At 63.5% G+C, this 55729-nt stretch carries 61 protein-coding genes (2 of these 61 running past the window's edge); 27 read left to right on the top strand and 34 right to left on the bottom strand.

The features are described from left to right. The 3 genes from sdhA to CXR00_RS13910 all read left to right on the top strand — a co-directional run. Positions 1-955 carry the 3' portion of a succinate dehydrogenase flavoprotein subunit gene (sdhA, locus tag CXR00_RS13920; RefSeq protein ID WP_104055151.1) on the top strand. Its footprint begins 812 nt before the window's first position, so only the last 955 of its 1767 coding nucleotides appear in the window; its start codon lies off the left edge, out of view; its stop codon occupies positions 953-955. Further along, positions 955-1731 (top strand): succinate dehydrogenase iron-sulfur subunit, encoded by a 777-nt coding sequence (locus tag CXR00_RS13915; protein ID WP_104055150.1) that lies wholly within the window; start codon positions 955-957, stop codon positions 1729-1731. The genes sdhA and CXR00_RS13915 overlap by 1 nt, the downstream gene beginning before the upstream one ends. A 90-nt stretch (positions 1732-1821) precedes the next feature. Next, positions 1822-2613: a S9 family peptidase gene (locus CXR00_RS13910; protein ID WP_104055149.1), complete on the top strand. Its 792-nt coding sequence runs from the start codon at positions 1822-1824 to the stop codon at positions 2611-2613. On the opposite strand, the gene CXR00_RS13905 is transcribed toward CXR00_RS13910, so the two are convergent. The 6 genes from CXR00_RS13905 to CXR00_RS13880 form a co-directional block, all read right to left on the bottom strand. Beyond that, positions 2610-3170: a 2'-5' RNA ligase family protein gene (locus tag CXR00_RS13905; protein ID WP_104055148.1), complete on the bottom strand. Its 561-nt coding sequence runs from the start codon at positions 3168-3170 to the stop codon at positions 2610-2612. The two genes, CXR00_RS13910 and CXR00_RS13905, sit on opposite strands and share 4 nt — an antisense overlap. 21 nt (positions 3171-3191) lie before the next feature. After that, entirely contained in the window at positions 3192-4226 is a 1035-nt protein-coding gene (gene trpS / locus CXR00_RS13900) for a tryptophan--tRNA ligase (protein ID WP_104055147.1), read from the bottom strand. A 12-nt stretch (positions 4227-4238) separates the two neighbouring features. Beyond that, a complete protein-coding gene (locus CXR00_RS13895; protein WP_258060476.1) occupies positions 4239-5087 on the bottom strand; it encodes an exodeoxyribonuclease III in 849 nt (282 codons plus the stop codon). A 95-nt stretch (positions 5088-5182) separates the two neighbouring features. After that, positions 5183-5698 (bottom strand): hypothetical protein, encoded by a 516-nt coding sequence (locus tag CXR00_RS13890; protein WP_104055145.1) that lies wholly within the window; start codon positions 5696-5698, stop codon positions 5183-5185. A 73-nt stretch (positions 5699-5771) separates the two neighbouring features. Then, positions 5772-6134 carry a VOC family protein gene (locus CXR00_RS13885; RefSeq protein WP_104055144.1) on the bottom strand — a complete coding sequence of 121 codons (363 nt, stop codon included), beginning with the start codon at positions 6132-6134 and terminating at the stop codon, positions 5772-5774. An 11-nt stretch (positions 6135-6145) separates the two neighbouring features. Next, complete coding sequence (locus tag CXR00_RS13880; RefSeq protein WP_104055143.1) at positions 6146-6898, bottom strand: SDR family NAD(P)-dependent oxidoreductase; 753 nt, start codon at positions 6896-6898, stop codon at positions 6146-6148. A gap of 187 nt (positions 6899-7085) precedes the next feature. On the opposite strand from CXR00_RS13880, the gene CXR00_RS13875 reads away from it, so the two are divergent. After that, positions 7086-7652 carry an O-acetyl-ADP-ribose deacetylase gene (locus CXR00_RS13875; RefSeq protein WP_104055142.1) on the top strand — a complete coding sequence of 189 codons (567 nt, stop codon included), beginning with the start codon at positions 7086-7088 and terminating at the stop codon, positions 7650-7652. Here the strand turns inward: CXR00_RS13875 and CXR00_RS13870 are convergent. The 5 genes from CXR00_RS13870 to glyA all read right to left on the bottom strand — a co-directional run bounded on the left by CXR00_RS13870 (position 7618) and on the right by glyA (position 12659). After that, on the bottom strand, positions 7618-8466 hold the full coding sequence (locus CXR00_RS13870; protein ID WP_258060474.1) for an ABC transporter permease: 849 nt from the start codon (positions 8464-8466) through the stop codon (positions 7618-7620). The genes CXR00_RS13875 and CXR00_RS13870 overlap by 35 nt on opposite strands. Continuing rightward, a complete protein-coding gene (locus CXR00_RS13865) occupies positions 8463-9368 on the bottom strand; it encodes an ABC transporter permease (protein WP_104055140.1) in 906 nt (301 codons plus the stop codon). The genes CXR00_RS13870 and CXR00_RS13865 overlap by 4 nt, the downstream gene beginning before the upstream one ends. Then, positions 9361-10326 (bottom strand): ABC transporter ATP-binding protein, encoded by a 966-nt coding sequence (locus CXR00_RS13860; RefSeq protein ID WP_104055139.1) that lies wholly within the window; start codon positions 10324-10326, stop codon positions 9361-9363. The genes CXR00_RS13865 and CXR00_RS13860 overlap by 8 nt, the downstream gene beginning before the upstream one ends. Positions 10327-10365: 39 nt before the next feature. Continuing rightward, entirely contained in the window at positions 10366-11259 is an 894-nt protein-coding gene (locus CXR00_RS13855) for a bifunctional methylenetetrahydrofolate dehydrogenase/methenyltetrahydrofolate cyclohydrolase (protein WP_258060535.1), read from the bottom strand. Between the two features lie 110 nt (positions 11260-11369). Next, entirely contained in the window at positions 11370-12659 is a 1290-nt protein-coding gene (gene glyA, locus CXR00_RS13850; RefSeq protein ID WP_104055138.1) for a serine hydroxymethyltransferase, read from the bottom strand. 320 nt (positions 12660-12979) lie between these two features. Here glyA and CXR00_RS13845 point away from each other — a divergent pair, with 320 nt between their 5' ends. Further along, positions 12980-14107 (top strand): FAD-dependent oxidoreductase, encoded by a 1128-nt coding sequence (locus CXR00_RS13845; protein WP_104055137.1) that lies wholly within the window; start codon positions 12980-12982, stop codon positions 14105-14107. Here CXR00_RS13845 and CXR00_RS13840 read toward each other — a convergent pair. Further along, a complete protein-coding gene (locus CXR00_RS13840) occupies positions 14032-14574 on the bottom strand; it encodes a GNAT family N-acetyltransferase (protein WP_104055136.1) in 543 nt (180 codons plus the stop codon). The two genes, CXR00_RS13845 and CXR00_RS13840, sit on opposite strands and share 76 nt — an antisense overlap. A gap of 79 nt (positions 14575-14653) precedes the next feature. Between CXR00_RS13840 and purU the strand changes: the two genes are divergently transcribed. The 3 genes from purU to CXR00_RS13825 all read left to right on the top strand — a co-directional run bounded on the left by purU (position 14654) and on the right by CXR00_RS13825 (position 17307). After that, positions 14654-15508, top strand: coding sequence for a formyltetrahydrofolate deformylase (purU, locus tag CXR00_RS13835; RefSeq protein ID WP_104055494.1), 855 nt, complete (start codon positions 14654-14656; stop codon positions 15506-15508). 58 nt (positions 15509-15566) lie between these two features. Then, positions 15567-16091 (top strand): gamma carbonic anhydrase family protein, encoded by a 525-nt coding sequence (locus CXR00_RS13830; protein WP_104055135.1) that lies wholly within the window; start codon positions 15567-15569, stop codon positions 16089-16091. A gap of 130 nt (positions 16092-16221) precedes the next feature. Continuing rightward, positions 16222-17307 (top strand): Gfo/Idh/MocA family protein, encoded by a 1086-nt coding sequence (locus CXR00_RS13825; RefSeq protein WP_104055134.1) that lies wholly within the window; start codon positions 16222-16224, stop codon positions 17305-17307. A gap of 102 nt (positions 17308-17409) precedes the next feature. Here the strand turns inward: CXR00_RS13825 and CXR00_RS13820 are convergent, their stop codons facing one another. Genes CXR00_RS13820 through CXR00_RS18295 form a run of 3 tightly spaced genes read right to left on the bottom strand, consistent with a single transcriptional unit; the run spans position 17410 to position 19225 of the window. Then, positions 17410-18006 (bottom strand): DUF3618 domain-containing protein, encoded by a 597-nt coding sequence (locus CXR00_RS13820; protein ID WP_104055133.1) that lies wholly within the window; start codon positions 18004-18006, stop codon positions 17410-17412. After that, complete coding sequence (locus tag CXR00_RS13815) at positions 18003-18422, bottom strand: phage holin family protein (RefSeq protein WP_104055132.1); 420 nt, start codon at positions 18420-18422, stop codon at positions 18003-18005. Before CXR00_RS13815 ends, CXR00_RS13820 begins: the two co-directional genes overlap by 4 nt. After that, positions 18422-19225 carry a hypothetical protein gene (locus CXR00_RS18295; RefSeq protein WP_181032352.1) on the bottom strand — a complete coding sequence of 268 codons (804 nt, stop codon included), beginning with the start codon at positions 19223-19225 and terminating at the stop codon, positions 18422-18424. The genes CXR00_RS13815 and CXR00_RS18295 overlap by 1 nt, the downstream gene beginning before the upstream one ends. Before the next feature lie 275 nt (positions 19226-19500). Here CXR00_RS18295 and CXR00_RS13805 point away from each other — a divergent pair, with 275 nt between their 5' ends. The 3 genes from CXR00_RS13805 (at position 19501) to CXR00_RS13795 (ending at position 22385) form a co-directional block, all read left to right on the top strand. Further along, the gene (locus CXR00_RS13805; RefSeq protein ID WP_104055131.1) at positions 19501-20040 is read left to right on the top strand and encodes a hypothetical protein; all 540 of its coding nucleotides are present in this window, start codon (positions 19501-19503) and stop codon (positions 20038-20040) included. A 94-nt stretch (positions 20041-20134) separates the two neighbouring features. Then, entirely contained in the window at positions 20135-21604 is a 1470-nt protein-coding gene (locus CXR00_RS13800; RefSeq protein WP_104055130.1) for a glutamate--cysteine ligase, read from the top strand. 193 nt (positions 21605-21797) lie between these two features. Then, on the top strand, positions 21798-22385 hold the full coding sequence (locus tag CXR00_RS13795) for an Hsp20/alpha crystallin family protein (protein ID WP_104055129.1): 588 nt from the start codon (positions 21798-21800) through the stop codon (positions 22383-22385). Between the two features lie 83 nt (positions 22386-22468). On the opposite strand, the gene CXR00_RS13790 is transcribed toward CXR00_RS13795, so the two are convergent. The 3 genes from CXR00_RS13790 to CXR00_RS18620 all read right to left on the bottom strand — a co-directional run bounded on the left by CXR00_RS13790 (position 22469) and on the right by CXR00_RS18620 (position 26877). Beyond that, positions 22469-23689, bottom strand: a complete 1221-nt coding sequence (locus CXR00_RS13790; protein ID WP_104055128.1) for an NADP-dependent isocitrate dehydrogenase — start codon at positions 23687-23689, stop codon at positions 22469-22471. A 184-nt stretch (positions 23690-23873) separates the two neighbouring features. After that, positions 23874-25487, bottom strand: coding sequence for a bifunctional phosphoribosylaminoimidazolecarboxamide formyltransferase/IMP cyclohydrolase (gene purH / locus CXR00_RS13785; protein ID WP_104055127.1), 1614 nt, complete (start codon positions 25485-25487; stop codon positions 23874-23876). 109 nt (positions 25488-25596) lie between these two features. Beyond that, on the bottom strand, positions 25597-26877 hold the full coding sequence (locus CXR00_RS18620) for an HNH endonuclease (protein ID WP_258060473.1): 1281 nt from the start codon (positions 26875-26877) through the stop codon (positions 25597-25599). A gap of 613 nt (positions 26878-27490) precedes the next feature. Here CXR00_RS18620 and CXR00_RS13775 point away from each other — a divergent pair. Beyond that, positions 27491-28843 carry an MFS transporter gene (locus CXR00_RS13775; RefSeq protein WP_104055126.1) on the top strand — a complete coding sequence of 451 codons (1353 nt, stop codon included), beginning with the start codon at positions 27491-27493 and terminating at the stop codon, positions 28841-28843. 2 nt (positions 28844-28845) lie between these two features. Here the strand turns inward: CXR00_RS13775 and purN are convergent, their stop codons facing one another. Then, positions 28846-29424 (bottom strand): phosphoribosylglycinamide formyltransferase, encoded by a 579-nt coding sequence (gene purN / locus CXR00_RS13770; RefSeq protein WP_104055125.1) that lies wholly within the window; start codon positions 29422-29424, stop codon positions 28846-28848. Positions 29425-29463: 39 nt separating this feature from the next. Here purN and CXR00_RS13765 point away from each other — a divergent pair, with 39 nt between their 5' ends. Then, complete coding sequence (locus tag CXR00_RS13765; protein ID WP_104055124.1) at positions 29464-29901, top strand: hypothetical protein; 438 nt, start codon at positions 29464-29466, stop codon at positions 29899-29901. Between the two features lie 246 nt (positions 29902-30147). Then, positions 30148-30321, top strand: a complete 174-nt coding sequence (locus tag CXR00_RS18290; protein ID WP_181032565.1) for a hypothetical protein — start codon at positions 30148-30150, stop codon at positions 30319-30321. Here CXR00_RS18290 and CXR00_RS13755 read toward each other — a convergent pair. Both CXR00_RS13755 and CXR00_RS13750 read right to left on the bottom strand, forming a co-directional pair. After that, positions 30279-31565 (bottom strand): DUF6350 family protein, encoded by a 1287-nt coding sequence (locus tag CXR00_RS13755; protein WP_104055122.1) that lies wholly within the window; start codon positions 31563-31565, stop codon positions 30279-30281. The genes CXR00_RS18290 and CXR00_RS13755 overlap by 43 nt on opposite strands. Before the next feature lie 123 nt (positions 31566-31688). Beyond that, positions 31689-32441 (bottom strand): sulfite exporter TauE/SafE family protein, encoded by a 753-nt coding sequence (locus CXR00_RS13750; protein WP_104055121.1) that lies wholly within the window; start codon positions 32439-32441, stop codon positions 31689-31691. A 22-nt stretch (positions 32442-32463) separates the two neighbouring features. Here CXR00_RS13750 and CXR00_RS13745 point away from each other — a divergent pair, with 22 nt between their 5' ends. From CXR00_RS13745 to CXR00_RS13735, 3 genes are all read left to right on the top strand, one after another. Then, positions 32464-33099, top strand: a complete 636-nt coding sequence (locus tag CXR00_RS13745; RefSeq protein ID WP_258060097.1) for a DUF1684 domain-containing protein — start codon at positions 32464-32466, stop codon at positions 33097-33099. Positions 33100-33313: 214 nt separating this feature from the next. Continuing rightward, entirely contained in the window at positions 33314-33865 is a 552-nt protein-coding gene (locus tag CXR00_RS13740) for a GNAT family N-acetyltransferase (protein WP_104055119.1), read from the top strand. A 12-nt stretch (positions 33866-33877) separates the two neighbouring features. After that, positions 33878-34699, top strand: a complete 822-nt coding sequence (locus CXR00_RS13735) for an MSMEG_6728 family protein (RefSeq protein ID WP_104055118.1) — start codon at positions 33878-33880, stop codon at positions 34697-34699. A 114-nt stretch (positions 34700-34813) separates the two neighbouring features. Here CXR00_RS13735 and CXR00_RS18100 read toward each other — a convergent pair whose 3' ends face one another. From CXR00_RS18100 to CXR00_RS13725, 7 genes are all read right to left on the bottom strand, one after another. Beyond that, the gene (locus CXR00_RS18100; protein WP_146068513.1) at positions 34814-35395 is read right to left on the bottom strand and encodes a DUF6318 family protein; all 582 of its coding nucleotides are present in this window, start codon (positions 35393-35395) and stop codon (positions 34814-34816) included. A gap of 322 nt (positions 35396-35717) precedes the next feature. Beyond that, complete coding sequence (locus CXR00_RS18095; protein WP_146068512.1) at positions 35718-36416, bottom strand: DUF6318 family protein; 699 nt, start codon at positions 36414-36416, stop codon at positions 35718-35720. 15 nt (positions 36417-36431) lie between these two features. Further along, positions 36432-36938, bottom strand: a complete 507-nt coding sequence (locus CXR00_RS18090; protein WP_146068826.1) for a DUF6318 family protein — start codon at positions 36936-36938, stop codon at positions 36432-36434. Between the two features lie 233 nt (positions 36939-37171). Then, positions 37172-37843 carry a DUF6318 family protein gene (locus tag CXR00_RS18285; RefSeq protein WP_258060471.1) on the bottom strand — a complete coding sequence of 224 codons (672 nt, stop codon included), beginning with the start codon at positions 37841-37843 and terminating at the stop codon, positions 37172-37174. Positions 37844-38007: 164 nt separating this feature from the next. Further along, positions 38008-38904 (bottom strand): hypothetical protein, encoded by an 897-nt coding sequence (locus CXR00_RS18080; RefSeq protein ID WP_146068509.1) that lies wholly within the window; start codon positions 38902-38904, stop codon positions 38008-38010. A gap of 4 nt (positions 38905-38908) precedes the next feature. Further along, a complete protein-coding gene (locus CXR00_RS18075; protein ID WP_258060470.1) occupies positions 38909-39598 on the bottom strand; it encodes a DUF6318 family protein in 690 nt (229 codons plus the stop codon). A gap of 139 nt (positions 39599-39737) precedes the next feature. Continuing rightward, complete coding sequence (locus tag CXR00_RS13725) at positions 39738-40385, bottom strand: hypothetical protein (RefSeq protein ID WP_104055116.1); 648 nt, start codon at positions 40383-40385, stop codon at positions 39738-39740. Between the two features lie 309 nt (positions 40386-40694). Between CXR00_RS13725 and CXR00_RS13720 the strand changes: the two genes are divergently transcribed. After that, a complete protein-coding gene (locus tag CXR00_RS13720; RefSeq protein WP_258060534.1) occupies positions 40695-42188 on the top strand; it encodes a stealth family protein in 1494 nt (497 codons plus the stop codon). An 84-nt stretch (positions 42189-42272) separates the two neighbouring features. Here the strand turns inward: CXR00_RS13720 and CXR00_RS13715 are convergent, their stop codons facing one another. Beyond that, positions 42273-43946, bottom strand: coding sequence for a catalase (locus tag CXR00_RS13715; RefSeq protein WP_104055115.1), 1674 nt, complete (start codon positions 43944-43946; stop codon positions 42273-42275). Between the two features lie 162 nt (positions 43947-44108). Here CXR00_RS13715 and CXR00_RS13710 point away from each other — a divergent pair, with 162 nt between their 5' ends. Continuing rightward, positions 44109-44546: a pyridoxamine 5'-phosphate oxidase family protein gene (locus CXR00_RS13710; RefSeq protein ID WP_104055114.1), complete on the top strand. Its 438-nt coding sequence runs from the start codon at positions 44109-44111 to the stop codon at positions 44544-44546. 16 nt (positions 44547-44562) lie between these two features. Here the strand turns inward: CXR00_RS13710 and CXR00_RS13705 are convergent, their stop codons facing one another. Next, positions 44563-45459, bottom strand: coding sequence for a phosphodiesterase (locus tag CXR00_RS13705; RefSeq protein ID WP_104055113.1), 897 nt, complete (start codon positions 45457-45459; stop codon positions 44563-44565). A gap of 240 nt (positions 45460-45699) precedes the next feature. On the opposite strand from CXR00_RS13705, the gene CXR00_RS13700 reads away from it, so the two are divergent. The 8 genes from CXR00_RS13700 (at position 45700) to CXR00_RS13665 (ending at position 52063) form a co-directional block, all read left to right on the top strand. After that, on the top strand, positions 45700-46248 hold the full coding sequence (locus CXR00_RS13700) for a hypothetical protein (RefSeq protein ID WP_307859331.1): 549 nt from the start codon (positions 45700-45702) through the stop codon (positions 46246-46248). Between the two features lie 107 nt (positions 46249-46355). Continuing rightward, positions 46356-46658, top strand: coding sequence for an urease subunit gamma (locus CXR00_RS13695; RefSeq protein WP_104055112.1), 303 nt, complete (start codon positions 46356-46358; stop codon positions 46656-46658). A gap of 5 nt (positions 46659-46663) precedes the next feature. Beyond that, positions 46664-46996, top strand: a complete 333-nt coding sequence (locus CXR00_RS13690) for an urease subunit beta (protein ID WP_104055487.1) — start codon at positions 46664-46666, stop codon at positions 46994-46996. 2 nt (positions 46997-46998) lie between these two features. Beyond that, positions 46999-48705, top strand: coding sequence for an urease subunit alpha (locus CXR00_RS13685; RefSeq protein WP_104055111.1), 1707 nt, complete (start codon positions 46999-47001; stop codon positions 48703-48705). A 10-nt stretch (positions 48706-48715) separates the two neighbouring features. Then, positions 48716-49450, top strand: coding sequence for an urease accessory protein UreF (locus CXR00_RS13680; RefSeq protein ID WP_104055110.1), 735 nt, complete (start codon positions 48716-48718; stop codon positions 49448-49450). Next, the gene (ureG, locus tag CXR00_RS13675) at positions 49443-50225 is read left to right on the top strand and encodes an urease accessory protein UreG (protein WP_219816023.1); all 783 of its coding nucleotides are present in this window, start codon (positions 49443-49445) and stop codon (positions 50223-50225) included. The genes CXR00_RS13680 and ureG overlap by 8 nt, the downstream gene beginning before the upstream one ends. Next, complete coding sequence (locus tag CXR00_RS13670) at positions 50188-51033, top strand: urease accessory protein UreD (RefSeq protein ID WP_104055109.1); 846 nt, start codon at positions 50188-50190, stop codon at positions 51031-51033. Before ureG ends, CXR00_RS13670 begins: the two co-directional genes overlap by 38 nt. A 94-nt stretch (positions 51034-51127) precedes the next feature. After that, the gene (locus tag CXR00_RS13665; protein WP_104055108.1) at positions 51128-52063 is read left to right on the top strand and encodes an alpha/beta fold hydrolase; all 936 of its coding nucleotides are present in this window, start codon (positions 51128-51130) and stop codon (positions 52061-52063) included. Here CXR00_RS13665 and CXR00_RS13660 read toward each other — a convergent pair. The 4 genes from CXR00_RS13660 to CXR00_RS13645 all read right to left on the bottom strand — a co-directional run. Then, on the bottom strand, positions 52060-53520 hold the full coding sequence (locus CXR00_RS13660; protein WP_258060533.1) for a DASS family sodium-coupled anion symporter: 1461 nt from the start codon (positions 53518-53520) through the stop codon (positions 52060-52062). The genes CXR00_RS13665 and CXR00_RS13660 overlap by 4 nt on opposite strands. Before the next feature lie 159 nt (positions 53521-53679). After that, a complete protein-coding gene (locus CXR00_RS13655) occupies positions 53680-54696 on the bottom strand; it encodes a glycine betaine ABC transporter substrate-binding protein (protein ID WP_104055106.1) in 1017 nt (338 codons plus the stop codon). Continuing rightward, entirely contained in the window at positions 54697-55515 is an 819-nt protein-coding gene (locus tag CXR00_RS13650) for an ABC transporter permease (protein WP_104055105.1), read from the bottom strand. It abuts the gene before it with no gap. After that, positions 55512-55729, bottom strand: the 3' end of a protein-coding gene (locus tag CXR00_RS13645) for an ABC transporter ATP-binding protein (protein ID WP_258060469.1). Its footprint extends 1015 nt past the window's final position; 218 of the gene's 1233 nt are visible here — the last part of the coding sequence; the start codon falls outside the window, past its right edge; it ends in the stop codon at positions 55512-55514. Before CXR00_RS13645 ends, CXR00_RS13650 begins: the two co-directional genes overlap by 4 nt.

Here is a 55729-nt window from a genome sequence, read left to right as displayed (position 1 = left end):
GCGCTTCATGGAGCGCTACGCCCCCACCATCAAGGACCTTGCTCCCCGTGACATCGTGGCCCGCTCCATGGCCAACGAGGTCCGTGAGGGCCGCGGCTGCGGCCCGAACAAGGACTACGTCCTGTTGGACCTGACGCACCTGGAGCCGGCGCACATTGACGCTAAGCTCCCGGACATCACGGAGTTTGCCCGCACTTACCTCGGTGTGGAGCCCTACACTGAGCCGGTGCCGGTGTTCCCCACCGCGCACTACGCGATGGGCGGCATCCCGACCAACATCAAGGCCGAAGTCCTCCAGGACAACGACACCGTGATCCCGGGCCTGTACGCAGCCGGTGAAGTGGCTTGTGTCTCCGTGCACGGCTCCAACCGCTTGGGCACCAACTCCCTGCTGGACATCAACGTTTTCGGCAAGCGCGCCGGCATTTACGCCGCCGAGTATGCCCTGAGCGCTGATTTCGTGGACCTGCCGGAAAACCCGGAAGCCACCACGATCGAGCTGCTGGACATGGTCCGCAACTCCGAGGGAACCGAGCGGGTTGCGGAAATCCGCCGGGACCTGCAGAACACCATGGATGCCAACATGCAGGTGTTCCGCACCGCAGACACGCTGAACCAGGTGCTGACCGACATTGCCTCGCTCGAAGAGCGGTACAAGAAGATCAGCGTCCAGGACAAGGGCAAGCGCTTCAATCTGGACCTGCTGGAAGCCGTGGAACTGGGCTTCCTGCTGGAACTCGCCAAGGTCATGACCGTGGCGGCGCTGCACCGCGAGGAATCACGCGGCGGACACTTCCGTGAGGACTTCCCCGAGCGTGACGACGAGAATTTCATGAAGCATTCGATGGCGTACAAGGTTGATGAAGCCGCCAATGACGAGCACACCGCCGGCATTCGGCTGGACACCAAGCCGGTCGTCTTCACGCGCTACGAGCCGATGGTGAGGAAGTACTAATGACAACGGAAATCGCGGAGCCTGCCTCCAAGATCGAACTCCCGGAATCTGTGGGCGGGGACATCCCCTCGTTCGAGATCACGCTCAAGGTCCGCCGCTACAACCCCGAGGTATCTGACGAAGGATACTGGGATGAGTGGAAGCTGACCATGTACGGCACGGACCGCGTGCTGGACGCCCTGCACAAGGTCAAGTGGGAGCATGACGGCTCGGTCTCGTTCCGCCGCTCCTGCGCCCACGGCGTGTGCGGCTCCGATGCCATGCGCATCAACGGCCGCAACCGGCTGGCCTGCAAGACCCTGCTGAAGGACCTGGACACATCCAAGCCCATCCTCGTGGAGCCCATCAAGGGCCTCCCCGTGGAGAAGGACCTGATTGTGGACATGGAACCGTTCTTCCAGTCCTACCGCGAGATCATGCCGTTCCTGGTCACCAAGGGTCACGAGCCCACGAAGGAACGCCTGCAGTCCGCAGAGGACCGCGAACGGTTCGACGACACCACCAAGTGCATCCTGTGTGCTGCGTGCACGTCCTCCTGCCCGGTGTTCTGGACCGACGGCCAGTACTTCGGCCCGGCCGCCATTGTGAACGCCCACCGCTTCATCTTCGACTCGCGCGACGACGCCGGAGACATGCGCCTGGAAATCCTCAATGACAAGGAAGGCGTGTGGCGCTGCCGCACCACCTTCAACTGCTCCGAAGCTTGCCCCCGCGGCATTCAGGTGACCAAGGCAATTGCCGAGGTCAAGCAGGCTATCCTGAGCCGCTCCGTCTAGCAGTTCCGTTTCGCCGCCGGAGGCGGCGTCTGGCAGTCCGAAAGGGCAGCCGGACGCCGCCTCCGGCCATTTCATGTATAGGTTGTTTCCATGCCCGTCTTCGAGTCCGTGTCTTTTCCCGGCGTCAACAACACCACCCTTGCCGGCACCATCGACGTGCCCGACGGCGATGTCAGGGCCTGGGCGGTGTTCTGCCACGGTTTCACGCTGGGCAAGAACAGCGCGGCTGCTTCCCGCATCTCCAAGGCCCTGGCCGGACACGGCATCGGGGTCCTGCGCTACGACGCGGCCGGGTTGGGCGGATCGAGCGGTGCCTGGGAGGACGGAACATTCAGCACCAAGGTGGCCGACGTCCGCAGCGCCGCTGAGTTCATGCGCGGGCAGGGGCATGAAGTGTCACTGCTGATCGGCCATTCCCTCGGCGGAGCAGCCGTCCTGGCGGCGGCGGGGAGCCTTCCGGACATCGACGCCGTGGTCACGATCGCCGCTCCGTTCCGGCCGTCCCATGTGGTTCATCTGTTCGAGGATGAGAGGGACACCATCCTGCAGGAAGGTTCAGCGAAGGTGGACCTGGGCGGACGCAAAATGGAGATCAGGGAAGAGCTGATGAGCGACCTTGAATCCCATGACCTCACCGGGTGCATCAGGGAACTGCACCGTCCCCTGCTCGTCATGCACTCCCCCACCGACAACACCGTGGGCATCGACAATGCCAGCGAGATTTTCTCCACGGCGCGCCATCCGCGGAACTTCATTTCCCTGGAGGGCAGCGATCATTTGATGGTGGACCGTGCCCAAACCAGCAGGGCTGCGGACATCATCGCCGCTTGGTCCGCCGTGTATCTGTCTTCGGGAGCGGACAAGGCCGCCGCCGGGAGCTAGCCCCGGAGCTCAACCTCTTCGCGCATCTTCCACAGTCCGCTCACATCATGCTCGTACAGGCCGACGGTACGGACAGTGAACCGCGCCTCGTAGTTCCGCAGCGAGTGCATGGCCCGGTCCATGCCGGCGTCGCTGACGTCGTGTGCCACGGTGACGTGGGGATGGTAGGGAAAGGGCAGATCCCGTGCCAGCGGCCCGCTCTGCATTTCCTTGTGCAGGGCTGTGCACTCTTCGTAGCCTTCGTCCAGCTGGACGTAGACCACCGGGGACACCGGACGGAACGTGGCAGTCCCCCGCAGGGTCACATCAAAAGCTTCATGACCTTGGGCCACCCTGCGCACGTGCGCTGCCATCGTCTCCCAGTCATCGGTTTCCGTGGTGGTGACCAGCGTGATGTGGGCCGGAATGACAGCGGCCATGGGGTCCCCGAATGATGCCCTGGCCCGCCGCAGTTCCGTGGCCATGGGCTCCGGCACCCCGATGACAATCCCGACGCCGGTGCACTCAGGCACGTCCATTACCCCGCCGTCACCAGAGACGGCGGCTTCTTGGATCATCGGATTCCGGATTCTCATCGGTCAGACCGCGGAAGAGCCTAGGGGCAGGAAACCCACTTTGCTGTACACATCGGCCAGTGTAGCTGACGCGGTTTCCCGTGCCTTTGCGGCGCCGACGGCGAGGAGCCGGTCCAATTCGGCCGGATCTTCCAGCAGGTACAGTGCCCTCTCCCGGATGGGACGGACGTGTTCAGTGACTACCTCGGCCAGATCCACCTTGAGGTGTCCGTACATCTTGCCCTCATATTCCTTCACCAGCGTGTCGACACTGCGGCCGGAAATCAGCGAGTAAATGGACAACAGGTTGGAGACGCCGGGCTTGGCCTCCCGGTCGAAGCGGATTTCCGTGCCGTCGTCCGTCACTGCGGACTTGATGCGCTTTGCGATGACCTTGTCCGGGTCCAGCAGATTGATCAGTCCGGCGGGGGAGGCTGCCGACTTGGACATTTTGGCGGTGGGGTTCTGCAGGTCGTAGATCTTCGCCGCTTCCTTCTGCACAAAGACCTCGGGAATGACGAACGTCTCGCCGAAGCGTGAATTGAACCGCCTGGCCAGATCCCGGCTGAGCTCCACATGCTGGCGCTGGTCCTCCCCCACCGGAACGCCGTGCGGGTTGTAGAGGAGGATATCCGCGACCTGCAGGATCGGATAGGTGAAGAGTCCCACGGAGGCGGCGTCCGCACCGAACCGCTGCTGCTTGTCCTTGAACTGCGTCATGCGCGAAGCCTCACCGAAGCCGGTCAGGCAGTTCAGCACCCAGGCCAGCTGCGCGTGCTCGGGAACCTGCGACTGGACAAACAGTGTTGCCTTATCCACGTCCACACCGCCGGCAATGTACTGCGCTGCGGTGACCCGGGTGCGCTGGCGCAGGTCAGCGGGATCCTGCGGCACGGTGATGGCGTGCAGGTCAGGGATGAAGAAGTAGGCGTCGTACTGGTCCTGCAGCCGGACCCAGTTCACCAGCGCGCCAAGATAGTTGCCCAGGTGCAGGGAATCCGCGGAGGGCTGCATCCCGGAAAGGATGCGCTGGCGGCCGGAGGGAGTGGAAGTACTCATGGTTTTCAACCCTTAGAACTGGTAGTCGACCACTACGGGAGCGTGGTCTGAGAAGCGGCTGTCATAGGTGGGCGCGCGGTCGACGACGGCGGTAACGGCGCGTTCGGCCAACTCGGGAGTGGCCAGGTGGTAGTCAATGCGCCAACCGCTGTCATTGTCGAAGGCCTGCCCGCGCCAGGACCACCAGGTGTACGGGCCCGGCACGTCGCCGGCCAGTTTGCGGGCCACGTCGGTGTAGCCGATCTCATCGCTGAAGAAGCGGTCAAAGTAGGCGCGCTCGTCCGGCAGGAATCCTGCCCGCTTGACGTTGCCCTTCCAGTTCTTGATGTCCAGGGTCGTGTGGCCCACGTTGAGGTCACCCACCACCAGGACAAAGTCGCTCTGCTGCTTCAACGCGGGCAGGCGTTCGGTCATCACGTCCAGGAAACGGTACTTGTCAGCCTGCTTGGGGGTGTCCACTTCACCGGAATGAACGTAGGCACTGACCACCGTGAGCATCTTCTCCGCACCGTCTTCGGTCACCTTGAAGTCCGCTTCCACCCAGCGGCCGGACAACGCAAAGTAGTCATCGCCGATGTGCTCACGCGTGGCAACCGGCTCAATCCGGGACGCGATGGCCACGCCGGCCCGGCCTTTGGCTTCCGCTTCGGCGTGCAGGATGTGCCATTCCTCACCGAGGAGTTCACGGACCACCGCATCGGGCGCTCGAACTTCCTGCAGGCAAAGGATGTCAACGTCCCGTTCCGCCAGCCACTGCGCCATTCCGCGCTTGTAGGCGGCACGGATGCCGTTCACGTTCACCGTCGCAATGCGCAGCGCCTTTGCCGAAACGGCTGATTCTCCTGCTGATGCCAAACTCACGCGAATAACCATACTCCTCAGTAGCATGCGGTTCATCTTGGAGCGCGGGGCGCGTTGCGTCCGCGCAGCGGTTCCGGTTCCCCGGGCCCGGGGCGTCAGTCCACCAGGGTGCCTTCCACCGGACCGCTGTCGTCCTTCTTGATCATGGAACGGGCGTTGTGGGAGGTGATTTCGATGGTCTCCAGGGCGCGGCTCACCTGGTCCTCATCTTTGCCCAGGTTCTCGCGGATGACGCGGGCCTGCACCTGGACAATCTTGAAGCTGTGGTCCAGTTTCTGGTCCCGGACGGTGGTGGCCTCGTCAATGACCTGCACACTCGGCGTTCCGCCGGCGGCCCGGTTGAGCGTGTCCTGCGCCTCGGCCAGCTTCGCGCCGGCCTTGCGGGCGGCTCCGCGGACGCTGAAGACCACAACCGTGAACAGGCACAGCCAAAACAGCGAGATAATGGCCACAATCCAGCCAACGACGTCGTTCTCATTGGCCGCAAACAAGACGGCAACCAGGAAAACGAACAGCATCAGGGTCATACCGTAGGATGCCATTTTCTGGCTCACCCCGCGGCGGGGCTTGGACGAGGGCTGCGGCTTGTTGCCGTGAGGGAGCGACTGCATGGCTTCATTGTCTCAAACTCGGGACCGAAGCCGTTAAACCGTCCTCCTCCGGCGAAACCGGCAGCGGACCCGGTTACCAGGCCACGAGGCAGAACGGATGACCGGCGGGGTCGAGAAACACCCGGAAGGAAGCGCTCCCGCTGTCCATGCTGGTTGCCCCCAGCGCCAGGACCTGGGCTTCGGCGAGATCCAGGTCAGGCACCCGGACGTCCAGGTGCAGCTGCTGGGGATTGTCCTGCCCCGGCCACTGCGGCGGGGTATAACCGGAGACCTGCTGGAAGGCGAGCGCCGGGCGGTCCGGGGCATCCCCGATGGTCACCCATGAGCCGTCATCTTCATGTTCTACGCGGATCATGCCCAGAAGGGATTCGTAAAAGGAGGCCAGCGAATCAGGGTTGGGGCAGTCAATCACCGTCGCGTGCCATGAACCGATCATTGCGTTCCTTCCTATTGGGTGGTGTACGCGCCGTCCACGGCGTACTGGGCGCCCGTCACAAAGGCTGCCTTGTCGGAGAGCAGGAAAAGGACCACCTGCGCCACCTCCTCGGCAGTGCCGAGCCTGCCCGCCGGATGCAGCCCCACCAGCGAGGCGTAGACCTCCTCAGGCAGGTTTGCCAGGAGCGGAGTGTCAATGTAGCCCGGGTGCACCGAGTTCACCCGGATGCCCTGGTTGGCGTATCCCAGGGCTGCCGCCCGGGTCATGCCGGTCACGCCGTGCTTGGCCGTCACATAGGGAACGGCGGTGGCTGAACCAACCACACCCAGGATGGAGGACATGTTCACGATGGCGCCTCCCCCGGCCTTCTGCATTTCCGGGATTTGGTAATACATCCCGTAGAACACGGAGTTGAGGTTCACATCGATGACCCGGCGGTAGCCCTCCAGGTCGATATCGGTCAGCAGTCCCAGCGGCCCGCTGATACCGGCGTTGTTGAAGGCAAGGTGCAAGCCGCCGAACTCGCTGACCGCAGTTTCCACGGCGCCCTTGACGTCTTCGGCGGATCCAACATCGCCAACCGAGGGGACGGCGGTGCCGCCGGTTTCCAGAATCGAGTTCACCACGTCCTGCGCCGCTTCCAGATCCAGGTCATTGACGACGACGTTGGCGCCTTCCGCCGCGAGCGCCACGGCCGCTGCCCGCCCGATTCCCGAACCCGCCCCTGTCACCAGGGCCGTCCTTCCCTCAAACTGATCAGCCATTGGAACTCCTCCCGTTGTTCCCGGCGCCGCCGGGCCTCACGCTGGTGTGGATCCGGTTGTCCTGATCCCGGTCCGTCCTTCGGTTCCATGATCCTGTCCCGCCTGCCGATGCGGAAGGTCCCGGAGCGGGCAGGCATCTGTTCCCGGCGAACTGGCGGGAGGGCGGGCGCAGTGCCAGACTGACCGCATGCAGATCACTATCTCCACCGGAGACATCACGGAGAGCACGGCAGACGCCATCGTGAATGCGGCCAATTCCTCCCTGCTGGGCGGCGGCGGCGTGGACGGCGCCATCCACCGGGCTGCGGGACCGGGCCTGCTGGCGGCCTGCCGGGAGCTGCGGTCCGAGGCCTATGCGCAGGGGCTTCCCGCCGGAGACGCAGTGGCCACCCCCGGCTTTGATCTGCCGTCCCGCTGGGTCATCCATACCGTGGGACCTAATGCCCGTGCGGGACAGACCGACCCCGCGCTGCTGGCATCCTGCTTCCGGCGCTCCCTCGAAGTCGCCGAGGAACTCGGGGCTGAAACCGTGGCCTTTCCCGCGGTCAGCGCCGGAGTGTACGGCTGGGATGCGGCCGTCGTAGCGGCCATCGGCCTCCGAACCGTCCGGGACTTTCCGGCCCGGTCCGTGCAGGCGGTGGAATTTGTGCTCTTTGACCGCAGCACCGAACGGACCTTCCGGTCCGCGTGGCAGGATCTGGAGAGGTCTCGGGGAGGGGCTACTTCAGGAACAGGGCCCGAAGACGCCCGGTAGTCACCACCAGTCCCAGCGCGATCATCACGATGAAGTACAGCAGGTGGCCCGCGGTTGCCCAGGTCAGCATGCCAACGCTGATCTGCCGCATCATTTCCACTCCGTGCCATAGCGGCATCGCCTGGATGACCCACTGGAGCCCCTGCGGGTACACACTCAGCGGATAGAAGGTCGCCGAGAACAGGAACATGGGCAGCATGACAAAGTTCACCCACTCCAACTGCTGGAAGGTCTTCATGCAGCTGGTGATTGCCATCCCGAAGGAGGCGAATCCGAAAGCCACCACCACGGCGGCCGGAATCATCAGCAGTGCCCAGGGAGAGGTCACCAACCCCATGGCTGCCATGACGGCTGTGAAGCCGGTGGCGTACATGGCACCGCGCAGCAGGGCCAGCAAGATTTCGCCGAGGGCGACGTCGAGCGGGCCCAGCGAGGTGGCGAGCATGCCTTCGTAGAGCTTTGCGTAATTCAACTTGAAGAACACGTTCATTGTGGAGTCATAGACCGCACCGTTCATCGCGGACACGGCCAGCAGCGCCGGGGCGATGTAGTTGGCGTAGCCGATCTGTTCGCCGCCGGGTCCGGCCACGGTGCCGATGAGGGAACCCAGCCCGATGCCCATGGCCACCAGGTACAGCACCGGTTCCACGAACCCGCTGATCATGACGGCATAGTTGCTGCCCCACGTGGCCTTCAGCCCGCGGGCGAAGACTGCACGGATGTTCCGCGCATAGAGGGACCCTAGGAAACGCCCCTCAGGGTCCAGCTGTGCGGGGGCCAGACGCGGCGCCGTCGTCGTGTGTTCCATACTCATTTTCCCAGCCTCCGGGTGAAGTTCCGGCGTGCCCGGACCCAGCCGACAAAACCGAGAAGCAGCAGATACGCCACATGGACCACTGTGAGTGCCGGAGCCTCGGCGTAGCCGTAGCTGAGGATCCGGCCGAGCTCTGTGGAGTGCCACAGCGGGGAAATCCAACCGATCCAGCGGATGGCTCCGGGCAGGGACTCCAGCGGAAAAAACGTGCCGGAAAACAGGAACAGCGGCATCACGATGAAGCGCTGCACCATGGCGAACTGCCCCTTGTCCTCCTCCAATGACGCGCTGTAGGCCATCAACGGCATACCGAAGGCCACACCGCCAAGAGCCGCGGTGAAAATCATGAGCCAGGCCGTCCCCGGCTGCTCGACAGCACCAAAGAGCAGCAGGAAGAGAAAGTACGGGGCGGTGGTGATCAGCATCCGGACCGAGAAACCGATCAGGTGCCCGTCCACCAGCTGATTACTGGAAAGCGGCGAGGCATTGGGACCGTAGTAGGTGCGGTGCCATTTGAAGCCGCCCATCACCATATAGGTGTTTTCTTCTGCCGCCACCATGATGGCGGCGGTGGCCAGCAGGGCCGGAGCCACGAAAACGAGGTAGGAGACCGTGGTCCCGTTGCCGGCGTCGAAGGTTGCGTCGCCGGTGTCCACCAGCGACGCCAGCCCCACACCCATACCGAAGAGGTACACCAGCGGGGTGCCCACCGCCGTCATGAGCACGGTCCACCGGTAGCCGCGCATGCGCCGGATCCAGTGCTCGGCGTAGTAGATGGCGCCGAAGCGCCGTGCCCGGGATGCGGTCTGCTCCGGTGTCAGCGGAGAGCGCAGTCCCAGCACAGCATGCTGGTTTGCTCCCGTTTTCCCCACCGGTGCCCCTGATAGCTGCTGATCAGTCAATGAGGCTCCTGCCGGTAAGCCGGAGGAACACGTCTTCCAGCGAAGAGCGGCGCACCAGCGAAGTGATGGGTTGCAGCCCGCGGGCGCTGACCGCTTCCAGAGCGGCCTCGCCGTCGTCGGCGTAAATCAGGACGCGGTCCGGGAGGGTTTCGATCCGGCTGCCGATTCCTCCCAGTTCGCCTGCCACCGTGGTGTTGCGTTCGGAGCCAAAGCGCAGTTCCAGGACTTCCCTCGTGGAATGCTCACGAATCAGTGCAGCAGGCGAGCCCTCCGCCATGATCATTCCCTTGTCGACCACCACCAGGCGGTCGCACAGCTGCTCCGCCTCGTCCATGTAGTGGGTGGTCAGGATCAGTGTGACCCCGGCTTCCTTGAGCCGGAACAGCCGGTCCCAGAGGATATGGCGCGCCTGCGGGTCAAGCCCGGTGGTGGGCTCATCCAGCAGGAGGATCTTTGGATCATTGATCAGGGACCGGGCGATGGTCAGCCGCCGCTTCATTCCACCGGAGAGGGATTCAATCCGGTCCTTGGCCTTGTCCGTCAGCTGGGCGAATTCCAGCAGCTCGTCAGCCTTGGGACCCAGGTAACTCTTGGGCAGGCCGAAATAGCGGCCGTAGGCCAGGAGGTTTTCCCGCACGCGCAGGTCTTCGTCGAGGTTGTCCTGCTGCGGCACTACCCCCAGGTGGGCGCGCACTTCGGGCCCGAACCGGTCCGGGTCCAATCCCATGACGGCCAGGTCCCCTGAGGTGCGCGATGACACGCCGCCGATCATTTTCATGGTGGTGGATTTGCCTGCGCCGTTGGGGCCAAGGAGCCCGAAAGACTCCCCCGCAGGGACGTCGAAGCTGATGCCGTCCACGGCATGGAAATCGCCGTAGGTCTTGCGGAGGTTCCGGGCCGAAATGACGGTGGAGGAGGCGGTCTTGGGGACAGTCGGGGCTGGTGTGATCTGCGGCACTGGAACAGCCTAGTGCACCGGCCCCGACCTGAGGAACAGTTAGGCGAGAATGCCTGCTGCGCGCTCCGCCGCCTCCACTACGTTGGACAGGAGCATCGCGCGGGTCATCGGCCCCACGCCCCCGGGATTCGGAGAAATCCAGGACGCGACATCGGCTGCGGCCTTCTCCACGTCGCCGGTGAGGGTGGTCTTGCCGGTGTCCGGATCGGTGACGCGGGTGACCCCAACGTCCAGCACAATGGCGCCGGGTTTGAGGTCCTCGGCCTTGATCATTTCCGGGAACCCGGCGGCGGCCACCACCACGTCGGCCTCGCGCAGGTGCTCGAACAGATCCAATGTTCCGGTGTGCGCGAGGGTTACCGTGGCGTTGATCGGGCGGCGCGTGAGCAGCAGCCCCAGCGGGCGGCCCACGGTGACGCCGCGGCCCACGACCAGGACCTTCTTGCCGGTCAGGGAAATTCCGTTGCGCACCAGCAGCTGCACAATTCCGTGCGGAGTGCAGGGCAGCGGCGACGTCATCGGTTCGCTGACGTTCAGCACAAGCCGGCCCAGGTTCACCGGGTGCAGGCCGTCGGCGTCCTTTTCCGGTGCGATCCGTTCGAGGATGGCGTTGGTGTCGATGTGCGCCGGCAGCGGCAGCTGCACAATGTAGCCGGTGGTGGCCGGGTCCGCGTTCAGCTCGTCGATGACCTTTTCCAGGTCCTCCTGAATGATGTCGCCGGGCAGATCGCGGCGGATGGAGTTGATGCCCACCTGTTTGCAGTCCTTGTGCTTGCCGCCCACATAGGAGTGGCTGGCCGGGTCGTCGCCCACCAGCACAGTTCCGAGCCCCGGGGTGATGCCGTGTTCCTCCTTGAGCACCTGCACCCGTTCGGCCAGCTCGTCCTTGATCTCACGGGCGGCTTTGCGCCCGTCGAGGATCTGTGCGGCCACCGGGGTGCCAAAGGGAGTTTTCTCCTTTTTCTCCCAGCCCAGGTTGACGCTGTCGTTCTCGGGGGTTTCCGTGACGGAACCTTCCATGTTGTTTCCCTTCTCCATGTTCGTTACCAGTCTTCCTGTCCGGGATACAGCGGGAAATTGTCGGCGAGCGCGGCGACCCGCGCCCGCAGCGCGTCGACGTCGGGTGCCGGCTTCAATGCCGCGGCAATGATTTCGCCCACCTCAGTAAATTCCTTGGCGCCGAAGCCGCGGGTGGCCAGAGCCGGTGTGCCGATCCGCAGGCCGGAGGTGACCATTGGCGGGCGGGGATCGAACGGCACGGAGTTGCGGTTCACCGTGATGCCCACTGAGTGCAGCACGTCCTCGGCCCGCTTGCCGTCCAGGGCCGAGTGGCGCAGGTCCACCAGAATCAGGTGGACGTCGGTGCCGCCGGTGAGGACCGAGACGCCGTGCTCTGCGACGTCGGGCGCATTCAGCCGCTCGGCGATGATCCGCGCACCTTCCAGCACACGTTCCTGGCGTTCGCGGAATTCCTCCGAGCCGGCGATCTTGTAGGCCACGGCCTTGGCGGCGATGACATGCATCAGCGGCCCGCCCTGCTGGCCCGGGAACACACTGGAATTCAGCTTCTTGCCGTACTGCTCCTTGGCCAGGATCATTCCCGAACGCGGGCCGGCGAGGGTCTTGTGCACGGTGGAGGTGACGACGTCGGACGCGGGCACCGGGTTGGGATGCAGCCCGGCAGCCACCAGGCCGGCGAAGTGCGCCATATCGGTCCACAGGTAGGCGCCCACTTCATCGGCAATGGAGCGGAAGGCATCGAAGTCCAGCTGGCGCGGGTACGCAGACCAACCGGCAATAAGGACCTGCGGCCGTTCGGCCAGAGCCTGTTCACGGACCTTGTCCATGTCCACCCGGTAGGTTTGTTCATCCACTCCGTAGGCTGCCACTTCATAGAGCTTGCCGGAGAAGTTCAGCTTCATGCCGTGGGTAAGGTGTCCGCCGTGGGCCAGGTTCAGGCCCATGAGTTTGTCTCCGGGCTGAAGCAGCGCAGACAGGGCGGCAGCGTTGGCCTGCGCCCCGGAATGCGGCTGGACGTTGGCGAATTCTGCTCCGAACAGGGCCTTTGCCCGGTCAATGGCCAGGTTTTCCGCCACATCCACGTGCTCACAGCCGCCGTAATACCGGCGCCCGGGATATCCCTCAGCGTACTTGTTGGTCAGGACGGAACCCTGGGCTTCGAGGACGGACCGCGGAGCAAAGTTCTCCGAGGCGATCATTTCCAGGGTGTTGCGCTGACGTGCCAGTTCATCGTTGAGGACAGCGGCGATTTCCGGATCGACGTCGGACAGCTTGGCGTCCGTGACGGGCTGGGTGGATAGTCTCACAAGGATCTCCTGGGGAAGGGGTTCTATGGGTCAGGCTATCTGCCGGGCACCCCCGGCCTCTGTTCGGAAAAACAGTTCGGGCATGACAACAGATGAAGGCTTGACCTTCGGCCCAGGCGTGCGATCCGTGGTCTGTTCTGCTGTGCCGCTCCCTGGTGGTGACCCACCTAACGCCAGTTGCGACGTAACCATCGTAGCGGACCCTGCTCCTGCGCGGCCGAATGTTTCCTCGGCATCGGCGGCGGCTCGGCGGCTGAGGAATAGCACCGGCAAGGAAGCGGTTGGAGGTAGAAACATGCAGGGTTTTCCCTTCAGGAGGGGATGTGATGGTGGCGGACCGCGAAGTTGACGTGGCGGTGATCGGTGCCGGGCAGGCTGGCCTGAGCGCAGCGTATTACCTTGCACGCCGGGGCCTTATCCCGGAATCCGGCTTTGTGGTGCTGGACGCCAATGAAGGGCCCGGCGGCGCATGGCGGCACCGCTGGGATTCGCTCACACTGGGTTCCGCCCACGGCATCCATGACCTGCCGAACTTTCCTCTTGGCACACCCGATCCCCGGGAGCCGGCGTCGTCCGTGGTAAGCCGGTATTACGGCGATTACGAAGCCGAATTTGGGCTCCGCGTGCAGCGGCCGGTGCGGGTCCGGAAGGTTTCCCGTACGGCCGGGAACCGGTTGAGGATAACCACGGACAGCGGCGTGTGGCTGGCCCGGTTTGTCATCAACGCCACCGGAACCTGGGACAAACCGTATTGGCCCGCCTATCCCGGGCAGCAGGACTTCCGCGGGATTCAGCTGCACACCCGCGACTTTCGCAGCGCAGCGGACTTCGCCGGCCGCCGCGTCCTGGTGGTGGGCGGCGGCACCTCTGCCCTGCAGTTCCTTCTCCAGCTCCATGAGGCCGGCGCCCAAACCGCATGGTCCACGCGCCGGCCGCCCGAATTCACGCGCCGCCCCTTCGACGCCGAGTGGGGACGCGGCGTCGAGCGTGCCGTCAGCGAGCGCACCCGCGCCGGGCTGCCCCCGCTCAGCGTGGTGGCCGCAACCGGGCTGCCGCTCACGGCCCAGTACCAGAAGGGAATTGACGACGGCGTCCTGATCTCACGGGGCCCCCTGGCCCGGCTCACCCCGGCGGGCGCCGTATTTGAGGACGGCAGCACCGCGGTTGCGGATGTGATCCTCTGGGCCACCGGGTTCCGCGCGTCCCTGGGCCATCTGGCGTCCCTGCATCTGCGCGAACCGGGCGGCGGCATCCGCATGGATGGTCCCCGAGTGGTGCGACTCCCCCAGTTGTTCCTGGTCGGTTACGGGGAGTCTGCCTCGACGCTCGGTGCCACCCGGGCCGGGCGGGCAGCGGCGCTCGCTGCGCTGGCCGCCCTTCAGGGCTGGTCCACGTCCTCCCAGACGAACTCCGTCAGGGTTCCCCGCTCCCAGTCACGGCGCAGCACCGCATAGGTGACGGAGGCGACCCACTGCCCGTCATCCAGCGGCCAGTCCTCCCGGTAGTGGGCTTCCTTAAGGAACCCGGAGCGGAGGAAGGTCTTGCGCATGGCTATGTTGTCTTCCCTCGTCCGCCCCGCAAAACGGTGGGAGCCGGGCCTGTCCGTAAAAACCAGATCAGTCAGGGCCTGCAGCACGGGAACGCCGCTGCCCTGTCCCCGGGCTTCTTCCACCAGGCGAAGGTCGAAGGTGGGACACTGGCTTTCCAGCCGCTCCAGAATGACCAGACCGAGGCGCTGGTTGTCTCCAAATACCCAATAGGTGCAGACGCCGTCGGCATCGAACCGACCCTCCAGGATCAGCTGCCGGACCAGTTCCTCGGATGGTGCAGTAATGCGGTGATAGGGAAAGCTGTTGGTGGTCAGGAATTTGACCAGCTCCTCAGCGTCCTTATCGGAGAGCGGCATGAAGGTTACGTCCATTTCCTTAGCCTAAGCGAGCCCTCCCCGGACGGGTAACCTTGATTCCGTGACTGATTCTTCCGCCGCCCCCGCCGCTGACATGATTCCCGGCGCGTCCGCGTTTACCCTCACCCTGTCCTGCCCCGACCAGCCAGGCATTGTCCATGCCGTCTCCGGCGGCCTGGTGGCTGCCGGCGGAAACATTACGGAATCCCAGCAGTACGGCAGCCCGGAAACAGGCTCTTTCTTCATGCGCGTGGACTTCACGGCCCCCGGAACCGAGGCGCAGGTTCAGGAAGCACTTGCCCCGGTGGCCGCCGCGTTTGGGATGGACTGGCAGCTGCATCCCGCCGGCGCACCTGTACGCACGCTCATCATGGTGTCCAAGTCCGGCCATTGCCTCAACGACCTCCTCTTCCGGCAGCGCGCCGGCACGCTGAACATCGACGTCCCGGCCATTGTCTCCAACCACAGGGACCTGGCGGAGCTCGCAGCGTTCTACGGCATCCCCTTCCACCACATTCCGGTAACGCCGGACACCAAGGAGGACGCGGAGCACCAGCTGCGTACGCTGATACAGGATCTCGACATTGAACTGGTGGTACTTGCCCGTTACATGCAGATCCTCAGCAATGAGCTGTGCCGTGACCTGTCCGGACGCGCCATCAACATCCACCATTCCTTCCTCCCCTCCTTCAAGGGCGCCCGGCCCTATCACCAGGCCCACGCCCGCGGCGTGAAGCTCATCGGAGCAACGGCCCACTACGTCACGTCCGACCTCGATGAAGGCCCCATCATCGAACAGGAAGTCATCCGCGTGGACCATTCCCGGTCCGCTCCGCAGCTGGCCGCACTGGGCAGCGACGTTGAAGGCAGGACCCTTTCCAAGGCTGTGCAGTGGCATGCCGAGCACCGGGTGCTGCTGGACGGAAAGCGCACGATCGTCTTCAACTGAGGACTTTCCCCGGCTCCGCCGCCGCGACCGGTCGTTTGAGTACGGCTAGGCTGGCCCCATGGCACACGTAATCACATTCCGGGGCAAGACCCCGCAGGCAGATCCGTCCGTTTTCCTCGCCCCCACGGCCTCGCTCATCGGCGACGTTGTCATGGAGCCGGAGTCCAGCGCTTTCTACGGCGTGTGTGTCCGCGGGGATTCCAACGCCATCCGGGTAGGCGCCGGGACCAACCTGCAGGACAACGTGGTGCTGCACGCGGATCCGGGGTTCCCCACCACCGTGGGACAGCGTGTCAGCGTTGGCCACAGTGCCGTAGTTCACGGCTGCACCATCGAGGACGACTGCCTGATCGGCATGAGCGCCACGATCATGAACGGTGCCGTAGTAGGCGCCGGGTCGCTGGTGGCGGCCGGCGCGGTGGTTCTGGAAGGAACCCTCATTCCGCCCCGGTCCCTGGTGGCCGGCGTCCCGGCCAAGGTCCGCAGGCAGCTGAACGATGAGGAGTACGACGGCGTCCGCCAAAATGCGACTCGTTATGTGGAGACAGCAGCCGCGCACCGCGAGGCAGTGCACTCCGGCTGACCGCAGCTGGAAGCGGAGCGGCCGGTCCTCGCCGGCCGCTCTTTTTCCCTCGAGACGGCTGCATGGCAGCTGTCCCCTAGATTGATGCACTGTCTGTGATTACAGTGGGTGATCTTCGGAAAAGAGGACCATGGATTCCCCGTACATTCCCACGCCGCCGTGTGTTTTCCAGGGGGCTCCCAGCCCGGTTCAGAAAACCGGCCGCGTGCTCCGATGGGGCGTGGTTGCCACAGGAAACATCTCTGCGAAGGTCACTGAAGACATCGCGAGGCTTGAAGATGCGGTGCTGCACGCCGTAAGTTCACGCAACCCGGACTCCGCGGAGGAGTTTGCCGACCGTTTCGGATTCACCCGCTCCTACTTCGACGATGACCGGGGCAGGGGTTACCACCACCTGATCGATGATCCGGAGGTCGATGTCGTTTATGTTGCGGCACCGCACGCCCAGCACTACGAGATCTCCCGCGCCGCGCTGCTCGGCGGAAAGCATGTGCTCTGCGAAAAGTCCCTCACCATCAATGCGCGCGAAGCCGAAGACCTCATAGCGTTGGCTTCCTCCCGTGGACTGTTCCTGATGGAGGCGGTCTGGACGCGGTTTCTGCCGTGCGTCAACCGCATCTGGGAGATCCTGGTCAGCGGCGAGCTGGGGGAAGTGCGCTGGGTGCAGGCGGATCTGGGGTTCCCCTCGCCGCCTGACCCGGCAAGCCGGCTTTGGAACCCCGAGTCCGGCGGCGGAGCTCTGCTGGACCTGAGCGTGTATCCCCTGACGCTGGCAGTGGGAGCGCTGGGCTATCCGGATGGTGTTACGGCCGTCGGCGCCGTAAACGGTGACGGCATTGATACTCAGAACGCCCTGCTCCTGAACTATCGGTCAGGAGCCTCGGCCCAGTTGATGTCCTCCCTGGTGGCCGCGCACACCCGCACCGGCACCATCGCGGGGAGCAAAGGCTGGCTGCGGACGGGCGCACCGCTGCACAACCCGGTGGAACTGACCATCCAGCCCCATCTGGGTGAGCGCAGGGTGGAAAGATTCCGCCAAGTGGGCAACGGGTACACCTACGAATTGCGGGAAGTCACCCGCTGCATCCAGTCCGGCCTGCTGGAATCCCCGACCATGAGCTGGGAGCATTCGCTGGCTTCCATGCGCCTGTTCGACGAAGCCCGGAGCCAGATGGGTGTGCGCTACGCGAACGATTTTCCGGCCAGGACCCTCTAGCCGGTCACAGGAAAACGCCCGCACAGAACAGCGGCCCCGCAAATATGCGGGGCCGATGTGTGCGTCTGCTTCAGTCCAGTGCACTGCGCACCGGTTGAGGGATTAGGCGCCGCGAACGTTGTCCTTCGCATCCGCTGCCTTGTTTTTTACGTCGCCGGCAGCACTCTGGCCCTCTTGCTGCACGTTCTGCGCCGCTTCGGTAGCCGTTGCCTTCACGTTTTCCATGGCTTCCTGCGCCGGCTCCTTGAGTCCCTGGGCAACGTTCTTGGCCGCGTCGGCAACCTGGTTGGTCAGGGGCTCCGCCGCTGTCTTCAGGTTGTCCGCAGCGACGCGTTCCTTCTCGCTGGCAGGAATAAGGGAGGCTGCCAGCAGTCCGGCGCCGAAGGCAATGAGCCCTGCCGCCATCGGGTTGCCCTGGGCTTTGCCTGCAAGCTTGTGCGGGGCATCGCCCACTGCGGAGCCTGCGCGGCTCATGCCGTCCGATGCCGTACCTGTACCGGACTGTACTTTGTCAGTCATCTGATCTGCTGCTCCCATCACTTTGTCCTTCACACCGAACACCGCGTCCTTCACCTTGTCAGTCTGTCGCTGGACAATGTGGGACGGGGTCACCTTATCGGCCACGGCATCCACGTTGCTTCCGAGCCGGCGGCGGGTTTCTTCAATGTCTGCGCGTATTGCGTCGGGATTTTCGCTCATCGTGCGTCCTCATTCGGTTTCAGGGTTCCGGGAATTTCCTGCAGCGTCTCCGAGGTCTGCGGCATGCCTTTGATCTTCCGCATTTCCGTGCGGCCGCGCATGGCCAGAATGGCTGCGACGATTGCCCAGATCACGGCAACGACGAGCGCCGACCAGCCAAGGCCGATCAGGTCGCCGAGCGCCTGCCAGAGGGTGATCGACAGAAACAGCAGGACGAAATATCCGGCGAGTGCGGCGCCGGCGAACATGCCTGCTCCCTTGCCTGCCTTGGTGGCTGACTGCTTCAGTTCAACCTTGGCCAGCTCAACTTCCTGGCGCATGAGGGTCGACATATCAGCGGTCACTTGGCCAAGGAGGTCACCCAGGGAGGTGGTTTCGGCTTTGGTGGGGGGCGGTTCGGGGATTTCGGTACTCATCAGTGCCGACCACCGCTAAACGGATCATTGGCCTGGGTTCCGCGGGTTCCGGCACCGGGCAGCTGATCATCGGATACCGGGGGCAATCCTGCCGGAACGGTGGGTTCCGTGGTGAAAGGATCATCGACAACACCGCCGGGATTTACGTCGCCGGTGCCTGCCGCGTAAGTGGGCTGCACGGGGGGCTCGGGCGGGTAGATCGTTTCCGGGGTACTGACGGTTCCGGCGGGACGGGTCCCTGCAGCCGGGTGTGCTGCGGCTGAATCCGGCACTCCGGCACTCAGTCCCTTGTTTATGCGGCCCGCAAGGAAACCGGCGCCCGCGGCAAGGGCAAGGAAGGCAACCGGACGCTGCCGCGCGAAGCCCTTGACCTCGTCAACCAGCGAGCCGGGAGTGCGGTTGTCCAGCCAGGAGGCGACTGATGATGAACGGTCCGCCGCCTGACGGACCAGATCAGTGGCCACGCCGGACTGGTCGGAGTTGTCTGCCATGGACTGCAATTCGCCCGCCATGGTGCGCAGACCTTCGGCTACCTTCTGCTGCTGGGCGCCGGCCTGCTCCGTGAGGTCGCTGCGCGCCTGATTCAGAAGGTCCTTGGCGCTTGCTGCTGCTTCAGAAGCAACTCCGGCAGCTTCCGACTTAGCGGTTTCTGCTACATGCTGAGCGCTGCCGGCAGCATCCCGGGCAACTCCGGCAGCCTCGTCTTTGGCCGCTCCCGCTTTCGCGGACTTGGTGTCAGCCGATCCGCCCTGCATGGGGCTGGCGGCGTGGCTTCCTTCTTTGGGCCATACGTTGTCTGTCATCGTCACTCTTTCTCCTGAATCGCTATGGATGAAGAATCAGAATCCTGTAGAAGAGGATCTTCTCTACTGGCTGCCCCAATCATAAGCACACTTAGTATGGGCAAGTAAAGTGGAACTAAGCCGCCTTAGTACCGTTTGATGCGGTTGCCCTTGTGCTTGTTCATGACTGCATGATTCGCTGGCCGGACGGCTGCCGCCCGCCCAACCCCTGGGCGGCAACTGCTTCGAGCCGACAGGTTCGACCGTGCGAAATCCGACATCAAAGGGAGATTCCAGTGGCAGGAAATTTGTTTGCCCGGTCCGTGCATGACCTCACGGCAGGCGCCTGGTTCGGCGGTTCGCTGATGGGGGCAGTCGGCCTCAACGGCGCCGCAGCAGAAGCCAAGGACCCCGCGGAGCGCACCCGGCTTTCCAGCCTGGGATGGAAAAAATGGGCTCCGCTGCAGTCGGCCGCCATCATTGGCCACTTTTTGGCTGGGTTGGCCATCATCGGAGAGAACAAGGGCCGCGTTGCCAAGCAGGACGGCGTGGGTGCCCTCACCGTTTATAAGACCGCCGTGACCGTTGTCGGGGCACTGGCAACCTTCTACGCCGGGTTGCTGGGGCGGAAGGTTGACAAGTACTCCGAAGAAGGCGCTGCCGGTGCCACCGAGCCAAACCCCGGCACCTCCAAGGAACTGCAGTCAGCCCAGCGGCAGCTGAAAGTAGTCCAGTGGTGCATTCCCGTCTTTTCGGGAGCTGTCATTGTGATGGGCGCTCAGCACGGCGAAATGCAGCGTACCTCCAACGTCCTGAAGGGCCTGCTGCAGTCCTGACCCCAAGGGGATGCCGTTTGGCGGGCCGCGCCAATTCGTCTCATCTCTCGGCCCACGCTATACATCCTTCGGCGCCCATGGTTATCTTCAGACGATGGGCGCCGAAGTCAACAATAAAACGTACAGCAGGGAGCAGCGGACGAGGTACCGCCAGCGGCTCCTTGAAAACCTCGACCGATTTGCCGGATACCTCTCAACGGCGTCGTTCGCTGATACCGCCAGCATCGGTCTCGAGCTGGAGTTGAACCTGACAAACCAGGATTTCTCCCCCGCGCTGCGCAATGCAGCCGTGCTGGAACAGATTGCCGATCCCGCGTTCCAGACCGAAATCGGTGCCTTCAACATCGAAATGAACCATCCGGCGCTGGCCGTTGGCGGTTCCGGCCTGAGGGAGCTTGAGGACAGTCTGCGGATGCAGCTCAACCGGGCTGATGCCAGGGCGGCGGAGGTCAAAACCGAAATCCTCATGACCGGCATTCTGCCGACGCTGCGCCCCAATCTGCTGGAGAACAAGGAATGGCTAAGCGCCGGCAAGCGCTACGCCGCGCTGAACACTTCGGTGCTTCAGGCCCGCGGTGAAGACGTGCATATTGATCTCCGCGGGGAGGAATCGCTGGCCTTCTACGCCAAGAACATTGCTCCTGAAGCAGCGTGCACCTCGGTGCAGCTGCATCTGGAAGTGAGCCCGGAGGACTTCGCCCCCGCTTGGAACGCCGCCCAGATCATTGCTGCACCGCAAATTGCCCTTGCGGCCAACTCCCCCATCTTTATGGAACACATCCTGTGGCATGAGACCCGCGTGGAACTCTTCAAGCAGGCCATCGATACCCGCCCGCCGGAGATGCGCAATCAGGGCGTCCGCCCCCGGGTTTGGTTTGGGGAACGGTGGATCACCTCAATCTTTGATCTCTTCGAAGAGAACGTGCGGTATTTTCCCGCACTGCTTCCGGAACTCTCACGCAGCAGCGGAGGTTCCACCCCGGCCGGCGCGCCGCTGCTCCCGGAACTTCGCCTGCACAACGGCACGGTCTACAGGTGGAACCGGCCGATTTATGACCCCGGCGAGCACACGCCCAATCTCCGCTTGGAAAACCGGGTCCTCCCCGCAGGTCCCACGGTCCTTGATGTGGTGGCCAACGCCGCCTTCTTTTACGGCATGGTCCAGCATCTGCGCACGGCCGAACGGCCGTTGTGGACCAGGCTCGCCTTCAAGAGCGCCGCAGACAACTTTTTGTCCTGCGCCCGCAATGGTTTGGAAGCAACGGTCTACTGGCCCGGCATCGGCGAAATTCCCGTCGCTGAACTGGTCATCAGGCATCTGGTTCCTCAGGCTGCCTTGGGACTCCGCGAGCTGGGGGTGGATCAGGACCTGATCGAGCGCTATCTGGATGTTATCCGCGAACGCGCCCGCACCGAGCAGAACGGGGCCTCCTGGCAGATCTCGTATCTTCGCCGGCTGGAGAGCGAGGGACTGGAACGCAGGGCCGCGCTGGCTGAGCTCACCCGGAAATACTGGGAGAACATGCATTCCAATGCTCCTGTCCACGAATGGCCGGTCGATTAACGGGCCGCACAGGCCTCCCTCACCAATTCCGGGCTGCTCGCGACATTTTTCGTGTTTGGTTCTGGCACTCATTAAGGGTGAGTGCTAACCTAATTTCATCCTTGAGTCGAGGGGACTCAAGTTATCGACCCGTCTGAAGTTCCGAAAAATGATTCGCCTGCCCAGCAGGTGGGCGTAAAAGGAGTTGATGATAATGGCCATGAAGTTCGATCCGTTTCGCGAGCTTGACCGGATGGCAGGAGCCCTGCTGGATCCCCGGCAGCGGCTGCGGCTGATGCCCATCGATCTTTACCGCGAGGGCGACCACTACATCCTGAATGCCGATCTTCCGGGCATCGATCCGGGCTCGGTTGACGTGGATGTGGATGGCCAGCTGCTGACCATCCGGGCAGAGCGCACCATCCAGGCTCCCGACACCGTCACCTGGCTGACCCGGGAACGGGAATCCGGCACCTTCCTGCGCCAGCTCAACCTTGGGCAGGGAATCGATATTGACGGCATCTCCGCCAAGTATGAGAACGGTGTGCTCAGCGTCCTGATTCCGGTCAGCGAGCGGGCCAAACCGCGCAAGATTGAGGTGTCCTCCTCCTACAAGGACGCGAACACCATCAGCGGCCAGTCCAGCTCCGAGTCGGTGACCTCGTCAACTTCGAGCAGCTCCGGGTCCGTGGGCTCGGGATCGTCCGGCGGTTCCATGGGCTCCGGCTCCATGGGCTCCGGTTCCTCCGGCTCCGGTTCCTCCGGCTCCGGCTCCTCGGGCGACCAAGGCTCCGGCATTTAGCGAAGCCCTGACCTGAACGACGACGGCGCCCCACCTGCGAAAGGTGGGGCGCCGTCGTCGTTCTGCACTGAAAATGCTGAGTATTAGCCCAGGCGGGTCTTCAGGTTGGCATCCAGCTCAGCGAGGAATTCCTCGGTGGTCAGGTATGCCTGGTCCGGGCCAACCAGTGCAGCCAGGTCCTTGGTCATCTTGCCGGACTCGACCGTCTTGATGACAACGTCTTCAAGGGTCTCGGCGAAGTTGATGACCTCGGGGGTGTTGTCCAGCTTGCCTCGGTGCATCAGGCCACGGGTCCACGCGAAGATCGAAGCGATCGGGTTCGTGGAGGTGGGCTTGCCCTGCTGGTGCTGGCGGTAGTGACGGGTCACCGTGCCGTGTGCAGCTTCGGCCTCAACGGTCTTGCCGTCCGGGGTCATCAGCACGGAGGTCATCAGGCCCAGCGAGCCGAAGCCCTGTGCAACGGTGTCGGACTGGACGTCGCCGTCGTAGTTCTTGCAGGCCCAGACGTAGCCGCCTTCCCACTTCATCGCGGAGGCAACCATGTCATCGATCAGGCGGTGCTCGTAGGTGAGGCCGGCTGCTTCGAACTGGTCCTTGAACTCGGCGTCGAAGACTTCCTGGAACAGGTCCTTGAACTGGCCGTCGTAGGCCTTCAGGATGGTGTTCTTCGTGGAGAGGTACACCGGGTAGTTGCGCTGCAGGCCGTAGGCGAAGGAAGCGCGGGCGAAGTCCTTGATGGAATCGTTGAAGTTGTACATACCCATGGCGACGCCGCCATCTTCGTTGTACGTAACAACCTGCTGCTTGATTTCTTCGCTGCCGTCGGCCGGCGTGTAGGTCAGCGTCAGGGTACCGGCACCGGGAACCTTGAAGTTCGTGGCCTTGTACTGGTCGCCGTGGGCGTGGCGGCCGATGATGATCGGCTTGTTCCAGCCCGGGACCAGGCGCGGGATGTTGGAGATGATGATCGGTTCGCGGAAGACCACGCCGCCCAGGATGTTGCGGATGGTTCCGTTCGGGGAGACCCACATCTTCTTCAGGCCGAATTCCTCGACGCGTGCTTCGTCGGGGGTGATGGTGGCGCACTTGACGCCTACGCCGTGTTCCTTGATGGCGTTGGCAGCGTCAATGGTGACCTGGTCATCAGTTGCATCGCGGTTCTGAATGGAGAGGTCGTAGTACTTCAGGTCTACGTCCAGGTACGGGTTGATCAGGCGATCCTTGATGAACTGCCAGATGATGCGGGTCATCTCGTCGCCGTCGAGTTCTACTACAGAACCCACAACCTTGATTTTCTCAGCCACACGGTCTCCTTGTGTGTTGGTGGGCGCCGGACATGTCTTGTGGCATGACGGAACCCGTCTTTTTGGCTTGTATTTGAGTCCCACTATGCCACAGCGCACTATCTGCGCCCTAAACTGCGGGACGGCGCATTACCTGCACCGTCCCGCGTTTCAGCGCCCGCTAATGGCAGTGCCGGCGCAGGGCTTAATGGAAGAAGTGGCGTGCCCCGGTGAAGTACATGGTGACGCCGGCAGCGTTTGCTGCTTCGATGACCTCGTTGTCGCGGATGGATCCGCCGGGCTGGACCACGGCGCGGACGCCGGCGTCAATCAGGATCTGCAGGCCGTCGGCGAACGGGAAGAACGCATCCGAGGCCGCCACGGAACCGCGGGCCCGCTCCTCCCCGGGTCCGCCCAGGGTGTTGGCCCGCTCCACGGCGAGCCGGCAGGAATCCACCCGGTTGACCTGGCCCATGCCCACTCCCACTGAGGCACCGTTGTCCGCCAGCAGGATGGCGTTGGACTTCGCGGCACGCACGGCAGTCCAGGCAAAGGCAAGGTCTGCCAGCGTGGCATCATCGGCAGCCGGGCCTGAAACCAGCGTCCAGTTCTCCGGGCTGTCCCCTTCTGCCTGCATCTTGTCCGACTTCTGGATCAGCATGCCGCCGGAGACCTGCCGGAATTCGGCAGCACTGCGGCCGTAACCGTCCGGCAGGGTCAGCAGGCGGATGTTCTTCTTGGCGGAGAGGATCTCCACGGCTTCAGCGTCGAAGTCCGGTGCGATAACCACCTCGGTGAAGATGTCCTTGACCGTGTTGGCCATGCCGGCGGTGACGGTGCGGTTGGCCGCGATCACGCCGCCGAAGGCCGAAACCGGGTCGCAGGCATGTGCCTTGGCATGGGCATCGGCAATGGGGTCGGCGGCGTCCCCCGAGGCCACTGCCACGCCGCAAGGGTTCGCATGCTTGACGACGGCGACGGCCGGCTCGTGAAAGTCGAACGCGGCGCGCAGTGCGGCATCGGCGTCGACGTAATTGTTGTAGGACATGGCCTTGCCGTGCAGCTGGTCCGCCTGGGCCACGCCCGGCTGTGCACTCTTGTCCGCGTAGAGGGCAGCGGCCTGGTGCGGATTTTCGCCGTAGCGCAGCACCTCGGACCGCTCCAGTGCCAGACCCGTGTAGGCGGGCCAGGTGGCGCCTTCCTCGGTTCCGTCACCAAACTGCTCGGCGGTCCAGGCCGCCACGGCGGTGTCATAGGCGGCGGTGGAGGCGAAGGCTTCCGCTGCAAGGCGGCGGCGCTGGTCCAGGTCAAAGCCGCCTTCGGCAGCCGCCGTGACCACGTCGCTGTACTTGGCCGGGTCCACGACGACGGCTACGGACGGGTGGTTTTTGGCGGCGGCACGGACCATGGACGGTCCTCCGATGTCGATCTGTTCCACAACCTCATCCTGGCTGGCGCCGGACTTCACGGTCTCCACGAACGGGTAGAGGTTCACCACCACCAGGTCGAAGGGTTCAATCTCCATTTCCTCCAGCTGCGCCACGTGGTCCTCCCGGCGGCGGTCCGCCAGGATGCCGGCGTGGACGCGGGGATGCAGTGTCTTGACCCGCCCGTCCAGGCATTCTGCAAAGCCGGTGACCTCGGAGACTTCAGTGACGGGAACGCCCGCAGCAGCAATCTGCTTGGCAGTTGAACCGGTGGACACGATGGCCACCCCGGCGGCGGAAAGGCCCTGAGCCAATTCCGTCAAGCCGGTCTTGTCATAGACCGAGATCAGGGCCCGGCGGATTGGTACACGGTTCAGCGGCTGAGAGCTCACGCAATATCTCCAAAGTAAGAGTGTGTCGGTGGCTACAGTTTAGGTCACGGCGTCCTGCCGGGCAGAGTGTGAAGCCAAGACTGGCTTAACACGGCTGGGGTCTGCCGGATCATGACACTGCACCTGTCGTGCCGGGAAGCGGCGGTGCGGTGGATCGGTACATGTGGCCCGTTGGCGTGGCGATCGTGACGCTGTGCCGGCCCGTCCCGTTGTTGTCGGCGAGCGCTCCGGGTGCTCCGGGTGCTCCGGGCGCTCCTTCGCACCGGGCTGCCCAACCTGGTGCTTCTTTGGCCTGGTTGCAGGCCTCGCATAGCCCCTGAATGTTTTCTGCGCTGGTGGGACCTCCCTCGCGGAAGGGTTTGATGTGGTCATAATGCCGGATCGGCGCCCCGCACCACGGCGTCCGGCAGATCTGATCGCGTGCAGCGATCAGCCGCGCCAAACCGTCCGGAACCAGCCGGGCACGGGAGTCCATGGCAGTGAGGCGGCCGGTGTCCGGTGCCGCATAGAGCCGGCGAAGCCACACCTCCGTGCGTGGTGCTCTTCGGCTAGGCCGGAGCCGTTGCAGGGCTGCACTGCTGCCGTCCCTTCGGATCAGATCCCGCGCCCACTGTGCGGGAACAATTCCGTACCCGGTCAGCACGGCAGGTTCCGCACCGTCGGGAACGAAGGGCTGAGCTGATCCTCCCGGCCGGCCACGGACTGTCCTGGGTGAATCACCGGAATGATCGGCATCGCTGTCTCCGGCACCACTGTGACCGGAGACGACGGGCGGAAGGACGCCATGCAGCAGAGTCCTGTCCGTCATGATCAGCTGCACTTCCACCCGCAGGTCCTCAGCCCGTTCCTGGCCGGTCAGCAGTTCGACGTAGGTGTCGGCCATAACCTGGCCCTTTGAGCGGGGATCTCCGGCGGCACGGGCCCGGTCGGCCGTGCGCATCAACGCGGCCATCACTCCCACCCCCTGGGCTACCGGCAGCAGCGCGGTCACGTACGCCATGGTGTCCGGTGCCGGGCGGCAGGAAACAAACCGATCCGAAGCAGCCTTTGCGGCACGGTTGGCCACGCTGTGCGGATCCAACCCGTAGGACACGGACTTGATCGCGGCAATCAGTTTGCGGTCTCCAAGCTGCGCCAGCCGCTCCTGGTCCCCGGCGACCAGCTCGTCCACCTTCTGTCGATCAACCAGTCTCAGGCACGCGGTCTCCCGCACCAGAATGGTGGCCCGCCATTCGCTGATGGCACCGCGGCTCAACGCACGCAGGGTATGCGGCATCTCCGTGCTGAGGATTCGCGCCAGCCCAAGCAACCGGGCGCCCTTGTTCGGGGATTCGCGCCGGGCCAGCGCAACCTGCGCCGCGACACCCCGGCCAAGTTGATCCCTTTTCACCCCCCGCACGAGACTGGCTGCGCCTGGATGATTCGTCAAAAACGGCGGCCGCACGAGCCTGCGCAGCACAGATGCTCCCCTTAAGTTCCTCCAACGCCCGGATGTGATCGATCAGCTGCACTCGGAGCGCGGATTCGGCCGCGTCCACTTCAGCCGCGTCCACTTCGGCGGCCTCCAGCCCGGCCGCGTCCACTTCCCCCGTCTCCGGGTCCAGTTCGGCGGCCGACCCCAATGTGTTTGACGGCGGACCGCAGCGTTTACCGACCGCCACGGAGGCTAAACCCGTATTGGTGCTGCCCCGATCGGGAGCGGATAAGTAGTACATGTCTTCTAGTCTAGTGATCCATGTCACTTAATGGGGCGCTTCGGATACGGGAGAATAAACAAGAAACACCCGAATGTGCTGGCCCAATTACCTACCCCGAAGCGGATCTCACCGGAAGCCGCTGGGCCCGGAAATTAGCTGCCCCTGATCTCCGCTGCTGCACCGCGCGGGCCGGCAGCTGGGTTCACTTCCGGTTTCCCACATCGTCCAGCCCGCGATGTACAGTTCTTTCGGACCTGCCGCGAGGCCCGGCCACTCCCCGCATCCGCCGCCTGGAAGGCCATTCCCATGACAACAACGAACACCCTGCCCACGGGTGACCAGGTGGTTCAGGATCTGCCCTGGAAATGGAAGGTCCAGGGACGGATCTTCATTATCGGTGGCCTGGGCTTCATGTTCGATGCCTGGGACGTGACGCTGAACGGCGTCCTGATTCCTCTTCTGTCCAGCCACTGGGATCTCGAACCGGCGCAGGCAGCCTGGATCGGCACTGCCAATCTGCTGGGCATGGCCATCGGCGCATTTGTGTGGGGTTCCATCGCCGACGCCATTGGACGCAAGAAGGCCTTCACCGCCACCCTGCTCGTCTTTTCCCTCTTTACCGTCCTGGGCGCGTTCTCTCCGGACATCATCTGGTTCTGCATCTTCAGGTTCATGGCGGGCTTTGGCCTGGGCGGCTGCGTTCCCGTGGATTACGCGCTGGTGGGCGAGTTCACACCGCGCAAACAGCGCGGCAGGGTGCTGACGGCGATGGACGGCTGGTGGCCGGTAGGGGCTGCGCTCTGCGGGGCCACCTCAGCACTGATTATGGCCACGCTGGCCGACTGGCGCTTCACTATGCTCATCATGGTGCTGCCGGCTCTGCTGGTCTTCTGGGTCCGGCGCTCCGTTCCGGAATCCCCGTTGTTCCTGGTCCGCAAGGGACGCACCGCGGAAGCGGAAACCGTCATCAACGAGCTCATTCAGAGCACCGGTTCCACCGTGACCAACTGGCGGCTTCCGGAACCCGAGGAGCCGGCCAAACTGTCGCTGCACGCCGTCGGAACCCAGCTGAGCGATCTCTGGCGGTACAGCTGGAAGATCACGGTGTCCGCCTGGTCGCTGTTCTTCACCATCCTCCTGGTGTACTACCTGGCGCTGACCTGGATGCCAAAAATCCTCGTGGATTCCGGCTTCAAGGAGTATGCGGCGTTCCTAACCACCTCGGGAATGGCCGCCGTCGGGCTCCTGGGAGTCATCGCGGCCGCGCTGCTCGTGGAACGGGTGGGACGCAAATGGATCCTGGCGGTCACCGGTCCGCTGTCAGCGCTGATCCTGATCATTGTTGCCCTGGTACTGGACGTGCCGGCGGCCGCCACCGGCTGGCTGCTGGCCTACGGGTTTGTGGTGCAGGTGGCCATTCCGGTGCTCTATGCGTACGTGTCCGAGCTGTACCCCACGGAACTGCGCGGCAGCGGATTTGGGTGGGCCTCCACCGTGAGCCGGGTTGGTGCCGGTTTCGGGCCGCTGATCTTCGTTTCCATCGCGTGGCCGTATCTGGGCCTGCCCCTGTCCTTCGGGCTGGCCGGAGTCCTGGTGGTGCTGGCAATCGCGTGGATGATGCGGTTCTCGCCGGAAACCCGGGGCGCTGCCCTGGACTAGGCCTAGAGCGCAGGCAGTCCGTGTGCGCTGATCCGGGCAAGGGTTTCGATCAGCAGCCGGCGTTCCTGGACCTTGATCCGCTCGTGCAGGCTTTCCTCGGTGTCGTCGTCCAGTACTTCCACGGCGGCTTGTGCGAGGATCGGCCCGGTGTCCACGCCGGCGTCGGCGATGTGGACGGTGCAGCCGGTGACCTTTACCCCGTAGGCCAGCGCGTCCCGCACGCCGTGCGCCCCAGGGAACGAGGGCAGCAGTGCCGGGTGCGTGTTGAGGTAGCGCCCCTCGAAGGTATTAATGAAGTGCTCATCCACGATCCGCATGAAACCGGAGGACAGCACGATGTCCGGGGAATAGGACGACACCTTCTCCGTCAGGGCCGCGTTCCACTCGGAGCGCACGGCATAGTCGCGGAAGTTCACCACAAAGGTGGGATACCCCGCATCGGCCGCCCGCTTGACCCCCTGGGTGCCGGGACGGTCCGCGCCGACGGCGGCGATTTCGACGTCGAGCTTCCCTTCCGCCACTGCGTCCAGGACGGCCTGAAGATTGGATCCGGTGCCGGACACGAGAACAACGATGCGCATGCGTCAACCTTAGGCTTCACCGTCGCCTAGGGTTAAACCATGAACAACGACGGCAGTGCCCCTCATCAGACTCCCCCGCCGTTGCAGCAGTCACCCGAAAAGACCGCTGCCACCGACGAGCAGAAGCGAAGCGTCCGCGGATATCTGCGGATTTTCGTGGCTTTGGTTGCTGCCGTGCTGCTTACCTCGGGGCTTGCGCTGCCGTGGAAGCTGGTGCCGTTGGCGCTGGGAGTTGCCGCCATCGCCGTCGGCATTGTGACGCTGGTGAAGGTGGTGCGCTACAACACCGGGCCAGCGCAGGTGTTTGTGACCTCCCTGGGCCTGGTCGCATCCGTGGTGATGACTCTGGGTCTGGGACTGGCAGTTGCCACTTGGGACAGCACGGAGAAACTTGAAAGCTGCCTGGCCAACGCGCTGACCATTTCGGCTCAGGACGAGTGCCGGGACCAATTCACCACCGGGCTGCTGCCGCGCTGAAAAGGCGCCTCTGACTCATTCCGCTGACGGGGAAGCCGACCGCAGCCTGCATCCTGGTCACGCTGGCGGGGCTGCCGGCCGGACCTTACATATCTGCCGGCCGGCAGCGCACCCGGATCATTTCCGGTCACTCACCGGCTGGCCGGTTTCACCTCCGGCCCGGACGGGTCACAGGAGCTGGTACTTCGGGGCGATGCCAATTCGCTGGCCGATCCGGCCGTTCCCGCCTCCGCCCTGCAGGGGCGGGTGGCAGCAACGATCCCCTACCTGGGCTATCCGGACCTGCTGTCGCAACGCTGGCAGCTGGGCTGGATCCGACCGCTGCTCGGCACTGCATTGTTCGGTTATGCCGCGCTGCTGTTCTTCCAGCACTTCCGTCAGGCGCGTTCCTCGCGCTCCAGCCAGGGCCCGACGGCGTAACCCACCACCACGCCCACGGCCACTTCGGCCGCAATCCAAAGACCCGTCCACAGCGGATCCGCTCCCACTTCCACGAACCGGCCGATGCCTGCTGATCCACTCGAGATCAGGACCGCGGCGGCCGCCAGGATTCCGGACACCAGGCCCACAAAAACGCCCAGCAGCACGGTGGAGACCGGGGCAGTGAACCAGCGGGCACGGATTTTCAGGGACAACCACTCGTCGAAATGGTTCTCTCCTTCGCGCAGGAACCACCAGCCCGCCAGGAACCCGGCGGCCACAGGCAGCGCGAGGGCGGCTACGGCGTACTCGGAACCGCCGGCCGGCAGTGCAGCAAACACGGGAACAGCGGGCAGCGGGCCCACCGTGGTTTCCAACGGACTGATCAAGCTGCCCGTTCCGAGGGAAAAACCCGCACCCGAGGTCCAGCCCAGTGCCCAGCCCATAAAGTTGGGCATCATCCCCAGCTCGACGACGGTCAGCACCACGCCTCCGATGATTCCGGCATCCAGATGCTGGTAAACGGCCACAACCTCAGCCCAGCTCATGGCCAGGGCCGCGGTCACCAGCAGGGCCGAGAAGCCCAGCGCCGCGGTAATACCCACTACCCCGGCCCGGATCACGGCCCAGACGTAGGACCCGGCCCAGCGGGAGTGCTGGCTGGTGCGGGAAATCCAGTCCGTTAGATCCACGCCGATCAGCCGCACCCAGGACCCCGCCTCGCGCCGGGCACCGATAAAGAGTCCCAGGCCCGCCGAGATCAGCGGAATCAACGCACCTGCGGTCACGGAAATGGAAACGTCTTCATTTCCGGAGAAATGGGCGGCGGCCGCGCCGAGAAGGGCGTAGGTTCCCAGCGCCCCCAGCAGTGCCTGCCACAGCTGGTCCGTGTAGGAAGCCTTAGCCAGCCTGCGCCCGGCGCGCCAGGACAGGAAGAACGGGATGAGCGTCAGACCCAGTGGAAACAGGGACAGAAGCCCGGACGTAGCGCCGCTGGCCAGCGTTCCGGCGGGGAAAGTCAGGGTCAGCGGGACACCGTGGATCAGGAGCCACCCCTGCCCGCCCAGCCGGGCCAGCGACGCGAAGTTTCGGTCGGTGAAGCCGTCGGCGAACCAGACGCCAATGAGGGGCAGGAATACCAGCAGGGCGGAAAGGACTGCAGCCTGGCCGAGTTCGACCACTCCCTGCAGCCACAGGGGCATCGGTAGGACGCCCGGGGTTTTGGGGCGGGTAAAGAGTTTCATCGCTTCTATCGTCCCATCCGGGGCGCGGCGGACGGTTCAGGAGGTGCCGTGAGTCGGATGCGGCGGTTGGTGCGGACGGGTGGTTCCTGCTGATGGCAGGGACTGGTGGTGCGGGCGGGCGGCTCAGGCTGCGAGGTCGAAAATGCCCTTCGCCAGCGCAGCCGCGGCACCGAAAAAGGCTATGACTACTACGGCTGCACGGGCCTGCTCATCGCGGATGAAGCGCTGCAGCTTCTCGCCGGTGTAAATACCGCCAATGATCATCAGCGCAATGAGCGCCCATGCCCACGGCTGGAACGGCGGCATCTGCCCCGGGTCCAGGGACAGCTTGGCGGTCAGGGTGACGATGGCAATGGTGACGAAGAACGGCTGAAGGGTCGCGGCGAAGGGCCGCTGCGGCCAGCGTGCCATCAGCGCGTAGGCGCTGACCGACGGTCCACCCACGCCGGCCACCGCGTTGGTCACCCCGGAGAGGAAACCCGCGACCACCTTGGGCCCGTTGCCGGTCACGGTCACCGCCGTACGCTGCATGACCAGCGACGCGGTCAGGGCCACCAGAACGACGGCGCCCACCACCACCGCCATGGGAGCCGCGGGCAGGTATACGGCCGCAACCGATGCGGGGATGCTGCCGCAGACGGCCGGGACGGCCAGCCAGCGGTACATGCTCCAGTCAATGTCTTTCCGGACCCGCGTCATGATCAGCGCCGAGGACACCAGGCCGCAGACGTTCACCATCAGCACTCCCCCGTGGGAACCCAGCAGGATCACCAGGAACGGAGAAATGAGCAGGGCAAAACCGAGGCCGGCAATCCGTTGCGCGATGGCGCCGATAAAGATTGCCACGAGTACAACGATGAGCAGTCCGGTAGTCACTCGAACACACTACGCTGAACAAATGATCTCCCCCGTCACGGTCCTGCAGACAGCGGATTGGCGCCAGCGCGTCTTCGGGCTCTACGCCCAAGTGCGCCTTACCGCCCAGGAGGTGTCGCCGTCGTACGCCCACGATCTGTGGCGTGCGGAGCGGGACCGGCTCTTCGCCGAGCATCCCGCGTCGCCGTTGAAGCCCCGCGCCCGGGAACGCTTCCGCGGACTGGACGTGGCCGCCTACAACCCTGAGCTGCGCTGCGACGCACTGATCGAAGACGACGGCGCCGGCCAGCGGATGGACGTGCCCACCGGCACGGACGGTGTGGTTCCGTTTGTGCGGCTGGGCACCGTGGCGGCCGACGGCGTGGGCCGGCTGGCGGTGTGGCGGCTGGCGTCCTACGGGGGCGGGATCTTCCTGCCCGTGCGGGACGCGCTGTCCGGAGCCGACAGCGGAAGCTACGGCGGCGGCCGGTATCTGCTGGACACGATCAAGGGGGCGGACTTCGGGCAGGGTGCGGCTCCGGGCAGCCTGGTCCTGGACTTCAATTTTCTGTACAACCCGTCGTGCGCCTACGACGAGGCGTGGGCCTGCCCGCTGCCCGGGCCGGATAACCGGACGGATGCGGCTCTGCGGGTGGGGGAAATGTACGCGGAGTACTGACTCCGGGATCCTTTTGTCGCCAGCGCATGAGGAGCTGCCGGGCATCCTTCGTGCACATACCGGGCCCAAACCCGCATCCATCCAATCCTTCGTGCACATACCGGGCCCAAACTCGCCAAAAACGTCCATTTAAGCCCGTGATGTGCACGAAGGATATTCGCAAAGCCCAAGATCTGCACGAAGGACTGCGCTTTCTCGTGCCTAAGCTGGATTCGTGACCGTTTCCGTTACTTCAGCAGCTCCCGCCGACGCCCCGGAGCTGGCCGCTCTTGCTGCACTGACCTTCCCCCTCGCCTGTCCGCCGCAGGTGACCGCAGCCGACAGCGCAGCGTTCGTTGCCGAGCACCTCTCCGAAGATGCTTTCGCGCAGTATCTTGCCGACGACTCGAAACAGATCCTGGCCGCCAGACAGGACGGCAACCTGATTGGCTACGCGCTGCTGGTGTTCTATTCACCCAGTGATCCGGAGGTTGCCGAAGCCCTGCGGTATCTGCCCGCTCCGGCTGCGGAGCTGTCCAAGTGCTACGTTCATCCCGCCGCCCACGGCACCGGGGCTGCTGCCGCGCTGATGCAGGCAGCCGTGGACACCGCCGTCGCGTCCGGATGCCGGGTCTTGTGGCTGGGTGTGAATGACCTCAACCTGCGTGCCCAGGCGTTTTACGGCAAATCGGGGTTCAGCGAGATTGGCCGACGGAACTTTACGGTCGGCGGACACGTGTTCCGCGACTTCATCCTTTCCCTGCCCCTCTCCCCCAACGACGGATGACACACTGAGTCCGTGCAGACGTTTCTTCCCTATGACAGCTTCAGCCGCAGCGCCGCGGTCCTTGACCAGGCGCGCCTGGGCAAACAGCGTGTGGAAACTCTGCAGGTCCTGCGCGCCCTCGTCATTCCGGACTACGGCTGGCAGAGTCATCCGGCCATGCGGATGTGGATGGGCCACGTACCGGCACTGACCGCCTATGGGCTGGCGATGACCAAGGAGTGGACGTCGCGGGGGCATGCCGACACTGTCTACCCGCAGCTGCTGGAGTTCGCGCCGGAAGCTGCGGGTGAGGACGTCGTGCTTCCTCCCTGGTTTGGGGACGCCGCCCTGCACGAGAGCCACCGCTCCAACCTGATTACGAAATCTCCCGACTTCTACGCACCGCTCTTCCCTGAAACGCAGGGAGGGCTGCCCTACGTCTGGCCGGAGCCCGAGCATCCTGCGCTTCCCTCCGAACCTGCCGGCGACGCTGTGTGGGTTGCCCGGCCGCTGGTGGACAAAGCGAACGGTGAACCGGTGATCGAGCTGCCCATGCTGAATGGAAAAGGCACACCAATCAAAGGAAAACGGGCCCGCGAGCTGGTGCGGTTCCTTGAGGACATGGAGGACGGCGACGACGTCGTCCTGCCGGGTGCCGATCGTTCGGTCCTGAGTGTCGGCACTGTTGGACCTGTGTCCCTGACCAACGACACCGCGAAGCGGACCGTGACGATTTCCGGGACCATCCCCCGTGCGGCGTTTACGTACCCGGCGTTGCTGCAGGACCCTCGAACCCTGTTCAGGGTCCCCCGCCCTGCTGCTCTCCGTTCTTCCCCCAATCAAAATCTTTACTAGATTCCACTACTGGAAATGCACCTATGTTACCCATAAAGGATAAAACCGAGACCAGAGATAAAACCGGGACAATCCGCCGCGCATGATTTCGTGTCTTATAGGCTCCCATACCTACTAAATGCCCTCAACAAGGTCGACAACCCAGCGTCCCTCCACGTAGGTTGCCTCCATGATCTGGGCGAATGAATCCTTACTGGGAGTATGCTCCCTGTAGATCACCCCTTTAGGTCCGCGATCATTGCCTGGAGCCGACTTGATTGAAAGGATTACTTGATATCGTCCTTTCGGTGTTTCAACAAACTTTGTTCCCAAGGCTACAATTGATAATGTTCCACCTTGGACCCAATTTTCACCCGCGTATCCCTTTTCCATCGCCACATAGAATGCCTCGCACAGTTCGCATTCCGGACCGCTCAATTCTTCCACTCGAGAAGTATCTCCAGTTTCATACCCATAATTTACCAAGCTAAACCAGTACTCCGCGAAAGCCTCAAGGCCTTCCTTGGACTCCTCCTTCGCCAACTCCGGCATCACAGGCAACGGCACATTCTCCGCAGGACCCTTGGCGGTGGCCGGCTTGTAAGAAGGAGTCGGTGTCGGGGTTGGGGTCGGAATGACAGTCGGGCTTGGACTGGCACTCGCACTGGGGGAAGCGCTGGCGGAGACCTTTTCGGCCCCCTCGGCCTCAGTCTCCATGGACGCGGAGCACCCTCCCAACACCAGGACAGCAGCCAAACCGGCCGCACCGAGGCGGACAGAAACAGGTACGGCGGAACAGACGCGAGTGCGGAACATCGGAAGACCCCCGGGGCATAAATGGTGCGGGATTGGACGTGACGACAACAGTACGTTGTTGCGCCACCACTCCCGAGAGTTATCCACAGCACTCAAGTCTTACTAAGGAATTGCCTAGTTCAACAGAACCAACCAGCGTCATTCATATAGCTAAAAGGTTACTCCTACGCTTACTAGGAGCAGGGCGCTCAAAAAAGGGCGGCCTTTCGAAGCGTGGCGATCACTATTTACCCGACTGAAACAGGACGGCGCTATCGGTGAGCCAACCATCATTTGTATATACAGCTTCTATCATATGAATACTTGGAGGATTTATGCCCGCATTTACACTATAAAGGACATTTCCTTGTCCTCGATACTCAATTGGATCCTGTACAACTTGAATTAGAACCTGGTACATGCCCTTCTGCGTCAGTGCATAATCCGTTTGGACACCAAGTGTGTTGAATTTGCCTCCCAAAACCCAATCATCATTTTCATAACCATTTTTAATCATTCGATACAAGTTCACACAGAGTTCACAATCGGGCTCACTGATACTCTCGAGCAGGGTGGCATCGCCTGTTTCGAGACCGTAGCTTCCGGCCGCATACCAGTACTCCGCAAAAGCTTCGAGCCCTTCCTTCGACTTCTCCTTCGCAAGTTCCGGCATCACGGGCAACGGGACATTCTCCGCAGGACCCTCAGCGGTCGCCGGCTTGTAGTCAGCAGTAGGTGTTGGGGTCGGCCTTGCCGTCGGAATGGCAGTCTGGCTTGGGCTTACACTCCCGCTTGGCGAAACACTGGAAGAACCGTTTTCGGCAGCCCCAGCCTCTGGATCTCCGGAGCCGGAACAGCCGCCCAAGACCAGGACAGCTGCAACCGCGGCAGCACCCAGGCGAACAAAAACTGGTACGGCAGAACGAGCGCGGAACATCAACATACCAATGACCTAAAACTAATTAATAGTGACGACATTGTGGGCAAACCAGGATCCGCGTTGAAATGTCGCTTCAATCATCTGTACAGTCGAAGATGAAACTCCTTCATGCTTTCCATATAAAACTTTATTGGGCCCTCGATATTCGTAGTCATCCTGCTTTACTTGCACCAATATCTGATACTGCCCCGTACTGGTAGTTTCATAGCTTGACTTAGTATTCAACACTGTCATGGAACCGCCCACCATCCAGTCTTCGCCTTCGAAGCCGCTTGAGAGCATCGTATAAACGTTGGAGCATACAAGGCATCCAGGACCACTAATATTCTCCAAAGGCAGACGGTCTCCCGTTTCAAATCCATAGTTGATGAGTGAATAGAAGTATTCCGCGAAAGCTTGGAGGCCCTCCTTGGACTCCTGCTTCGCAAGTTCTGGCATCACCGGCAAGGGAACATTCTCAGCTGGCCCCTCTGCGGTCGCCGGCTTGTAAACAGGCATAGTGGGCGTGGCTGTCGAAATAACCATTGGAGTGCCAGTCTCACCGGAGCTGGTATTCCCAATCGGAGACGAAATTGCTGGCCCCTTCTCGGCAGCTTCCGCCTCTGGACCCCGAGAGCCAGAACAGCCTCCCACCAAAAGGACAGCAGCCACCGCGGCAGCACCCATACGGACAGAAATGGGTGTGCCAAGACGTGCGCGAATATTGAACACTGGATCCCCTGACGGAAATTATGCGGTACGGCGTACCGCTACGTTAACTATTTGATAGTCACCACATGAGTGGCAACCCAATGATCCCCTTGATATGACCCTTCGATCATTTGAACGGTAACTTCTTCAATTCCTTCGTCAACTTCGTAAAGAGTGTTGGCAGGACCCCGATAGTGAAGTTCATCCTGCCGTATGTTGACCAAAACCTGGTACATTCCGTCAGTCGTTTTGATGAAGTCAGAATGATTGGCAACTATCTCGATGCCTCCGCCAACTATCCAGTCCTCGCTGGCGTAACCGTTGTTTACCATTCGATAGAAGCTTCTGCATACGACGCAGTCGGACCCGCTAATCATTTCGATTGGTTTGACGTCCCCAGTTTCGAATCCGTAGTTGATCAACGAATACCAGTACTCCGCGAACGCCTCGAGACCTTCCTTGGACTTCTCCCTCGCAAGTTCCGGCATTACTGGGAGCGGAACATTCTCCGCAGGACCCTCCGCGGTCGCCGGCTTGTAGACAGCCGTAGGCGTTGGCGTCGCGGACTCGCTGGCGGTTGCACTCGCAGTAGGCGAAGCACTGGAAGAGCCATGCTCCGCGGCCTCAGCCTCGGGCTCCCCGGATCCGGAACAGCCGCCCAAGACCAAGACAGCACCCACTGCGGCCGCACTTAGACGGGCAGAAGCGGGTATGGCAGAAGATACACGAGTACGGAACATCGAAATACCCCCAGGGCAGAAATGGTGCGGGACTGGACGTGATGCCAACAATACGTGGCTGCGCCGCAGCATACGGAGTTATCCACAGCGCCGTGGGGACCAAGAACAATCAAGGGTGAGTGGACTCCGACGACTGTCGTCTCATTCGCCTGTCGCCACCCGCATTAACAACCAAATCCAGCGGGGTTTACCAGGCAATCATCAGCAACGTTCTTCGACTCCGATTTCCATACGCGCAGCGTCTGGGGATCACTCCCCACAGCTGCCCGTCCGTCTATTGGAATCATAGGACCACCGTTGATGGAATAAGTTCCGGAATAGTAAACGATCACACTGATTTGGTAATTCCCTGGAGATGAATAAGCATGACTTGTGGCAGTCGGATCCCCCACTTGTTCTGAAGGGAGGGCGGTACCGCCGAATGAGACCGGGCCATAAGAAGTGCCATCGCCATAGTGCCATTCGAACTCAGTGGGCGTGGCAACTATACGAATATCCTGCTCTAGGAGGGTCATATCGAAAACCTGCTCCTCGGCATTGACATACATGTTGTTTTCCATTCCCACTAAGCTGTGGGGATTGGGTTGCGTTACAAACACGCTCGGAGCAATGGGGCGCTCCTGAAAATCAGTTGTAATCCTGCCCGCAATTTCTTCGATGACGTATGGATTAACTGAATAGACGCACCAAGGCCCTCCTGGCAGGCGCTGCCAATCTGCCATGGGAGTTCCAAGGAGTCCTGAATACCACCACACCGAGCGTCCATCAGGACCTAGCGTACATTTTCCCTCCAAGCCCGGGAGGCAGTCGATATATCCAACGTCCCCGGCAAAACATTCCAGCTCAAAATAGTACCCATTTTCGTCCACTGCAAGACCGATCTCGGCCGACGTCCACAAACCGCTGGGCTCATGCCTAGTCCAGGTCCCGGTAACGCCGCCATCTCCGATACCTCCCTCACCCTCGTTCTTGGCAACAGAAGGAGTGATATTGCAAAGCATCAGGAACCCACAAATAGCCCCTAGAGCAATAACGCGCCAAACATTCCTGATAATACTCATTTTTCTATATGTTTTCGACCAACACTGCGTACCAGGAGTTATTCTCATATGACGCTTCCATTAACTGCACTATCGGTGAAGGGGTTCCATCTGATGGTCCATAATCAATTCCCGGCCCATAGTACTCCAAGTCAGCTTGCATAATTTGTATAAGTACCTGGTAGGAACCGCTTGGTGTCAATATAAAATCGGAGTGCACATCCCGAACGGTGACAACAGATCCCGCCATCCAATCTTGGTTATCGTAACCGGATTCCAATGATGAATAGAAGTGTGCACAAACTGAACAATCAGGACCGCTAATTTCTTTAAGGGGCTCAGGATCCCCTGTTTCATAGCCGTAGTTGATCAACGAGTACCAGTACTCCGCAAAAGCTTCGAGCCCTTCCTTGGACTTCTCCTTCGCGAGTTCCGGCATCACGGGCAGCGGAACATTCTCCGCAGGACCCTCAGCGGTCGCCGGCTTGTAGGCAGCCGTAGGCGTTGGCGTTGGGGACGGCGTCGCAGTTGGCGTCGCGGTCGCGCCGGGACTGGCGCTCCCGCTCGGCGAAGCACTTGAGGAGCCATTCTCCGCGGCCTCAGCCTCTGGATCTCCGGAGCGGGAACAGCCTCCCAACACCAGGACAGCTGCCACCGCGGCAGCACCCAGGCGGACAGAAACGGGTACAGCGGAACGGATGCGAGTGCGGAACATCAAAATACCCCCAGGGCAAAAATGGTGCGGGACTGGACGTGACGCCAACAGTACGTGGCTGCGCCACAGCATACGGAGTTATCCACAGCACGCCAGAGAAAACCGAAAACCGCCTATTCCAGTCCCGGTCGGCCGAAGATCAGTCCTTGTCCCGCAACGACACCAGCATCCGCTTCACATCACGGAATTCAGCACTGTTTTCATAGGCGGCCGCACCGTCCAAATAAGACTGGCCGGGCACCGTATCCTCCCCCGAATATCTGCCGGCAAAACGGCCGCCGCTGGATTCCGTAAAGGTAAAGAAATCGAAAAGCCCGCACTGGCCGCGGTCACCGAGTTCGCTGATTACCGCATAGGTCGCCACCGGCTCACCCCGCTCCGGAGTGGAGAAGGCCACCGAGCGATAAACAAACCGCTGATCGGTGCCCTGAGCCGAATCCAACTCGGGCATCGGCTCGGAGTCATATTCCACATACTGCGCGGCCTCATCGGGATCGTCGCACACCAAACCGGTGATAATCCCGGTGTCCAGCTGGGCGATAAGGTCTCCCCCGGCGTCGTTCACTTGGACCGAAACGCCGCCGGCCGGATCATTGGCCAGCGACTGAACTTCTTCCACCGTCCAGTCGGGGCGGTGCTCAAAGGAGAGCGACCCGTCCGGCAGGGTGTAAGAGGGCCAGGTGCCCGCGGCGCCCGAAGGCTCCCCGGTGTCCGTGGAAGGGGCACAGGATGACATACTGAGCACAAGCAGCGTTGCCGCCGCCAGCGTGGTGTTACGGTATCTCACATCAGCTCCCGAGATGTCCGCGCTAGCACTCAATGCTACTCAGCAGCGGCACCCGCGCCCAGAGCATCAGGCCTATTCGGGACGCGTCCGGCTTATCCGGTGCGCACCCGCAAGCCAGCAGTACACCTAAGTGCAGAGCCGCACGAGCCGCGCCCGCACATTCGCCGCGGCCTCCGACCCCGCACTCGAAACTTATTGGAGGTTCCGATTACAGACATAGCAGCAGAACACGATGTGTATTTCGGCACCCCCGAACCCGAGCATGAGAGCGAGGATCTCCAAACCGCGTCCCTCGCTGTTGTTCAACGGGTGGAACATCGGACCGACGTCGCCGAGGTCAAGGGCCGCCTCACCCTGATGGACACCGGGCTGACACCCAATCAGGCCATGGTTGAGGACCTGTTGTTTGTCCGCAGGGTCCTGGAGAACGCCGGTATCGCGTACCTGCTGGTGCGCGGGAACGACGAGCGCCCGGTCATTGCCGTGGATCTGGCTCACCGGGATCAGCTGCGCCGCGCCATGGTGGAAGCCTGCCGGGAAGAACCCTTCTATTCCCGCAGCGTGGACACCAAAAAGACCCGCACCCTGCTGATTGCCGACGGCGAACTCTCACCTTCGGACAAGTCCCGGATTATCCGGGTCTACCGGCCCCGGGCCGTCAGCGGCACCAACCTTACCTTTGGCCCCTCGGCCGGCGTGCAGCTGGAACTTTGGGACCTCACCGGTCCGGAAATCACGCTCCCGGTGGAGAATTCCCTGACCCGCCGCACTCTCCCGGCCAATGAGGTGGTCCGCGGAACGGTGGAAAAGCACGGCCTGACCTGGCCGACCATCGAGAACATGTTTGCCGACCACGCCACGGATATCGATTTCGATGTGGATCTTGTTTTCTCCTGGGTGGACGGCAGCTCCCCCGAATACCAGGCTGCCCGTGCCGCCCGGATGAGGGACGCCGTGGTCGGCGAAGGCGATGACCATGAGGCCCGCTTCCGCCAGATCAACGAACTCAAGTACGCTCTGCGCTCGGTCTACATGTTCGCCCCGTGGATCCGCCGCATCTTTATCGCCACGGACTCGGAGCGGCCGGATTGGCTGGCCGACCACCCGTCGGTGACCTTTGTCCGCGCCGAGGAGCACTTCAAGGATCCCTCCGTCCTGCCGACCCACAACTCGCAGGCCGTGGAATCCCAGCTCCAGCACATTCCCGGCCTGGCCGAGCACTTCCTGTATTCCAACGACGACATGTTCTTCGGCCGCCCGGTGGGACCTGACCTGTTCTTCTCCCCCGGCGGCATCACCAAGTTCATCGAGGCCAGCACCCGCATTGGCCTGGGCGCCAATGACCCCGAGCGCAGCGGCTTTGAGAACGCGGCCCGGGTTAACCGGCGCCTGCTCTGGGAGCGGTTTGGCCGGATCACCACCCGGCACCTGGAACACACCGCCGCACCCCTGCGCAAGAGCGTGCTGCTGGAGATGGAGGCTGAATTCCCGAACGAGTTCGCGGCCACGGCGGCGAGCACGTTCCGGGCGAAGGACAACATTTCGGTCACCAACTCGCTGTACCACTATTACGCTCTGCTCACCGGGCGGGCCGTCACGCAGGAAACCGCCAAGGTGAAGTACGTGGACACCACGTCCTACGCGGGCCTGAAAATAATGGACAAGCTGCTGGCGAAGCGGAACATGGATTTGTTTTGTCTCAATGACGGCAGCTTCCCGGAGGTTCCGGCGCAGGAGCGTACCGAACGGGTCACGGACTTCCTCGAGAAGTTCTTCCCGATCAAGGCGCCCTGGGAAAAGTAGGCGTCACAACAACAACGACGGCGGACCCCGCCTGAGGTGGGTTCCGCCGTCGTCGTTTTGTTTTAGGCTGTGCAGCGCGAACTGTTAGCGGCTGACGACCACGTGCTCGTTGGGCACGCAGTGGGTCATGGTGAGGCCTTCCACGTTGCGGGGGCCGTTGTGGCCCAGATTCTTCATCCGGTTGGTTTCTTCCTCGTTGAGGGTCTGGGTGGCCAGCGGGCCGAGATCCTTGACCTCGTCCAGGCTGATGCCAAGGCCCTCGCCGACCCGTGCGCCCAGCTCGTCATCGCACATGTAGAAGTGCCAGAGCATGCGCTCCTGCACCGGGCGGATCGCTTCGCCGATGTTGGCCACGAAGTTGGCCACCAGGTCATCCTTCTCCCACTGCTCCATCAGCTGGTAGCGCTGCCCGGCCTGCATGTAGTCATTGGTGCGCGGCAGGCGGGCGCGGATCAGACGGCCTTCAAGCTCCGGACCCAGCTCAGACGGCGCGGTCTTCGGTGCTTCCTGCAGCCCGCCGGTGATGTTCGGCTCGTAGTTCACGTGCGGGTTCTGGCCCGGCGCGAGGTCGGTACCGAAGGACATCTGGCCGCCGCGCTGGTTGGTGGCAACCGGTGCGTTCTTCGCGGAGTTCACCGGAAGCTGCAGATAGTTCGGGCCCACACGGTAGCGCTGGGTGTCCGAGTAGCTAAAGGTACGGCCCACCAGCATCTTGTCGTCGGAGAACTCCAGGCCGTCCACCAGCACACCGGTGCCGAAGGCGATCTGCTCGTTTTCGTTGTGGTGGTCGGTGACGTTGCGGTTCAGGGTCATGGTGCCCACGTACTTGGGCTCAAAGTCCTGCTCCGGCCACGTCTTGGTGTCATCCAGCGGGTCGAAGTCCAGCTCCGGATGGTCATTGTCATCCATCAGCTGCACGTACAGATCCCACTTGGGGTAGTCCCCGCGCTCAATGGCCTCGTACAGGTCCTTGGACGCGTGGCCCAGATCATTGGCCTGGATGTTCGCGGCGTCTTCCTCGGTCAGGGACTTCACTCCCTGCTGCGGCAGCCAGTGGTACTTGACCAGCTTGGACTCGCCCTGGGCGTTGACCCAGCGGTAGGTGTTCACGCCGAATCCCTGCATGTGGCGGTAGTCCGCGGGGATGCCGCGCGGGCTGAACAGGTTCACCAGCATGTGCATGGACTCCGGTGTCTGCGACATAAAGTCGAAGATCCGGGCCGGCTCCTGACGGAAGGTGACGGGGTCCGGCTTGAGGGAGTGGATCACGTCCGGGAACTTGATGGCGTCGCGGATGAAGAAGACGCCCAGGTTGTTGCCGACCAGGTCCCAGTTGCCGTCTTCGGTGTAGAACTTGATCGCAAAGCCGCGCGGGTCGCGTGCAGCCTCGGAGGAGTCACGGCCGCCGATCACCGAGGAGAACCGGATGGCGACGTCGGTCTTCTTGCCCGGCTCGGAGAAAAGCTTGGCTCGGGTGTACTTGGCAATGGGCTCGTCGCCCCATTTGCCCGACGCCTCGAATTCACCGTAGGCCACGAAACCGCGGGCGTGCACCACGCGTTCGGGGATCCGCTCACGGTCAAAGTGGCTGATCTTTTCCAGGAGCTGGTAGTTCTCCAGCGTGGCCGGACCGCGGGCGCCCACGGTGCGGGTGTTCTGGTTGTCGTAGACCGGATGTCCCTGGCGGGTGGTCAGGTGCTGCTGCACGGCGTCGCTGCCTTTGCTGCCGGCGGGAGTGGGGTTCGCTGCGTCTGTCATCACGTTCTCTCTGTGTGGAGGTCTGTGGGTCGAGGTCAGATCCTGCATGACCAGGGTAAATGGTTCCCACCTCCACTCTTATTGTGTGCCGCTTCACGCGTCAAGCTCGGTTCGGAGGCGACGCAGTGGCGGCAACGGGCCTCCCCTTGGCAGACTGGGGCCATGACTAGCGAAGAACGGCCCCCCATTGTCGAGTTGAGTCCCGAGCAGTGCTGGAAATATCTGGAGAAAACCTTCCACGGACGTCTGGCAGTGAGTGTGGCCGACCGGCCCAGCATCTATCCGCTGAACTACTACGCTCACGACGGCGTCATCCTGTTCCGTACCAGCCCCGGCACCAAGCTGGCCGAGCTGGCCGTGAACGACCATGTGGCGTTCGAGGCGGACGGGATCCTCAGCGACCAGGCCTGGTCCGTGGTGGTCCAGGGCACCACGCGCCTTCTCGAGACGCAGAGCGAGATTGAAGCAGCGGACAATCTTCCGCTGCAGCCGTGGGTGCGGACCCTGAAGTACCGCTACGTGGAAATTCAGCCGGAAACCATTACGGGCAGGTTCTTCAACCTGGGTCCGGAACCGGAACGGTACCCCGAGGAAATGTGACCTCCCGCCGGAAGTCTTAGGCGGAAGTCAGCTGCTGGGCGTCCAGGATCCGGACGCCCGCGGCTGTCAGGCGGCGGCGGGTTTCGGCCTCGTCCACACGCTCGCCCACGGTGCGGTCCTCGTCCAGCGGGACCACTGAATGCACCACGGAGTCCTCATAGACATGCACCATGTTGTACGCCTGTCCGGCGTCCTGGCCCCGCGTTCCAGGCGTGGTCAGGTCCTGGGTGTAACAGGTTGCCGAGGCCACGGAGACCGGGATGCCGGCAAAGGTGGCGAAGGTTGAATAATGCAGGTGTCCGGCGATGATGGACCGGACATCGGTCCCGGCCAGCGCCGCCGCGAAGTCCCGCTGATGGCGAAGCTCCACCAGCACGGTCAGGTCCTGGACGCTGGGAACCGGCGGATGATGCAGGGCCAGAATCGTGCCGTCCGGGGCGGGAGTTTTCAGCACGTTCCGCAGCCAGTCCAGCTGGGTGCCGGTCAACTCGCCGTAATGGTGGCCCGGCACGGTGGAGTCCAGGGTGATGATCCGCAGTCCGTTGACCATGTAGACACGGTCCACCGGCGCCATGTCCGGCGCTTCGTCCAGCAGTGCGGTTTTCAGGTTTTCGCGGTTGTCGTGATTCCCCATCGCCCAGATGAGCCGGGCTCCCATCCGCTCGGCAACGGGTGCCACGATGCCGCGGAGTTTTGCGTACGCCTGCGGTTCGCCCTTGTCTGCCAGGTCACCGGTGAAGACAATGGCCTCCGGTTTTTGTCCGGACGCCTCCAGCCTGGCGAAAAGTTCTGCCAGCCTGGCCTGGCTGTCCACGGCCCCGTACAGCGGGCCGGGGCCGGCAACCAGGTGCGTGTCGCTGAGATGAAGAATGAAATGTCGCGGCCGGGGGTGTTCGGCCGGGAGGAAATCCATGAGGACCTTCTTTGTCGACAGCAGTTACTGCGTTCCTTCCTTTCCATCAAACCAGAGTTTCCGGTTGAGGGTGAACCTTCCGCTGCGTGTTCCCCGCTTACACGGTGCAGGTAACCGGCGGCCGCCGGCAGGTCACCCGGCAGGCCTGTTCCGCGGCAGGAGTTGGTTTGCCTGCTCTGGCGCACTGCCGCCGGCGCCCGTAGGCTCGGGGATGTCAGCGACTTCACGGGAGGACCCCTCATGAGAATCAGCCACATTCCGTTGCGCCTAACCACGGGCGCGTACATCCTGAACTCCGGCCTGGGCAAGCGCAACCTGGACGAGGAAAGCGCAGCAGGCCTGCAGCAGATGGCCGCCAACGCGTTTCCGCAGGTCATGGATCTTGACGCGGCCAGGTTCGGCAAACTGCTGAGCGCAGCGGAGATCGCCGTGGGCCTGACCCTGCTGACACCGTTTGTTCCCAGCAGGCTGGCCGGTCTGGTCCTCGGAGCCTTCTCCGGCGGCATGGTGACCATGTACCTGAAGACCCCCGGCTTGACGGAAGAAGACGGAATCCGCCCCACCGCACAGGGCACGCCGCTGGCCAAGGATGTTTGGATGGCGGGAATTGCCGCGTCCCTGCTGCTGGACCGCAAAAACCGGACCAAGATCAAGGAAGTCACCAAGGTCAAGGAAGTGAAGGTTCCGGCTCCGGTCAAAGCAGGGGCGGCTGCCGTGGCCGTCAAAGCAGCCAAAGACATCAAGCACCATAAGGATAAGGACCACAAGGGCAGCAAGAAGTCGAAGTAGTGCCGTTGTGCCCGGCCCGTCATCCAGTTACCGGTGTGCCGGGCACAACCTGCAGGTAATGCGTAATACGCAACACAGCGGAAACATGGCGGTGGCACACTCGGCACATGTTTCTCACTCCCTCGGATACGGAAAAGCTCCTGCTGAGCGTTGCCGGCATGGTGGCGCGTGACCGCCGTTCGCGCGGTGTCCTCCTCAACTATCCCGAAGCCGTCGCCCTGATCTCCTGCTGGGTGATGGAACGTGCACGCGAGGGCGGGCTCGTGGCTGACCTGATGAGCGAGGGACGCAGCGTCCTGACGCGCGGGGACGTGATGGAGGGTGTGCCGGAGATGATTCCGAACCTGCAGATCGAAGCCACCTTTCCCGACGGCCGCAAGCTCGTCACCATCACGGATCCCATTTCATGAGCGGCCTGATACCCGGTGAGGTGCGCACCGCCGCGGGCGGTCATGAACTCAACGCAGGCCGTGAGACGCGTGTCCTCGTCGTCACCAACGACGGCGACCGTCCCGTCCAGATTGGCTCCCACTTCCACTTCGCGGAAGTGAACAGTGCGCTGACCTTTGACCGGACGGCGGCTGCCGGCTTCCGGCTGGGTGTACCCGCCGGCACCGCCGTACGCTTTGAACCGGGTGCTTCCCGCGAAGTGACGCTGGTTCGGCTGGCCGGCAGCGGCACCGTGCCCGGCCTTCAAATCCGCGACGGCGGCTCCCCCTCCGCGCCTGTCTCCGGATCGGAGTCCTGAAGATGCAGATCAGCCGGCACGACTATGCACACCTGTACGGGCCAACCGTGGGAGACTCCGTCCGGCTCGGTGACACCGATCTGTGGATCAGCCCGGAAAGGGACTACACCTGCGGCGGTGATGAATCGGTGTTCGGCGGGGGGAAGAACATCCGCGAATCGATGGCCCAGTCCACCCGCACCTCCGCTGAGGGCGCCCCGGACCTGATCATTACCAACGTGCTCATCGTGGACCACTGGGGCATTGTCCGGGCCGACGTCGGCGTCAAGGACGGACGCATTGCCGGCATCGGCAAGGCCGGCAACCCGGACATCATGGACAACATCGATCCGGCACTGGTGATCGGTCCCGGCACCGAGGTCATCGCCGGCGAGGGAAAGATCCTGACCGCCGGCGGAATCGACACGCATGTGCACCTGCTCGGCACTGACGCTCTACGGGAAGCGCTAGCCGCCGGCATCACCACCGTGGGCGGCGGCGGCACCGGACCCGCCGAGGGTTCCAAGGCCACCACCGTCACCCCCGGAGCCTGGAACCTGCAGGTGATGCACCGCGCGCTGGACACCCTGCCGATGAATTTCCTGCTCTACGGCAAGGGCAACACGGTCAGCCAGGCCGCCCTGGCGGAACAGGCCCTCGCCGGCGCGGCCGGCTACAAGGTCCACGAAGACTGGGGCTCCACCCCGGCGGCCATTGATGCGGCGCTGACCGCGGCGGACCGCTGGGGTGTGCAGGTGGCGCTGCATGCCGATTCGTTGAACGAGGCCGGCTACGTGCAGGACACCCTGGCCGCCATCAAGGGCCGCGGCATCCATATCTTCCACGCCGAGGGAGCCGGCGGCGGACACGCCCCGGACATCATCACCGTGGCTTCCGCCGCCAACGTGCTGCCGGCGTCGACCAATCCCACGCTGCCGTTTACGGTCAACACCGTAGCCGAGCACCTGGACATGCTGATGGTCTGCCATCACCTGAATCCGCGCATCCCCGAGGACCTGGCCTTCGCCGAGTCACGGATCCGCGCCAACACCATGATGGCCGAGGACGTGCTGCAGGATCTGGGTGCCATGTCCATCACGTCCTCCGACGCGCAGGCAATGGGCCGGATCGGCGAGACCATCACCCGCACCTGGCAGGTGGCGCACGTGATGAAGGACTACATGGGGGCCACGGAATCGTCCCTGCCGGCGGACAACGAACGTGTCCGCCGGTACATCGCGAAATACACCATCTGCCCGGCGGTGGCCCACGGCATTGACCATGAAGTCGGGTCCATCGAGGTGGGCAAGATGGCGGACCTGGTGCTGTGGAATCCCGCGTTCTTCGGCATCCGGCCGTCCTTGGTGATCAAGGGCGGTGCCATTGTGGCGGGCCAGATGGGTGATCCCAACGCCTCGCTGCCCACCCCGCAGCCGGTCTGGATGCGGGAAGCGCTGGCCGGCAGGGCTTCGTCCGCTCCGCATCTGTCCACCTCCTTTGTGGCGCAGGCTGCACTGGATGACGGGCTGGCGGACCGGCTGGGCCTGGTGCGGAAACTGACCGCCATCCGCTCCACCCGGGACGTGACCAAAGCTTCACTGCCCAACAACACCGCGCTTCCGGACATCCGGGTGAACCCCGAAACGTTCATGGTCAGCATCGACGGACAGGTCATTGAACCCGCGCCGGTTGCCGATCTGCCGCTGACCCAGCGCTACACGCTCTTTTGAGGCGGGAAGCATGACATCTTCCCTGCCTCACGGCGGAAGTACCGGCGAATCCGCTGTCGCCGCGTTCCTGCTGGCCGATTCGCGTCTGCCGTCGGGCGCGTACTCGCATTCCGCTGGTCTTGAACCTGCGGTGATGGCCGGGCTGCAGGTGGAGGGCGTCTACCCCTATCTGCTCTCCCGGCTGCAGACCGTGGGCCGGATGGAAACCGTTGCAGCTGTGCTGGCGCACCGCCGTGCCCTGGAACTCTGCACGGCGGCCGGTGGGGAGGACGACGGCGGTGCCCCCGGTTTTGCCGCCCTGGAGGCGGCGCTTGACGCCCGGACGCCGTCGGCCGCCCAGCGGGATGCTTCCCGGCGGCTCGGCCGCGGGATGCTGCGGCTGGCGGCCACGCTCAAACCCGGGGATCCCGCCGTCGCCGCCCTGAAACGGGAAGCGCCGCGCCCAACCCGCCCGGTTGCCCTTGGCGTGGCCGCCCGTGCCTTGGGCGTGGGCGAAGGCGCGCTCGCCCGGCTGTGCTGCTATGACGATGCGCAGTCCGTGGTTGCCGCTGCTTTGAAACTGCTGCCCATCGATCCGATGACCGCCACCGGGTGGATTCTGGCCGCCGAGCCGCAGATCAACGCCGTCGCTGATGACGCCCTGCAGGCCCGGGACCTTGACGACCTACCCGCGCTCAGCGCTCCCCTGATGGAGCACTGGGCCGAAGACCATACCGAAAGAACAAGGAGACTGTTCGTTGCCTGAGAACACACCATTCACCGAAACCACCGCGTCGCCCCTGTCCGATCCGAACCGTTCGCTGCGCCTGGGCGTCGCCGGGCCCGTGGGGACCGGAAAGAGCTCGCTGATCGCGACCATCTGCCGTGCCATGTCCGAGGAGCTGTCCATCGGCGTCATCACCAATGACATCTACACGGATGAGGACGCCCGGTTCCTGCGTTCTGCCGGGGTGCTGCCCGCCGAGCGCATCCGCGCCGTGGAAACCGGAGCTTGCCCGCACACCGCCATCCGTGACGACGTCACCACCAACCTGCTGGCCGTGGAGGACCTGGAAGCTGACTTCGCCCCGCTGGATCTGGTCCTGGTGGAAAGCGGCGGCGACAACCTCACCGCCACCTTCTCCCCCGCCCTGGTGGACGCGCAGATTTTTGTCCTGGACGTGGCAGGCGGCGGGGACGTGGCCCGCAAGGGCGGCCCCGGCATCGCCCGGGCGGACCTGCTGGTTATCAACAAGATCGACCTGGCTCCGCATGTGGACGTGGATGTGGACCTGATGGTCGCCGACGCCACCGCAGCCCGCGAGGGCGGGCCGGTGCTGGCCCTGTCCCGCAAGCAGCAGCACACCATTGATGAACTCAGTGCGTGGGTGCGCTCCATGGTGGCCCTGCACCGCGCAGGCTCCCACACTCCGCAGGACCCCGGGCCCATGGCACCGCACTTCCACGCAGACGAAGACGGCGACGGCGGCTTCTTCCACACCCATGACGAGGAGCCGGACGCTGTCCCCCACCGCCACTAACTCCGTTACCGGGTACCCCGCTGCCGCGGCAGCTCCACGGCCTCGGCCCACCCGCATTTCCGTGGAGCGCGCCGGGGACCGGGCACGGTTTTCGGTGCTGGATCAGGGGTTGTACCTGGCACCCCGGCCCGTGAACGGCACCGCGGATCCGCTGCACCTGCGGGTGGCCCTGATTGGCATCCACATGATGCTGCTGGGCGGCGACGACGTGCGGATTGAGGTTTCCGTGGACCCCGGAGTGACTCTGGAAGTGGTGGAGCCCGCGGGCATGGTGGCGTACGACGCCGATTTGGTCCCGTCCCGCTGGTCCCTGGACGCGGAGCTGGGCGAGGACGCTGCACTGATTTGGGACGGCGCGTCCTTCGTGGCAGCCGCCGGGTCCAATGTCCGCCGGCAAACCCGGCTGCAGCTGGCTTCCGGGGCGCGGGCGCTGGTCCGGGAGACGCTGGTGCTGGGACGCAGCGGCGAGCACGGCGGCCGCTTGCGCAGCATCACCCGTGCCGCCGGACCCGGCGGGGATTTGCTCTACGAGGATCTGGACCTCACCGGGCCGCGGCACCGCGCCGTCGGAATCCTGGGAGATGCCAAAGTCGTGGCCACCGCGACGGCGGTTGGCTGGCGTCCGGGTGCCCTGCCCGAACCCGCTGCAGGCGCCGCACCCGATGGCCCCCGTGAACCGGGCCGGACACGGCGGTTCGACCTGGCGGCTCCCGGCGCAGTGGCCCGCAGCCTCGGCGTTCAGGCGCACACCGCGGACCGGGAAGCGGGAGCCGTGTTTGAGGCCTGGCGGGCGGAGCTGACAACCTGAACCCGTCCCGCCGCGCGGGGTTGGCGGAAGAAGGCACGGGGTGGTTGGCTGGTGCAAGCTCCGCACCCGCGTGCCTGCACGAGAGGAAAGCATCATGACTGAAGGTCTGCCCGGCTTTGCCCGTTTTGAACAATTTGCCGTGGAGGTCAACGGCATCACCGTTACCGGACGCGTCTCACGCGCCGATGCGGCGGGCACCGGAGGCGGCAGTTCCAAGCCGGCGATGCTCCTGCTGCACGGACATCCGGAAACACATGTGATGTGGCACAAGGTGGCCGACGCGCTGGCGGAGCACTTCACCGTGGTGGCACCAGACCTGCGCGGCTACGGCGGCTCCTCAAAGCCAGTCGGAGAGCCCGACCACTCCACGTACAGCAAACGGGAAATGGCAAAGGATGCCGTCCTGGTCATGGAGAATTTTGGCGCCGTTCGGGGCTTTGACCGGTTTGCCCTGTGTGCCCATGACCGCGGAGCCCGCGTGGGGCACCGGATGCTGGCCGATTTTCCGGAGCGTGTCACGAGGGCCATGTTCCTGGACATTGCTCCCACCCTCGACATGTACGCGGCTACGGACCGGGCCTTCGCCGAGGCCTACTTTCACTGGTTCTTCCTAATCCAGCCGGCGCCGCTGCCCGAGGCCCTGATCGAAGCCAATCCGCGGGCCTACGTGGAGAACATCATGGGCAGCCGCTATGCCGGACTGGAGCCGTTTCCCGCACCGGTGCTTGAAGCCTACGTGGCAGCGCTCTCCTCCCCCGGCGCGGTTCACGCCATGTGCGAGGATTACCGCGCCTCAGCCACCATCGACCTGGAACACGACCGGGCGGACCGCGAAGCCGGGCTCACCCCCGAGGTGCCGCTGCGCGTGCTGTGGGGAGCCCACGGGGTCATCGAGTCGCAGTTCGAACCGCTGGCGCTCTGGGGCAAAGCAGTGCCCGGCGCCACCGGCAGGGCGGTGGACGCCGGGCACTATCTTCCCGAGGAAGCCCCGGCGGAAGTTCTGGACGAGATTCTCGCCTTCTTCGTCTAGTACACGATCCCGAACACCCAGACGGCCAGGGTGAACGTCACCAGGGTGGTCAGCACCAGCGCGATAAGGTTCAGCCAGATCCCGGCTTTCACCATGTCTGCGATCTGGACGTGACCGGAGGAGAACGCGATGGCGTTGGGCGGGGTGGCCACCGGCAGCATAAACGCGCAGGTTGCCGCAATGGCCACCGGAATGACCAGCAGCATCGGATCGATGCCGAGGCCAATTGCCACTCCGCCGATCAGCGGCAGGAACGTCGCCGCCGTCGCTGTATTGCTGGTGAGTTCCGTCAGGCCCAGGACCAGGGCCGCGACCGCCACAACGATCAGGATCAGCGGCAGTGTTTCCAGCGCGGATACCTGCGTGCCGATCCATTCGCTGAGGCCGCTGGCGGTGAAGCGGGCAGACAGGGCGAGTCCGCCGCCGAAGAGGATCAGGATGTCCCAGGGCAGCTCCTTGGCACTGGACCAGTCCAGCAGAGGCACGCCTTTCTTGATGCTGGCCGGGATGACAAAGAGCAGGACGGCCACGCCCATGGCGATCACGGCGTCCGCGATGTTGGAATCCGGCCAAACCAGCGGCACCGTGATCCATGATGCGGCTGCCAGGACAAAGATGGCCAGCACCTGCTTTTCGCCCAGGGACATTCGGCCGAGCCGCTTGTACTCACGCTGGATCATTTCCTTGCCGCCCGGAATCTCCGTAATTTCCGGTTTGAAGATCACGCAGGTCAGCAGGTACCAGGCGAGCGCCATGAAGATGACGGCCAGCGGGACTCCGACCAGCATCCACTGGCCAAAGCCGATGTTCACGTCGTGGGCTTCCGCCATGTATCCAACCATCAGGGCGTTGGGCGGTGTGCCGATGATGGTGCCCAGAGACCCGATCGACGCCGAGTAGGCGATGCCAAGCATAAGCGCGATGCTGAAGTTCCGGGGAGCCTTCTTCTCTTCATTCAGGTTGGCCACCAGGGTCAGCACGGAGATGCCGATGGGCAGCATCATTACCGCTGTTGCCGTGTTGGACACCCACATGCTCAGGAAGCCCGTGGCCACCATGAAACCGGCAATCAACTGCTTGGGTTTGGTCCCCACCAGAAGCACGGTGGCCAGTGCTATGCGGCGGTGAAGGTTCCAGCGCTGCAGCGCCAGAGCGAGGAAAAAACCGCCCATGAACAGGAAAATGATGGGATCAGCGTAGGGCGGCGCCGTTTCCTTGATGGTGGATACGCCCAGCGCCGGAAACAGCAGGAGCGGAAGAAGCGCCGTCGCGGCGAGCGGAATTGCCTCCGTCATCCACCACACCGCCATCAGGACGGCAACGGCTGCAGTTGCGCGGGCGGGCTGCGCGAGGTCCTGCGGCATGATCAGGTAGACCACCGCCCCCAACACAACACCGATCAACAATCCAAGGCGCTTGCGCAGCAGCACCCGTCTGTCTTCGGCAGGGGCAAGCATCCCCGGCGCGGTCTGTTCGTCAGTCTCTGTACTTGGTGCGGTACTGGGCAGTGTCACAGTGCAGTCCTCCAGATGAGTGGGCGGGCGTCCCCTCATCCAACCCCAGCTCTGCCGTTGAACGCAAAGAAAGCCAGGTCACAAAACCGCACCGAAACTGCGCTACTGCACGGGACTTACAAACCCCTCCGCCACCATCCAGTCATAGGCCACCTGCTCCGGTTCCTCGCCCTGGACATCCACTTTGCGGTTCAATGACCGCATGGTTTCGTCGTTCAGCTTCGCGGCTACCTGTTCCAAAACCGCTTCCAGTTCCGGATACTCCTGCAGGGTCTTGGTGTAGATCACCGGTGCGGCGTTGTAGGCCGGAAAGAAGCTGCGGTCATCTTCCAGCACCACCAAGTCCAGGGCGTCAATCCGTCCGTCCGTCGCGAAGACTTCCCCAACCGTGCACTCCCCCTGGTCCACCGCTCCGTAGATCGCGCCGGTGTCATACAGGCCCACGTTCCCTTCCGGAACCACGCTGCCGCGGTCCAATCCGTAGAGCTGAAGCATCGGGGTGAACCCATCCTGCCGGGAGTTGAATTCTGCCTCCACGCAAAAGGTCAGATCCTGCACCGGCAGTGTCGCCAGGTCGGAGATGCTGCTGACGCCCAGCGCTTCGGCCCGCTCCCGGCTCATCGCCAGCGCGTACGTGTTGTTCAACTCCGCGGGGGCTCCCCACGTCAGCCCGTTGGCGATATCGGCGTCGTACACCGCCTGCCACTGCTCCTGCTGGTCGGGGATCCCCTGCTCCTCGCCCAAATACGTAAGCCAGGCGGTTCCCGTATATTCCCACATGATGTCCGCCTGCCCGCTGCGCAGCAGTTCCCGGGCAGGGGTGCTGCCCGGCACGTTGCTCAGGTCCGTGACTTCGAACCCGGCAGCTTTGGCGGCCAGGACGCTCATCTTGCCCAGAATGAGCTGCTCCGTGAAGTTCTTCGAGGTCACCGTGACGGACGCCCCCTCGGGCAGGCCCTCAATCGGTTCAATGCTCCCCGGCTCCACCGGCGGTACATAGGAACCGGCCGGCTGCAGCCCGCACCCTGACACCAGCAGGGTGAGCACTGCCAGCGCTGCTGCGAGCGCTGCAGCAGTCCGGGTACGTGGTGCCCGGCGTGTCTGCGGTGCCGTACTCATTCAAAGACCTTTCGGACGGGCAACGTACTCCACCACACGGCCGATCCAGTCCACCATCAGGGCCAGCAGGGCTACCATGACGGCACCGCTGATCAGCACCCTGGGCAGGTTCAGGTTCACGCCGGTGGTAATCAGGACGCCCAGCCCGCCTCCGTTGATGAACGTGGCGAGCGCTCCGGTTCCCACCAGCAGCACCAGGGCGGTGCGGATCCCGGCCAGCATGAGCGGGACGGCCAGGGGCAGCTCCACCCGGAACAGCACCCGTGCGGCGCTCATGCCCATCCCGCGCCCGGCTTCCACCAGCCGGGAATCCACATTGTCCAGACCCAGCATGGTGTTGCGCAGCACGGGCAGCAGGGCATAAAGCACCAGAGACACGACTGCCGTCCGGAAACCGAACCCCAGCCAGAAAGCCAGCAGAACCACCAGCCCGATGGCCGGTGCCGCCTGGCCGATGTTAACCACGGCCAGCACCGGCCCGGTCAAAAAGCGCAGCGGCCTGCGGGTGAGGAGCACCCCCAGCGGAAGAGCGATGAGCAGCACGATGACGGCTGAAAGCGCCGTCAACCGCAGGTGTTCCAGCGTGTAGACCCAAAGGGTGGCCGGATCCAGGGTGGTCAGTTCGGTCTGGCTCAGGTCCGCTGTCGAGAGCCAGAACAGCAGAATCCCGAGGACCGCAATGATCCCCGCCAGCTGCCAGATGAGCCCCCGCGGGGAGTTTCCCCGGAGTTCTGAAGCGGCTTCGGCATCGGTGAGCCGCTGTTCCCGTTCCGCCGGTTTCGGTACGGCGACAACACCTGCCGCACTGTTGGTGCTCATGGCTGCCCCGCTTCCGTGGAACCCGCCGCTGCCGGGCGTCCCCTGGGAGCCCGCTTCCGCTCCCGTTCCTGTCGGGCGCTGGATACCCACTGCCGCGTGCGCACTGTCTGCAGGATGAGCGGAGCGTCAACCACGCCCTGGAGATGTCCCTGCGCATCCGTGACGAGCACCCCGTCACGGCTGGACACCAGCACCAGGCTCAAGGCGTCGGCAA

This window comes from Arthrobacter sp. 9E16 (assembly GCF_002929435.1).
GTDB classification, from domain to species: domain Bacteria; phylum Actinomycetota; class Actinomycetes; order Actinomycetales; family Micrococcaceae; genus Arthrobacter_B; species Arthrobacter_B sunyaminii.
This window is presented reverse-complemented; position numbering and strand designations above follow the sequence as displayed.

Excerpts from the sequence above, each read along its gene's own strand:
- CXR00_RS13845 (WP_104055137.1), top strand. The coding sequence starts at position 12,980 with ATGGTGGCGGACCGCGAAGTTGACGTGGCGGTGATCGGTGCCGGGCAG.
- CXR00_RS13905 (WP_104055148.1), bottom strand. The coding sequence starts at position 3,170 with ATGATCCAAGAAGCCGCCGTCTCTGGTGACGGCGGGGTAATGGACGTG.
- trpS (WP_104055147.1), bottom strand. The coding sequence starts at position 4,226 with ATGAGTACTTCCACTCCCTCCGGCCGCCAGCGCATCCTTTCCGGGATG.
- CXR00_RS13755 (WP_104055122.1), bottom strand. The coding sequence starts at position 31,565 with ATGAAACTCTTTACCCGCCCCAAAACCCCGGGCGTCCTACCGATGCCC.
- CXR00_RS13775 (WP_104055126.1), top strand. The coding sequence starts at position 27,491 with ATGACAACAACGAACACCCTGCCCACGGGTGACCAGGTGGTTCAGGAT.
- CXR00_RS13715 (WP_104055115.1), bottom strand. The coding sequence starts at position 43,946 with ATGACAGACGCAGCGAACCCCACTCCCGCCGGCAGCAAAGGCAGCGAC.
- CXR00_RS13670 (WP_104055109.1), top strand. The coding sequence starts at position 50,188 with ATGACGAGGAGCCGGACGCTGTCCCCCACCGCCACTAACTCCGTTACC.
- CXR00_RS18100 (WP_146068513.1), bottom strand. The coding sequence starts at position 35,395 with ATGGAGACTGAGGCCGAGGGGGCCGAAAAGGTCTCCGCCAGCGCTTCC.
- CXR00_RS13660 (WP_258060533.1), bottom strand. The coding sequence starts at position 53,520 with ATGCTTGCCCCTGCCGAAGACAGACGGGTGCTGCTGCGCAAGCGCCTT.
- CXR00_RS13870 (WP_258060474.1), bottom strand. The coding sequence starts at position 8,466 with ATGAGTATGGAACACACGACGACGGCGCCGCGTCTGGCCCCCGCACAG.
- purN (WP_104055125.1), bottom strand. The coding sequence starts at position 29,424 with ATGCGCATCGTTGTTCTCGTGTCCGGCACCGGATCCAATCTTCAGGCC.
- CXR00_RS13695 (WP_104055112.1), top strand. The coding sequence starts at position 46,356 with ATGTTTCTCACTCCCTCGGATACGGAAAAGCTCCTGCTGAGCGTTGCC.
- CXR00_RS13885 (WP_104055144.1), bottom strand. The coding sequence starts at position 6,134 with ATGATCGGTTCATGGCACGCGACGGTGATTGACTGCCCCAACCCTGAT.
- CXR00_RS13840 (WP_104055136.1), bottom strand. The coding sequence starts at position 14,574 with ATGGACGTAACCTTCATGCCGCTCTCCGATAAGGACGCTGAGGAGCTG.
- CXR00_RS13705 (WP_104055113.1), bottom strand. The coding sequence starts at position 45,459 with ATGGATTTCCTCCCGGCCGAACACCCCCGGCCGCGACATTTCATTCTT.
- CXR00_RS13710 (WP_104055114.1), top strand. The coding sequence starts at position 44,109 with ATGACTAGCGAAGAACGGCCCCCCATTGTCGAGTTGAGTCCCGAGCAG.
- CXR00_RS13880 (WP_104055143.1), bottom strand. The coding sequence starts at position 6,898 with ATGGCTGATCAGTTTGAGGGAAGGACGGCCCTGGTGACAGGGGCGGGT.
- CXR00_RS13800 (WP_104055130.1), top strand. The coding sequence starts at position 20,135 with ATGGGCGCCGAAGTCAACAATAAAACGTACAGCAGGGAGCAGCGGACG.
- CXR00_RS13795 (WP_104055129.1), top strand. The coding sequence starts at position 21,798 with ATGGCCATGAAGTTCGATCCGTTTCGCGAGCTTGACCGGATGGCAGGA.
- CXR00_RS13665 (WP_104055108.1), top strand. The coding sequence starts at position 51,128 with ATGACTGAAGGTCTGCCCGGCTTTGCCCGTTTTGAACAATTTGCCGTG.
- CXR00_RS18285 (WP_258060471.1), bottom strand. The coding sequence starts at position 37,843 with ATGTTCCGTACTCGTGTATCTTCTGCCATACCCGCTTCTGCCCGTCTA.
- CXR00_RS13655 (WP_104055106.1), bottom strand. The coding sequence starts at position 54,696 with ATGAGTACGGCACCGCAGACACGCCGGGCACCACGTACCCGGACTGCT.
- CXR00_RS13915 (WP_104055150.1), top strand. The coding sequence starts at position 955 with ATGACAACGGAAATCGCGGAGCCTGCCTCCAAGATCGAACTCCCGGAA.
- CXR00_RS13875 (WP_104055142.1), top strand. The coding sequence starts at position 7,086 with ATGCAGATCACTATCTCCACCGGAGACATCACGGAGAGCACGGCAGAC.
- CXR00_RS13765 (WP_104055124.1), top strand. The coding sequence starts at position 29,464 with ATGAACAACGACGGCAGTGCCCCTCATCAGACTCCCCCGCCGTTGCAG.
- CXR00_RS13680 (WP_104055110.1), top strand. The coding sequence starts at position 48,716 with ATGACATCTTCCCTGCCTCACGGCGGAAGTACCGGCGAATCCGCTGTC.
- CXR00_RS13745 (WP_258060097.1), top strand. The coding sequence starts at position 32,464 with ATGATCTCCCCCGTCACGGTCCTGCAGACAGCGGATTGGCGCCAGCGC.
- CXR00_RS13830 (WP_104055135.1), top strand. The coding sequence starts at position 15,567 with ATGGCACACGTAATCACATTCCGGGGCAAGACCCCGCAGGCAGATCCG.
- CXR00_RS13890 (WP_104055145.1), bottom strand. The coding sequence starts at position 5,698 with ATGCAGTCGCTCCCTCACGGCAACAAGCCGCAGCCCTCGTCCAAGCCC.
- CXR00_RS13685 (WP_104055111.1), top strand. The coding sequence starts at position 46,999 with ATGCAGATCAGCCGGCACGACTATGCACACCTGTACGGGCCAACCGTG.
- CXR00_RS13815 (WP_104055132.1), bottom strand. The coding sequence starts at position 18,422 with ATGAGTACCGAAATCCCCGAACCGCCCCCCACCAAAGCCGAAACCACC.
- CXR00_RS13820 (WP_104055133.1), bottom strand. The coding sequence starts at position 18,006 with ATGAGCGAAAATCCCGACGCAATACGCGCAGACATTGAAGAAACCCGC.
- CXR00_RS18075 (WP_258060470.1), bottom strand. The coding sequence starts at position 39,598 with ATGTTCCGCACTCGCATCCGTTCCGCTGTACCCGTTTCTGTCCGCCTG.
- CXR00_RS18090 (WP_146068826.1), bottom strand. The coding sequence starts at position 36,938 with ATGGTTATTTCGACAGCCACGCCCACTATGCCTGTTTACAAGCCGGCG.
- CXR00_RS13910 (WP_104055149.1), top strand. The coding sequence starts at position 1,822 with ATGCCCGTCTTCGAGTCCGTGTCTTTTCCCGGCGTCAACAACACCACC.
- CXR00_RS13700 (WP_307859331.1), top strand. The coding sequence starts at position 45,700 with ATGAGAATCAGCCACATTCCGTTGCGCCTAACCACGGGCGCGTACATC.
- CXR00_RS18080 (WP_146068509.1), bottom strand. The coding sequence starts at position 38,904 with ATGAGTATTATCAGGAATGTTTGGCGCGTTATTGCTCTAGGGGCTATT.
- CXR00_RS13825 (WP_104055134.1), top strand. The coding sequence starts at position 16,222 with ATGGATTCCCCGTACATTCCCACGCCGCCGTGTGTTTTCCAGGGGGCT.
- CXR00_RS13650 (WP_104055105.1), bottom strand. The coding sequence starts at position 55,515 with ATGAGCACCAACAGTGCGGCAGGTGTTGTCGCCGTACCGAAACCGGCG.
- purU (WP_104055494.1), top strand. The coding sequence starts at position 14,654 with ATGATTCCCGGCGCGTCCGCGTTTACCCTCACCCTGTCCTGCCCCGAC.
- CXR00_RS18095 (WP_146068512.1), bottom strand. The coding sequence starts at position 36,416 with ATGTTGATGTTCCGCGCTCGTTCTGCCGTACCAGTTTTTGTTCGCCTG.
- CXR00_RS18295 (WP_181032352.1), bottom strand. The coding sequence starts at position 19,225 with ATGACAGACAACGTATGGCCCAAAGAAGGAAGCCACGCCGCCAGCCCC.